The following is a 57,671-nucleotide window of genomic DNA, read 5'->3' as shown; positions in this document are numbered from 1 at the left end:
GGCTCCATTTACGGAATCAGTGTTGATGGGTAATCTGGCTATTCGTTCGTATTTATTACGTGATGGAGAAGGCCGTAATGCGAAATACATTGGTCGCCAAAAGCTAGAATGGGATGCGAAAAACATGCGCATCACGAACTTCGAGGCAGCGAACCAATTTGTAAAACGCGAATACCGCAAAGGCTGGACACTGTAAGTGACCATTCGATAAATAGAAGTGAAAAGACGGGATGCTCTCCCGTCTTTTTTTTATTTTTGTACTATGAATTTTAGCGCAACTACTCCTGCCTCCCAAGTCTTCGCACAAGTCGAGGCCTACATCCTTTCCCACGGTTATACCATTATCGACAAAGACCACAGCCGCCCTTGGGGAGGTTTCTTTGTGTTAGATGAAAGCCAGGCAGCGAAATTTGCGGCTCAATTCTTCCCACAACTTTCACTAGATGCGATCCAAATCACGCAGAAACTAAGTCCTAAGTTTTTAGTGGTGGCGCCAGAGAAGCGTTTGTCGTGGCAATACCACTTCCGCAGAGCGGAGGTTTGGACGGTGAATGCGGGTCCGGTAGGAGTGGTGATTTCGGAGACGGATGAGCAATCGGCTCCGGGGGTTTATCAGGAAGGTGAATTGATCACCTTACCCACTGGTATGCGCCATCGATTAGTCGGTTTAGACAACTGGGGAGTGGTGACGGAGATTTGGCAACATACCGATGTAGCGCATCCATCAGATGAATCGGATATCGTCCGTTTGCAGGATGATTTTGGCCGTTAATCAAATTTAACCAGCCGGTAATCTTAAAATAATACAAGAAAACTTTGTAGTCTCTAAAAGTTTCCATAGTTTTGCCATCCCGATAACTTATGGGGTTAGCAAATGAAATCGCGCATTCTAGAAAAAGGAACTGAATTATTCTTCCGCTATGGTGTTAAGACCGTAACGATGGATGCGATTGCCAGCGAGTTAGGCATTTCGAAGAAAACGATTTATCAACATTTTCCGGATAAAGATTCGATGGTCTGTGAAGTGGTCAAATCCTTCATCGAGCAAGATGCTGCGAAATGGGAAGAATTAGATCGCTTATATGCTAACGTCATCGAAAAGATGTTCAAATCTTTCGAGATGGTGAAGGATATGCTAGTGCAGATGAACCCTCGTTTACTGTTTGAAATCCAGAAATACTTCCCTACCGCCTTTCAATTATTCAAGAACCACGGTGAAAATTATATTCACGGAAATTTAATCGCTGACTTTAAAAAGGGGGCACAATTCGGGTATTTCAGAAATGATATCGATTTCGAATTGCTAGCGCGTTTGCGGATGGCCGAAGTAGATTTAGCCTTCAACCCTGATTTTTACCCCAACAATAAATTATCCTTGTATGAAACCCAGCTCACGCTGATGGACATTTTCATGCGAGGCATTTTGACCGAAAAAGGTTTAACACTTTACACATCTTACCAAAACAATTTAAAATGATGATCCGCCTAAGAAAAATCTATGCCGGTCTATTTTTGTTGACCTCCCTTGCAGCGAATGCACAGACTTATAGCCTCAAGCAGGCCGTAGACTATGCCATCGCCCACCAGGTCCAGGTGAAAAATAGCCAAATCGACTTGCAGAACGCAAGTGCGAAAATCAGTGAGATCAAAGCCATGGGCTTACCTCAAGTCAATGGTTCTCTTGCATTAACGAACAATATCGTCTTACAACGTGCGTTCATTCCTGCTAAAATATTTAACCCGGCTGCAGCGGATGGTGAATTAATTGCCGCGAAATTCGGTGTGGATAATTCCGGATTTGCTAGTGTGGGTTTGAGCCAACTGGTTTTTGACGGAACTTATTTATTAGGTTTGAAGGCTTCTAGCGTTTACAAAGACTTAGCCGTTAAATCGGTTACCCAATCGAAGCAGCAAGTAGCAGAGAATGTGACGAAGGCTTATTATGGGATTTTGGTGAACGAAAAACGCCAAGGACTTTTAGCCTTAAATGTAGCTCGCTTAGATACCTTACTGAAGGAGACGCGCGAGTTAAACAAGCAAGGTTTCGTAGAAAAGATCGACGTGCAGCGTTTAGATGTGCAAGCCAATAACCTGCGCACGGAATTAGAGAATATTGAGCGCCTTCAGGCATTGAGCTATTCCTTACTCAAATTCCAAATGGGTTTCCCCATGGAAGAACCGATTCGCCTAAGCGAGAGCTTAGAGAAGGTGGAATTAGCGACCTTCAACACGAATGCGGCGGGGGATTTCAATTATGCGAACCGCATCGAGTATTCCATCTTGCAAACACAAGAGAACTTAGCCGAACTAGATCTGAAGAGCATCAAGGCAGGTTATTTGCCTCGTTTAGTGTTGAACGCGAACTACGGTTATAACGCAGGGGCCAATGCATTCAGCGATTTGATCACTAAACAATGGTTCGATAACGCAGCTGTTACGGTGGCTTTGCAGATCCCGATTTTTGACGGATTTTCGAAGAAATACAAAGCGGTTCAATCAGCGAATAACTTACAAAAGGTGCGTCAGTCTTACAGCTTGTTAAAGTCGTCTATCGACTTGCAGCGTTCACAGGCGAGCATTACGATGAAAAACGCTTTGGAATCCATGAAAGAACAAAAGGCGAACCTGGACTTAGCGAACGAGATTTCGCGCGTTACCCGGGTGAAATACCAACAAGGGGTAGGTTCAAACTTAGAGGTTTTGAACGCAGAATCATCCATTAAAGAATCACAAGCAAACTACTTTACGGCCCTTTACAATGCCCTAGTGGCGAAAGTGGAATTAGAAAAAGCAAACGGTACACTATACATAGACTAACAAAAACATGAAAAAAATAGCCATCCTCCTAAGTGGAATTCTTTTCTTCGCGGCATGCGGATCAAAAGACAAAAAGCAAGAATTAGCGGATTTGAAGTCTCAGGAAAAAGAAATCCAGGCAAAAATCGCGCAATTAGAAAAAGAAGTAGGTAAGCCTACTGAGCAAGCCACAGCGAAAGTAATCGCCGTAACGGTGAGCCCATTAGTAGCACAAACGTTCCTACACTTCGTAGAAGCACAAGGAAATGTAGTCGCTGAAAACACGGTTTTAGTAAGCCCACAAACGGGTGGCGTGATTTTATCCTTGCCAGTCGTAGCGGGACAATCGGTGTCTAAAGGTCAATTAATTGCGACTTTGGACAATAACATCTTAAAAGAGTCCTTAGAAGAGGTTCGTCAACAATTGTCGTTAGCGAAGACGATCTATACGAAGCAAAAAGCGCTTTGGGATCAACAAATCGGGACAGAAGTACAATACTTGAGTGCGAAGTCGAACATGGAGTCTTTAGAGAAAAGAATCGTCACCTTGAAAGCGCAATTAGGCTTATCTCGCGTAACGGCTCCGATCGCTGGAACCATCGAATTAGTTCGCCAAAAAGCAGGTGAAATGGGCGCTCCTGGTGTACCTATCGTTCAAATCGTGAACTTAGGCAACTTGAAGATCGCGGCTAAAATCGCTGATTCGTATGTAGGAACGGTGAAACAAGGCGATGAAATCAGCATCAAATTCCCAGATTTAAACAAGGAATTAAAGGCGCGTATCTCATTAGTTTCGAAAATCGTAAACCCCTTAACCCGTACGTTTGACATCGAAGCGCGTATCCCGAACGCAGGTGGCGAGTTAAAGCCGAACTTATTAGCGGTGATCAACATTAACGATACGTCTAAGAAAAATGCGATCGTGATCAGCGAAAACATCATCCAAAAGACCGAGAAAGGCAATTTAGTATACGTAGCGGTAGAGGAGAATGGCAAGAAAGTAGCGCGTGCACGTCAAGTCACGATCGGTTTAACCTATAACGGCCAAGCAGAGATTTCTGAAGGTTTAAAAGCAGGTGACGCGATCATTACACAAGGATTTCAAGATTTAGTAGATGGTACAGCCATCTCTTTCTAAGTAGAAAATGGAAAAAAATAGCAAAAATGAGCAATTGCCAGAAGGCAAAGGCTTGATCTATAACATGGTGGGCTGGTTAGCCCAAAACCGCACGACGGTTTACATCTTCACGTTCATCATATTTGTGGCGGGGATGGGAATCTATTCGAGCTTACCTAAGGAACAATTCCCAGACATCGTGGTGCCACAAATGGTCATCCAAACGGTCTACGCCGGAACGACTCCCTCGGACATCGAAAACACGATCAATAAACCGATCGAAAAGCAAATCAAATCGATCACGGGCGTCAAGCGTGTGAAGTCAAATGCTTTGCAAGATATTTCGGTCATCATCGTGGAATTCAATACGGACGTCACCGTCCCCATTGCGAAGCAACGCACGCAAGATGCGGTGGATAAAGCGATCGCAGATTTGCCTAAAGACTTAACGCGTGAGCCTTCTGTCGCTGAGGTAAACTTCTCCGAATTCCCGATTATGAACATCAACATCGCGGGGGACTATCCCTTAGATAAGTTGAAAAAGTATGCGGAGGATTTACAAGACGAGATCGAGGGGATGCCGGAAATTAACCGCGTAGACATCATCGGTGCCTTGAAAAGAGAGATCCAAATCAACCTAGACTTGTACAAGATGCAAAGTTATGGTTTGACTTTCTACGATATCCAATCTGCCGTTCAAGGCGAAAACGTGAACATCTCAGGCGGTGATTTGGCCGTGGATGGCGTTCGTCGTTCCCTTCGAGTGACAGGTGAATTCAAAGCAGTAGATCAGTTAGCTAATCTAATGATCGGTTCTTCTACGGGTGCACGCGTTCGTTTAAAGGACGTGGCTGAAGTAAAAGATAGCTACGAAGAAAAGCAAGATTTTGCGCGTTTGAACAATAAGTCGGTAATCACCTTAAACGTCATCAAGCGTGGGGGTGCGAACTTAATCGAGGCGGCAGATCGCATCGAGAAGACGATCGAAGAATACAAAGAAAACCGTTTCCCAGCGGGCTTAACGGTCACAACGACGGCGGATCAATCCGAGCGTACGCGTGGTGATTTAGCGGATTTGATTAATACCGTAATCCTAGGTTTCATCTTTGTCGTCATCGTATTGATGTTCTTCATGGGTGTTAGAGATGCGGTATTCGTGGGCCTATCGGTGCCTTTATCGGCTTTGATGACCTTCTTGTTCATGCCTTCTTTAGACTTTAGCTTAAATACCATCGTCTTATTTGGTTTCCTTTTAGGCCTCGGTATTGTGGTGGATGACGCGATCGTGGTGATCGAGAATGCCCACCGTTTATTCAATAACTTCAAGAAATTGACGATTACCGAGTCGGTGAAATTAGCCGCTTCAGAGGTATTCGTACCGGTATTGTCTGGAACATTGACGACGATTTCGCCATTCTTACCTTTGTTATTCTGGCCAGGGATCGTGGGTGAGTTCATGAAATACTTGCCTATTACGTTGATCATTACGCTTTTTGCCTCCCTTTTTGTGGCTTATGTCATGAACCCGGTGTTCGCGATTACGTTTATGAAGCGTCACGATGAAGAGGTGAACGACGTGAAAAATCCGCAGTTTTCGGATATCCGTCGTACGGTATTCATCTTGTTGAGCTTGGCGGTTTTCGGTTATGTGATGGGCTTTGGCTTGGGTCACTTTGGCTTTGGAAACTTCTTCGTGCTTTGTATCATTCTGTACATATTCAATCACTTTGTGATTACTCCAAAGTGGATTGTGCCGTTCCAGGAGGTTACTTTGCCTAATTTCAAAACGAATTACCGTAAGTTAATTTCATGGGTATTGATGGGTAAGCGCCCTATTTATGCCACGATTTCTTCCTTCGTTTTATTGATCGTGACAATCATGCTTTTAGGCGTGGTGAAGCCGAAGGTGGTTTTCTTCCCTTCAGGCGATCCGGATTACATTTATATTTATTCCAAAAACCCAATCGGTACCGATGCGGTTGTAACGGATTCCGTGACGAAAGTGATCGAGAAGCGTGTTTCTGCTTTCTTGAACAAAGAGGGTTACAATAAAATTGTCAATTCGGTCATTTCGAACGTGGGTAAAAACGCGGGAGATCCGATGCAACCAGACCGTGGGGCAACGCCACACAAGAGTAAGGTGACGATTGCATTCGAGAAATTGCAATTGCGCGAGGGCATTAAAACGGGTGAGGTTTTGAGTAAAATTCAAGCGGATTTTGCCAAAAATCCCCTAGCCGGCGTCGAAATTGCCATCGAACGCGAGAACAATGGACCGCCTACGGGTAAGCCTATTTCAATCGAAATCGCTGGAGAAGACTTCGCGGTTTTACAATCTTTAGAGAAAAAAGTACGTGCAGCGATCTCGAGCGCTGGCATCCAAGGTATCCAAGAGTTGAAATCCGATTTAGTGACAAACAAGCCGGAAATCATCATCGACGTAGACCGCGAGAAAGCGTCCCGCGAGGGCATATCATCAGCTCAAGTGGCGATGGCGGTGCGTACGGGATTATTTGGCGCAGAAATCTCGAAATTCCGCGATACAAAGGATGAATATCCTATTCAATTGCGCTTAAAAGGAGATTCTCGCAACCAAATCGAGAAATTATTGCAAATGAATATCACCTACCGCGATATGAACATGGGCGGCGCCTTGCGCCAGGTTCCATTGAACTCTATCGCTGATATTCGCTATGCCACTTCTTTCAGCCAAATCAACCGCAAAAACCAAGAGCGTGTCGTAACCCTAGGGTCTGACGTCGTTCAAGGCTATAACGCGAATGAGATCGTAGGCGAATTAACCACGCTTTTCGAAGGAATCGAAGTGCCGCAAGGCTATACACTTCGCATGGGTGGTGAGCAAGAGGACCAAAAAGAATCCGGCGCCTTCCTAGGCGTAGCCTTCTTAGTCGCGTTAATCTTAATCTACCTGATCCTGGCAACGCAGTTTAACTCTGCGGTAAAACCAATGATCATCTTCGCAACCATCTTATTATCGTTAATCGGCGTTTTATTAGGATTCATGGCTTTCGGAATGACCTTCTCCGTGATTATGTCCGGTGTAGGTATCATCGCCCTGGCTGGTATCGTAGTAAAGAATGGTATCCTATTAATCGAATTCATCGAGGAACTTCGCTTTAAGCGTGGTTACGATTTGAAAGAGGCAATCATCGAGGGGGGAGGAATTCGTTTAACTCCGGTATTGTTGACGGCTTCGGCGGCGGTATTAGGCTTAATTCCTTTGGCATTAGGCTTAAGCATCGACTTCGTGGGCATGTTCACAGAATTAAATCCACACATCTTCATCGGTTCTGAATCCGCCGTTTTCTGGGGAATCTTAGCCTGGACGATCATCTTCGGATTAACGTTCTCCACCATTTTAACCTTAATCATCGTTCCGTGTATGTACTACATCTCAGAGCGTATCAAGCAAAAGTGGTTCACGAAAACCGTTTAATTTATTGAGGTTCAAGAATTGCAAAAACCCCTGGACGATAAGTCTAGGGGTTTTTTGTTTTTGTGAAATAATAAACTAGCTTACTTTCTAAAATCAAAATAAGACCACTATGAAACACATTTTAACTAGCAAATCATTCACCGGGGCCTTAATAGGCTTATTTTTAAGCCTAAGTGCCTTAGCGCAAACAGCCCAAAAGCCGAATGAATTCTATTTCAAAGAAGCTAATACGTCCTTTTATTTCATTAAATTCTTAGAACAGAATTTTTCAACAGAGGAATCACAGATGGCAAGCTTTAGTTTTTTGATTTTCAAAATTCATGGTTCTGGAGATATAACTGATGTCCAATATATTGGAGGGCTATATAAACCAGTTTTTACTGTTGTAAAATCAGCCATCCTAAAGTCAAAACCTATGTGGACCACTCCTAAACGAGACCCAAAAGCTTACAAGTGGATAGTCATTCCTTATTACGGTGGAACTTATAAACAATGGAAAGGGAATGATTTAGCCCTTTCAACTTACTCTAGTTTCGAGGAATTAAACAATCGATTAAAAAGCGATATTCAGAATATGTATATGACATTACCACTTGGTGGTATCGGCTTCGAAAAAGCTGAAGAATAATTAATAAACCCCCTGGACGAAGGTCTAGGGGGGGGGGTGTTTTAATCTCTTTTCCTTTCAAACAAGAAGAAATACAACAACCCTAAACCAGGAGTGGAGAATAGGATTAATATAAACAGGATTTTCTGCAAAGCTGTTTTTCTGGGGTCTTTTGCAATTTCTAGCACCACCTTTATAAAAACGAAAGCGTAAACAAGTAAGACAATTAACAAGAAAAGTTTCATTATCATAGCATCATTAGCGTTTAAAAATTCCATTAATTCATTTTCTTAATTCGGGGAGCAATTTTTTCATTTATTCGTTTTCCTGAGTCATCGTAATCCCAACTTCTTTCTGGATATCCTTCATAATCGTAGGATTGGTAATGCCCAAGCGGCTTATATTCTCCAACCTTCCTATACGTTATGGAAGACACTAGTCTTCCATAATGATCATCGTGGTAATCAATTTCGGTTACAGTATTGGTCTCAGGATGGGTAATTATTTCTCTTTGAAGTATCCCTAAATGATCATACTTCCTATATACAATATTCTCTCCTTTCTCATTAAAAACTAGCTCCTCTGAGAGACTTATTCGTTTATGCTCTTTCATTAAAGAATCTTTTATACGCTCATAATCATCTCTCGAATTATACCAATGATCCGGGAAGTAGGTTGTGTCATTGTAGCTTCGATGGACATTATAGGGTTTGCCTCTTTGGAAAAACCCTACTTCTTTTAGTTGTCCGGAAGGGTAATACCGTTCTAATTTTCCATCTAAAGAATCATTTACAAAAAACTTTTTGGAGGTTAGAACACCATTGGGATACCAAATTTTCCTCTCCCCAACCCGCTTTTCGTTTTCATAATTCTCCTCTATTTCAATTTGGCCATTCTCATAGTATTCTGTATGCTTTCCATTCGCAAGCTTCCTTTCTGGGATCCCAAAAAGCTCTCTTAGTAATTTTATTTCCCTAAATCCCCTCTGGTATTCCCAATCTCTTTGACCATCTGCTTCTCGATAAATTAGGTTATCATCACAATACCGAACCACGAGTTTTCCGTTCAAACGTACCGCAAAAAATATCCATTCCTGTCCGTTCACTATATTCAAACTACAAAAGTTTTTCTTATCAACTTCGTAAATTACGTTTGTCATTTTTCCTTTGAATAATTCTTGCACCTGAATGTCTACTTTATCAAATGAATTTCCTTTGGGATTGGTAAGCGGTTCTTTATCATGATCATTCACAATTTTTACATGCGCGATAAACTCATAGCCTTTTAAATCATCTAAAATTTGAAATGGCCGCGTATAAACACAAGTACAAGCAAATGCCTTCGCAGAGGAAATCATTAGCAATAAGAGTAGTAGTAGATATTTTTTCATCCTGATTCGGTTTGGGAAAGCACTAGTTATGCATTATTGAGAAAATTATCAATAAACAAACTGATAATTTGCCCCGTCCCTCCGGACTCTTTCCCTGCGGACTTCGAACTATCGACTATCGACTCCCGACTATCGACTCCCGACTATCGACCCCCGACTATCGACTCCCGACTATCGACTAGCAACTATCGACTCCCGACCCCCACAACCCCATTTGCATTTCCCCCCACCATTCCCTAATTTACTGTTTCAAAATCAACAACATGAAGAAATTACTCCTACTCCTTTGTTTGCCCCTGTTTGCTCAGGCGCAAGATCGTCCGTATGGTAAAGTTTGGGCGACTCGCTCACAGGCCATTGCCCAAAATGGGATGGCCGCTACCTCACATCCATTGTCTACTCAGGCTGCACTTGATGTGCTGAAAGCCGGTGGAAATGCGATCGACGCAGCTATTGCGGCGAATGCGATGGAAGGTGTCGTGGAGCCACACGTGAATGGAATAGGAGGGGATTTGTTTGCGATTGTTTGGGATGCAAAAACAAAGAAATTATATGGTTTGAATGCGTCGGGGAGATCACCCAAATCCTTGACTTTAGCGGAGTTCAAAAAGCGCGGATTGACACACATTCCGTCGCTGGGTCCATTGCCGGTGAGCGTGCCGGGTTGTGTGGATGGCTGGTTTGAATTGCACAAGAAATTCGGGTCGATGCCGATGAACAAGGTGTTAGAAAAGGCCGTTTCCTATGCGCGCAATGGCTTCCCTGTGCACGGTGAATTTGCTTCCGCATTAGGTCGGGTTCCGGCGAATTATGGTAAGTTTCCGAATGTGGCAAACCACTACTATCCAACTGGAAAAACGCCGGTGGAGGGTGATATTTTCAAGAACCCGAACTTAGCGAATACCTTAGAGAAACTAGGAAAAGAGGGACGTGATGCCTTTTATAAGGGCGATATGGCGCGGACAATGGACGCGTTTATGAAGAAGAATGGTGGGTTTTTGAGCTATGAGGATTTAGCGTCGCACACGTCTACATGGGTGGAGCCGGTTTCCGTGAATTACCGCGGATATGATGTGTGGGAGTTGCCACCGAATAGCCAGGGAATCGCGGCTTTACAGATGTTAACCATTTTAGAGGGCTATGATTTTTCCAAAATTAAACTTGGTTCTGCGGAGCACGTGCATTTGTTTACGGAGGCCAAAAAACTAGCGTTCGAAGACCGCGCAAAATACTATGCAGATCCTGAGTTTGCCAAAATTCCGGTAGCGGAACTCATCTCAGAAGAGTACGGCGCGAAGCGCCGGGCGTTGATCAACCCGAATCGCGCGGGTCGCCATTACGAGGCGGGAAATCCTGCCTTGAAAGAGGGGGACACGATCTACTTGACCGTGGCTGATAAGGACGGCAATATGGTGTCATTAATCCAGAGTAATTACCGAGGTTTTGGGTCAGGCATGATGCCGGATGGTTTAGGCTTTATGTTCCAAGATAGGGGAGAATTATTCAACCTAAAAGAAGGTGAAAACAATAGCTATGCGCCAGGAAAAAGACCATTCCAAACGATCATTCCAGCCTTTATGACGAAGGATGGTCAGCCGGTGATGAGCTTTGGCGTGATGGGTGGCGCGTTCCAACCGATGGGTCATGTGCAGATTGTGATGAACGTGGTGGACTTTGGCCTAAACGTACAAGAAGCAGGCGATTATCCCCGCATGAACCACGAAGGTTCCTCTGAACCTACGGGCGAGACAATGGAAACGACTGGCGGTATGATTACCCTGGAGCACGGTTATCCGTATGAAGTCATTCGCGATTTATTGCAAAAAGGGCATCAGGTGGGCTATATGAGCGGTATTTATGGAGGCTACCAATGCATTAAATACGATCCGGTTCGCAAAGTATATTATGGAGCGACAGAATCGAGAAAAGACGGACAAGCCACAGGATATTAAGGATGTTTGCAAGTCGCATTTTCACGGGCCACGAATGGCTAGAGAACAAAGAAATCATTGTAGAAAATGGTCTCATTTCGGCTATTTCGGACGGAGTAGGCGCGGCGTCTGAAAACATCCTTGTTCCCGGATTTATTGACCTCCAAATTTACGGTGGTGGTGGGATTCTCTTTTCCAATCACCAGACAACGGAGGCCATCCAAGCGACCTTCGACGAGCACTATAAAACAGGTACGGTTGCCTTTCAAATTACGCTGAACTGTTCGCCAGCTTCTTCCATGTGGAAGGCTATCGAAGCTTATTCAACTTACACCGGGCCTGGGCTAGTGGGATTGCATTTAGAAGGGCCCTTTTTTAATCCGGTTAGACGCGGGGCGCACCAGGAGGCCTTCGTCCAAAAGCCATCTTTGGCTTTCCTAGAAGAGCTTATCGAGCGAACGAAAGGTATTCCCACCTACTTGACAATTGCGCCTGAAATGTTCAGCGCTGAGGAGCTTTCATTAGTAGTAAAAAGCCACATCATGTGCTCTCTGGGACATAGCGACGCCACTTTTGAGCAAGCGATGAACGCCATAGATAAGGGTGTATCTCGCATCACACACCTGTTTAATGCGATGTCGCAGTGGCAGTCACGGGCTTTAGGTCTAGTGGGAGCTAGCTTCCAATCTCAGGCGTGGACGAGCATTATTGCGGACGGTTTGCATTGCGATTTCAAATCACTAGAACTGGCCTATCGCTTGAAAAAAGGTCGCCTGTTTTTGATTACGGATGCGGTGACGAATGATGTGTCTGGACCCTATTCCTTTTTAGCCAAAGACGGTCGCTTCACGAACGAAGCGGGTATTTTATCAGGTTCTTCCTTGACGATGATGGAGGCGATTCAAAACTGTGTTGAACAGGCTTCGATCCCGTTAGAAGAGGCGATACGGATGGCGACAGTTTACCCGGCAGAAGTGGCGAATTTACCTGATTTAGGCAGTATTGAAGTAGGGAAACGTGCTTGCTTTGTGGAGCTGAATCCGGCGCTGGAAGTGGCACAAGTTTGGTACGATGGAAAAGCCTTGTTAAATTAGGCTATGATTACATTTCCATCGAAGCAGCCACAAGTTCAGACCACTATTTTTACCAAAATGTCTGCCCTCGCCATCGAGCACGGGGCATTAAACCTTTCCCAAGGTTTTCCGGGTTTCGATTGTGCCCCCGCTTTGCAGGAATTATTACAGCAGTATGCCAAAGGCCATAACCAATATGCCCCCATGGCCGGTGTTCCCGCTTTACGTCAATCGCTAGCGGCAAAAACGTCGTCTTTTTATAACATACCTGTCGATGCAGATTCAGAAATGACAATTGTTTCTGGCGCGACGGAAGCCATTTTTGCTGCCATTCATTGTTGCGTTTCGCCCGGAGATGAGGTCATACTATTCGACCCAAGTTACGATGCTTATGATCCCATCATTCGATTAGCAGGGGGAATTCCTATCCATATTCCACTTAAGGCTTCGAACAATTTTGCGATTGATTGGTCTTCCGTTACTGCGAAAATTACGCCCCGAACGAGAGCGATTATGGTGAATAGCCCGCACAATCCGACCGGAGCGGTATGGTCAATGGCGGATTTAGATGCCTTTGCACAGGTGGTTAAAGGAACGAATATATTGATCGTTTCTGACGAAGTATATGAACATATCGTTTTCGATGGCGCACAACACGCCAGTGTTTTATTACATCCAGAATTGCGTAAACGCAGTTTTGTGTGTGGATCTTTTGGCAAAACTTACCACATCACGGGCTGGAAAATAGGCTATTGTATCGCTCCGGCGTTCTTGACTGCTGAGTTTAGAAAACTCCACCAATGGGTCACCTTTTCGAGTGCGACACCTTTGCAATATGCTTTGGCAGATTACTTGAAAGAGCCCGCTCATTACCTCGGTTTGTCTGATTTTTACCAAAAAAAGCGCGACCTTTTCGCCTCCCAATTCGTGGGAAGTCGTTGGAAAATACTCCCTAGCGCCGGAAGTTTCTTCCAATGCCTCGATTATTCAGCTATATCTAACGAGAAGGATGTGGATTTAGCCGATCGCCTTACGCGTGAAATCAAAGTGGCCTCCATTCCCGTTTCCGTTTTCTACGAAACCGATCCTGGGGATAAAATCTTGCGCTTCTGTTTTGCGAAAGAGGATGAAGTGCTGGTGGAAGCGGCGAAACGTTTAGTAAACGCATTTTAGCTTCATTAAATTATCAGTTTCTTGATAATTTATGTCCTCATTTTCTATTTTATATTGTTTCTCCAAAAACAATCCTACATTTACCTCGGCCTAAGCGATCGATTAGGTACATCTGTTCCCCCTTCATACTTCATAGTACACTTAATTTTTGCGATTTTTTCGCACCGAGTAAATGGTGAACCCCTAAAAACCAGATAAGAGTAGGGAACAAAATATCAAACCACCTAATATTCCACAAAATGAAATTAACACAAATGACCCGCGCTTTTTACTTTTTCATTTTTACATTAGTTGTCATTTTAGGATGTACAAAAATGGAAATTGCCTTACCTCAAAACGACCTTTCCTTTGAAGCTAAAAAATTAATGCTTTCTTCTACGGTTCATAGAAATCAAGAATATATCTCAAGCTTTGGAATTATAAACTTTAGTGAATCTAAAGTCATTACATTAATGATTTCATCTGGCGATACAGCAACGCTAATCATAACACCAATTATAAAAAATGGAGTTGTTGTAGCTACAATAGAGTCAATCAAAATCCCCAATAATAGACTTCCCCACAATGATGACTATGCTATAAACCTAGTAGATTATCGAAAGTATGATTTTAAAACAAAAACAGGTAACATAGAAATGGTTGACATCAACTATGATTTATTCAATCACTCGTCTGTTTACGTAGTCAATAACCTAATTAAAAAATGGGATTCAAAAGGACTTTCGAAAAATCTTGAAGAAAAATACGATAATCCTAATTTGAAACAGTCCTCTAAACAAGTAGAAAAATCCTCGCAATTACTTGGTTCTACTGGAGGAATTTATTCACTTTGCGATAGTAACAGTGATCAAAATATATCCTTTTCAGAATGTTACAAATGTGCAACGGATGCAATATCAGCAGATGGATTTTCAACATTTGTTTGCGATATTCCTATATTAGGATGGGCTTCATGTTGGGTATCAAAAAGTGCAACATGCGTTTATTTAAGTTCCGCTTACTAGCTATTCAATTATGAAAAATACAATTATAGGCCTCTTATTAATATCAACAATTTTAACAAGTATTGTTGCAATCCTAGATATATATAAATCAAAAACGATTTCAAAAAAGGCAAAATTGAATCTTTCCTTTATGATATTTTATATGCCATTACTAGGGCCAATATTATATTATTCTGTCTTAAGAAAAAATCACTCTTAATAAGGTAATTAAATCCCTAATTCAAATACTTTAACGCAATCTCTTCCCCGATCTGCTCTAAAATCTCAGCGGCACGTTCGATTGAATCAGTTGCATCTGTAGAACGGGACGCAATCGTAAACACGTCATTTTCATCCAAAAACAGGGGGAAATTAGCAGAACTTTCAAAGGCACCTGAGACCAAAATAGTTTGCTTAAAGACTTTATCGCAACGTTTCACGACTTCGGACACTACTTTGCCTCCCCAGGTAGAGGAATCGATCTTGCCTTCGCCAGTGATAATGAAATCCGCTTTTAAAAGGGCCCGGTTAAAATGAATCTTGTCCATTACCCAGCTAGATCCCGAGACAATTTTAGCGTTTAGGAAATAACGGGCGCCTGCTCCAAGCCCACCGGCGGCACCCGCTCCGGGTTCTGATGCGATGGATCCGAAGAAAGAAGCGATGTTATTTAGACCTTTGTCTAATTGTTTAATTGCCGTGGCGGTCGCACCTTTTTGAGCGGCGAAAACGTGGGCTGCTCCATCGCTCCCAGCCAGGGGATTGGTTACGTCTGTAACGACCGTGAAAGAACAAGAGACTGGTTCAGCAGCTGATATGGAAGCAATGCGAATCATGTTTTTGCCTACTGGATTCAGAGTAGCCCCTTCTTCATCCAAAAAGGTCCAACCCATAGCAGCAGCCATTCCAATTCCCGCATCATTTGTGGCTGAACCACCGATGGTGAGAATGATTTGGGTGGCGCCGCGTTGTAACGCATCCGCGATGAGAACTCCAGTTCCGAAAGTCGAGGTTTTAAATGGGTTACGCTCTTTTACAGACAATAAGGCGAGCCCAGAGGCGCGGGCCATTTCGATGTATGCGGTTTTTTGATCCGCTAACCATAAATAATCTGCCTGAATGGGGCGCATTAGCGGATCGAACGTGTCTGCTGTAATCCACGTTCCGCCATGCAATTGTTGAATTACTTCCAAGGTACCTTCCCCGCCATCGGCGAGGGGGAGGGTGGTGAAAACGGTTTTGGGACGACGTTTCTTAATCCCTTTTTCAAGCGCTACGCACACTTGCGAGGCGGAAAGAGAGCCTTTAAACTTATCAGGAGAGATTAAAATATGCACAGCGATGGATTTATGCCGCAATTTAGCCACAATTCCTTAAATTTAAGGTATGAGAATACTGACAGCCTTTGCCCTCTTATTTTTGATATCCGTTTCGTGTACGAATCAACCTGATTTGACCGGTTTCGATGTAGAAAGCTTTAAAAAAGACCGCGGGAGTTGTGGCGGGACGAGAGAAAAGCAGATCGACTGGCTGAAAACGCATAAAATGACGTGGAAGGGGGTTAGCTCTAATGATTTGGAAGACATCCTGGGGAAACCCGATATTCAACAATTAGCGGACCGAAATCAGGAATATTACGTGTATTTTTTGGAAAAAGGCCCTCATTGTGATAAAATTACGAATCCGTCTCAAGCACGAACGATGGCTTTTCGTTTCAGTGCAATGGGATTAACGACTGAAATTACCTTTCAGCAAGGATTGCCCTGATTAAACTAAACCTATGAAAAAAATTCTATTCCTATTCTTTATGAGCATTACTATGTCCCAGGCCCAAACGGCGCCAGCGCTCGATTTCTTCTGTGAACTGAAAGTAAAACTGGATCCTGCCTTAATCGTAGGAGAAACCCCTCACGGAACGCGCCGCATTATTCCCATTATCGGTGGAACGGTGGAAGGTCCTAAAATCAAGGGAGAAATCTTGAATGGTGGAGCAGATTGGCAAATATTGCGAGCGGATGGAGTGACCGAATTAGAGGCGCATTACCAATTTAGAACGGATGATGGCACCTTGATTTATGTCAAAAATACAGGTATTCGTGCTGCCACTCCAGAAATCGCGGCACGATTAGCTAAAGGCGAAAAGGTGGATGCGAATGAATACTATTTCCGAGCGATGCCTAAATTCGATGCGCCTAAAGGCCAATACGATTGGGTCAACAACAGCCTATTTGTGTGTACGGGAGAACGCTTGCCGGATTACGTGTTGATTCGTGTTTGGAAAGTAATGTAATGCCGATGAGAGCGATACAAGTACTCATTATTTTGATCTGTTTTCTGTGCAACATGCTCGATGGCATGGATGTGTTGATCATTTCTTATACGGCTCCGGCGATTGCGAAGGCCTGGAGTATTTCCCCGGCGAATTTAGGGATAGTATTTAGTTCCGGCCTGGTGGGAATGACGGTGGGAGCGATTTTTTTAGCTCCGCTGGCGGATCGTTTTGGGCGGAAACCGTTAATGATTCTGGCGGCGGTGATTATGGGAACCTGCATATATTTGACCTCCTACGCGACGGATGTGAACATTTTGATGATCTATCGATTTATCAGTGGACTCGGCATCGGGACGATGATGGCGAGTACGGCGGCGATTACGGCGGAATATGCTCCGGCATCTACACGCGATTTTTGGGTGAGCACGGTGGTGGCGGGTTATCCCGTGGGTGCCGTGTTAACCGGCATTTCTTCCGCGAAAATTATCGCAGAAAATGGCTGGGAGCACCTATTTGAATTGGCGGGATATGCCACTTTTTTAGTGATTCCTATCTTGTTTTTCTTCCTGAAAGAGTCTGATGAATTTAAGGCCAAAGCCAAGCCAGAAGACGCCAAGATCAGTGCCCTGTTTACAACCGAATTTAAGTGGAGCACTTGGCAGTTATGGAGTGCTTTATTTTTATCTTTCACTACCCTGTATTTCTTGATGAATTGGATTCCAAAATTAGCCTCTAATGCTGGCCTATCGATGGAATTAGCGATTTATTCCGGAACGATCTTTAATCTGGGAGCCATCGTGGGCATTCCGGTGCAAGGTTATTTTTCGACCCGTTTTGGCTTGAAAAAATCGATCGGAGTGTTGTTATTAATTACGGCGGTTCTATTAGGAATTTTTGGACAATTTTCTGGATCTAATTTGATCTTAGTGGTGTTGTTCTTCCTCGGTTTCGGAGTGCAGGGCAGCTTCGTAGGATTGTATGCCGTAGCGGCGAGAATGTATCCGACGGCAATTCGTTCGACGGGTATTGGCTGGGCGATCGGCATGGGTCGTTTAGGTGGTATTTTAGGTCCGATCTTAGGCGGCATTTTAGTGGGACTAGGTTTAGGTATGGCCGAAAGCTTTTTGTTCTTCGCCTTGCCTTCCTTACTTGCCGGAATTATTACGCTAAAAATTAGTTCCCAAACCATTTCCTAATGCGCAAACACAATTTCTTTCCTGGACCGGCGACTCTTCCCTTTGAGGTTATTCAAGAGGCAGCGGCGGGTTTAGTTGACTACCATGGGATGGGCGTTTCCATCGCTGAAATCAGCCACCGTTCACCCATTTTCACAGATTTATTAGACGAGGCGAATGCGCTCGTGAAAAAATTATATGGCCTTTCGGATGATTGGGCTGTGCTTTGGTTACCCGGAGGGGCATCTAGTCAGCTGACCGTGGCACCGATGAATCTGACAGAACCCCAGGATAAGATTGCATTTGTGGATACCGGATTTTGGGCGGGACGTGCAATCGAAGCGGCGGCAAATGAGGCGAATGCCTTCTTTTTAGCTTCTTCCAAAGACACGAACTTCGACCGAATCCCTAAAATCACAGACGTTCAAGGTGCACGTTATTTACACGTCGTTTCGAACGAGACGATCGACGGAACGCAATACCACGATTTTCCGGAAGTCGATGTTCCCTTAGTGGCGGATATGACCTCTGATTTCTTGTCAAGACCTTTACCGATGGAGAAATTTGGGGTGATTTTCGCGTCCGCACAGAAGAATTTTGGGATTGCAGGGATTACCTGCGTGCTGGTGAATAAAGCGGTTTTGCCTGAGAAAAATAGCCGCAAGGTTCCTAAGATATTTGATTATCATACGCATATCGCCGAAAATTCACTTTACCATACCATCCCGACTTACCCGGTTTATGTGGCGCTATTGATGCTTCGGTATATCGATAAACAAGGTGGGCTAGCGGAAATGCAGCGCTTAAGTCGGCAAAAATCAGCCTTGATTTACAACGAAATCGATAGAAACCCGCTGCTGAAAGGCATCGTAGCTACAGAAGATCGCTCGGTGATGAACGCCTGCTTTACGAGTCAATCACCAGAGATGGATCAGCAGATTAACTTGTTTTTAGAGCAAAATGATGTCGTGGGGATTAAAGGTTTTCCTACCAAAGGAGGATTTAGAGCCTCCATCTATAACGGCCAACCGCTAGCCAGCGTAGCTCATTTAGTGGATTTATTACAAAACTTGCCCCTATGAAAATAATCATCGCCGGCGGAGGAATTGGAGGTTTGGTGACTGCTTTGCGCTTACATCAGGCCGGATTTGAAGTAAAGGTTTTCGAATCCGTGGAAGAAGTAAAACCGCTCGGGGTGGGAATTAATATTCTACCTCATGCCGTGCGCGTTTTGACAAATATTGGTTTGTTACCCAAAGTCTCAGCCATTGCGGTCGAGACTAAAGAATTAATTTATGCGAACCGTTTTGGGCAATTTTTCTGGTCAGAACCGCGGGGGAAATTCGCGGGATATCGCTGGCCACAGTTCTCGATTCACCGCGGGAAATTCCAAGTGATGCTTTGGGAAGAAACACTGAAAACAATCGGTGCTGAAAACTTGAAAACGAATTGCCATCTGCATTCTTTTGAAGAAAAGGGAGACAAAATCACGGCGACGTTTATCAACAAGGAAACGGGGCAGATCGTAGCGGAAGAAGAGGGAGATATCTTGATAGGTGCCGACGGAATCAATTCCGTTTTGCGTCAAAAATTATACCCGAATGAGGGTGGAGTCGTGTTTTCTGGCAATATCTTATACCGAGGAACGGCCAAAATCAAACCCTATCAAACAGGTTCTTCGATGGCCATGATCGGGTCAAACAAGCAGAAAATGGTCATCTATCCCATAGGCGAACCGGACGCAGATGGGAACCAAGTCATCAACTGGGTGGCAAACGTTCGCGAGCCTGAAGGGGCAAAAATTACGGTGCGTGATTGGAATCGCAAAGTGGAAAAGGGTCCGTTATTGGAGCTTTACAAAGACTGGAAATTTGACTGGATCGATGTGCCGGAAATGATCGAAAAAACAGCTGACGGCATCTTCGAATTCCCGATGTCAGACCGCAATCCTTTAGACAAATGGTCATTCTCCCGTGTCACTCTTTTAGGGGATGCGGCGCATCCAATGTACCCCATTGGATCGAATGGCGCTTCGCAAGCGATTTTGGATGCGGACGCTTTGGCCTTAGCTTTATTAGCGGAAAAAGATGTCATTCAAGCGCTCGTTCATTACGACCAAGAGCGCGTACCTGCCACGGCAAAAGTAGTCTTACAAAACCGCCAAAAAGGACCCGATTTCATTATGGATCTCATGGAAGAGCGTTTCCCTGCGGGTTTTAGAGAGGACGAAATTCCGCACGAAGAACTAGCACAAATTATGAATCAGTATAAACAAGTAGCAGGTTTTGATATCCAAAGCCTGAACGCTAAATCTTAACACATATGAAAAGACGTCACTTTATTGCCTCAGCTGGCTTATTAGCGAGCACAGGAACAACAGCGAAAACTGCTGCGAAAAAGCCCTTATTACACCACGTGTTTTTCTGGCTGAATAATCCGAATTCGAAAGAGGATAAACAACAATTAATCAAAGGCTTAAAAGCGCTGAAAGGCATTCCTTCCATCAAGGAAATTCACATCGGGACCTTGGCTTCTACCGAAAAACGCGAGGTAGTCGATACGAGCTGGGATGTTTCAGAATTGATGTTTTTCGATGACGAAGCGGGACAAAAAGTCTACCAGGATCACCCCATTCACGTCGATTTCGTGAAGAATTATGCACACTTGTGGAAAAAAGTACTGGTCTATGATTCGGTGGATGCGTAGCTAAATTTGTTCCCAAATCCGTAAACGGAACAAAAGTGCCCCCACGTACTGACTTTGTGTAGTAAAATATCCCCTTTCTTTGGCAAAATTATTCACCCATTAAAAACCAAAGAAATGAAAAAAATCATTCTATTATTTGTACTAGCGGGAAGCATTTTCGCTTGTTCTAAAAAAGAGGACGGTGCAGCAGCATCTGCAAGCACTTCAACTGATCCTTCCGCAGTTTTAGCTGGAGTTGTTATCGATACTTCCGCTAACGTAGGTTTAGTGATGAAGGCAATTCGTGCGATTGAATCAGGTGATTCTGCGGCTTACCGTGCAACATATGCGCCAGATGTCGTATTTCACGACAATTTAGATTCCATGGGTCTTAATGAAAATATGACCATGTTTAAAACGATGGCAGAAAAAGGCATTAAGTTAAAAGTCGAGATGGGGCCAGTTTGGGAAAATCAATTCGATAAGCCTTCTAAGAAAAAAGGCTATACAAACTATGTCATGAGTAAGAGTACCTTTATCTTCACAAGAGGTGAAAAGCAAACGAAAATGGTCATTTTCGCAGTAGATGCGATCAAAGATGGCAAGCAAGTCGAAGAATGGTTACACTATGACAGAAGTGCTTTTGTTGAAATTTCAAAATAATTGATTTGTTGCAGCGTCCTGCGGACGCTGCAACATTTTTTTACTTCATTTCGCCGTACGGAATGGTGTTTACATACAGCGATAATTCCTTCGCTGCTTCTTTAAAAAGAATCCAACGTTCCTGATTCGCTAACAGCATAATAGAAATGTTATCCGTTTTCAAGTCTTTCGAGATATAATAATCTTTACGCGTCTCGCTCAAATACGCTGACTTGTCTTCATTCGTTGTCTCCCGTGTTCTATTCAATAAATCATTGTTAAAACGACGGAATTTTTCCGGTGTATCCAGGGTTAAGGTAGACCAAAGATCTCGAGTGCTCATAAAGGCCAGAGTCACCTCAAAGTGCTCTTTACCGTCGTCTGAGGTCACTTTAGAATAATTGACCTTGCAGTTTCCGTTGATGATACGGGCTTGAATAAGTTCTGTTTTCGGTTGTGCAAACGCGCTAAGCGCGAACACTACTAACAGGGTGAAACTAAGTGTTAATTTGTTCATGGGGGTTTTATTTTTCCGTAAGGTAATAAAAATATTCCGCCGTCCTACTCACCCCTAGGACACCGGCTTCCATTTCTTTTCGTACATTCGAATGAAACCTATTGAATATGAAAAAGTCGATCCTTGCCTGTTTGCTATTTGTGCTTTCTTTTGTGGCTCAAGCGCAGTTTTCCCTTCAAAACTTACAAGTAGAATACCAAAAGGCTCCACTCGGACTTGATGAAGCTCATCCCCGCTTTTCTTGGCAGATGAATTCTACTGCTCGCAATGCAAAACAATCAGCCTATCGAATTGTGGTGCAAGACGAAAGTGGACGCGCAGTTTGGGATTCTAAAAAGCAAAACACGGACATCTCCTTAGGCATTCCATATGCTGGAGAAGCCCTACAAGCGAAAACGGCGTATCGCTGGACGCTGGAGGTTTGGGATTCCGCCAAAAAGAAATCGACACAGAACTCCCACTTCGAAACAGGCCTGATGAATCCGGGTTTTGATGCCTGGAAAGGAGCGGAATGGATCGGATCCAATGACCTGACATTCTATTCGCACTATTTATCCGTCTATAAGTTTCAATATGGGGTCCAAATCGATCAAGGAACGAAGGCGAGCTTTGTTTTTGGGGCAAATGACCCGCGATTACAAAACCGCAATCTGAATATTCAAGACGTGGCTAGCGGTCCTAATCAATCCTATATTAAGCTGGAATTAGATATTTCCGGGCTAACAAAAACCGATTCTGGCCAAGCTTCTTTCCACATTTACCGGGTAGGTTACGATAAAAAAGACCAGGAAGATCAACCGTTCAAAAGCTTTACCATTCCTTTAGCTCTCATCAATGCAGCGAATCAATCTCAAAAACATACGGTGTTTGCGGAATGCAATTTTGGGGTGTTTGATTTTTACATCGATCAAGTAGACAAGGAACACAAGATTAATCCGACGGACAAAAATGCGAATATTTTTGCGCCCTCCGGCGTGAACCTTAACCCCATCGGTTTAGGCAATAATTTTATCAGTTATCCCATGCTTTCGGAGATTGGATTTGCCACTGGAGCTGGACATTCTGCCCGTTTCTCGGATGTGATCATTCGAAATTTTAGACTCCCTTCGAATCCGCTATTTGAGGCTTCTCAAAATCCAGGATTATGGAAAGAGCTCCCTTTTGATGGTAAGGCATTTAGCGTTTCCGGGAAATTTAGCGTGGCTAATCCAAGCCGAAATGCCGCACCAATGTTGCGCACAGAATTCGCTTCGGCAAACGGGAAAACAATCAAAAGTGCCCGCATTTATGCTACAGCACGCGGCATTTATGAACTATACTTAAACGGCAAACGCGTGGGTGACGAGTTCTTTAATCCCGGTTTAACGCAATACAATAAGACGCATACCTACCAGGTTTTTGATGTGACGGCGCTGCTAAATAAGGGCCAAAATGCCTGGGGAGCCTGGTTAAGTGAGGGCTGGTGGAGCGGAAATATAACCTATAGTGGTGATAATTGGAATTATTTTGGTGATCGCCAATCCCTTGTAGCCACACTCGAAATTCGCTATACGGACGGGACGCAGCAGGTCATTCGGACGAATCCTTCGACCTGGAAATCATTCAGCGATGGCCCCATCCGCGTGGGAAGTTTCTTCCAAGGTGAAGTATATGATGCTCAGAAAAACGCAGCGATCGCAGGCTGGTCATCTACTCATTTCAATGATAAAAACTGGGCCCCTGCCGCAAAAATCAACTTAGAGGGAACCAGTTTCGCCCTTGATTACCAAGAAATGAAGTTAGTAAATCATTTAGATGACCGCGTTACGGTGCAACAAGTACTGCAGGCGAAGTCCATTGCAGAACCTAGAAAAGGGGTTTATGTGTATGATATGGGCCAAAACATGGTCGGCTTCCCTAAGATCTTCATCAAAAACGGAAAGCCTGGACAAGTCATCACCATGCGTTTTGCCGAAGTTTTATACCCCGACCTAGCCGAATATGCTGGTCAAAAAGGGATGATCATGCTCGAAAATATACGGGCAGCCCTAGCGCAAGATATCCACATTCTACAAGGCGGAGACGAATATATTCAACCGCGTTTTACGTTCCACGGCTACCGCTATGTAGAGATTACGGGAGTAGAAACAGCTCCTGAACTACCTCAGGTAGCCGGAATCGTGCTTTCCTCCGTGAAAAACATCAGCTCTTCCTATGAGACCTCTGACCCGATGGTTAACAAACTATGGTCTAACATCACCTGGTCAATGCGCTCGAATTTCTTATCAATTCCGACGGACACCCCGGCGAGAAACGAGCGGATGGGCTGGAGCGGGGACATCAATGTCTTCTCCAAAACAGCTACGATGATGGCACCAGTAAATAACTTCATGCGCCGTCACTTGCTGGGCATGCGCGATGTGCAGCGTGCCGATGGCCGATTCACGGATGTGGCGCCGATGGGTGGGGGTTTTGGCGGGACCTTGTGGGGTAGCGCGGGTATCGTGATTCCCTGGGAAACCTATTTGCAATATGGTGATAAGGCAATGCTGGCGGAGCATTATCCCGCGATGAAACGCTATATGACTTTCCTCGATTCGAAAGTCAAAGATGGCATTTTGAACGAGGGTCCACTAGGCGACTGGCTCAGTCCGGAGGGCAATAAAAATGACAATACCCTCTTCTGGATGGCCTACCAAGCGGCAGATTTAGCGATTGTTTCGAAAGCTGCCCGCGTTTTAGGTTTAACGGCAGAGGCAGATCAGTATTTGGCCCAAAGCGAAGCCAAAAAAGTCAATTTCAACGCGATTTACGTTGATAAAGCGACACATAAAACCATCAAATCTGGTGTAAAAACCGGCTTTATGGGCGCTCCAAACGACCGTGTCAGCACAGAGTCCACTGACAAAGGCCAGCTGATGGATACGCAGGCGTCTTATGCGATTCCTTTGGCATTAAACGTATTCAATGCTCAGAATACACCACGAGCGATCGAACATTTAGTTACAACCGTCACTAGATCGAACAAAGACGACCAAGGCGAAGTTCGTCCGCCCTTCTCCTTGATGACCGGATTCATCGGAACGGCCTCTATCTCAGAAGCACTTTCCGCGAATGGCAAACACGACATCGCCTACGGCCTATTGACTACGAAAACCTACCCCTCTTGGTTGTATTCGGTGGCGAATGGGGCGACGAGTATTTGGGAAAGACTGAACTCGTATACCATCGAAAACGGCTTCGGTGGGAACAACAGCATGAACTCCTTTAACCACTATTCGTTCGGGGCAGTGGCAGCGTGGATGTACACGCATTCGCTTGGAATTCAGCGTGACGAAACATCTCCAGGTTACAAGCATTTCATTTTGCAGCCTACGCCAGATCCTACAGGCAAGATTACGTATGCTAAAGGCAATGTCGAAACCATGTACGGTAATATCAAAAGCGAGTGGTCGAAACAGGGAAATAAAACGACCTACCGTTTCACGATTCCGGCGAATACCTCCGCACAAGTGAAACTACCTCAGGGTAAAATCGTGAAAGGTAGCTTTCAGACAAAAACCAGCGCGAATCGAATGAACTTCGAGCTAGGCGCAGGGGTATATGAATACGTCGTGGAAGAGAATTAACCGAGGAGGGACTTCATTTTTTTGGCAATAAAATTCGTCGCATATTCTGGGGCTAGACGACTCAGGTAGTACAGGAATATAGAATCAGATCCCACCAAAATATGGAAACGATCCGCTTCCATTCCCGCTAAAATGATGGCCGCCGCTTCCTTTGCAGGCAGGGACGTCATTCCACTCGATTTTCCCTCCATTGCGCGCATATCAACACCAGAATTAGCCGTAATATTCGTGGCGATAGCGCCAGGAAAGACCGTTGAAACCTTCACAGCCGTATCTTTTAACTCGGCATAGAGGCCTTCCGTGAAGAGTTTGACTGCGGCTTTTGAGGCGCCATAAATGCTTTGACCAGGTACAGGTAAAAAACCTCCCATGCTGGAAATGTTCACCACATGTGCTTCAGGACGTTCAAGAAAATAAGGAAGAAAGGCCTTAGTCAAATAAACGAGTCCGAAAAAATTTACGTCCATCACCCGCTTCACGAGGTCTAAGGTCAGCTCATTCACTTTCACAAAGGGCTGAATAATTCCCGCATTATTAATCAGTCCGTCCACCTGCCCAAAATGCTGCAGCACTTTTTCTGGCACCGCATTGACCTGTGTAAGATCTGAAATATCAGCTTCGATAGACAAAAAATTCTCCGCTCGAGCGCCGGATAACTGTGCCGTTTCTTCCAAAGCCGCTAAGTGAATATCTAGTCCTGCCACCTTGCCTCCGCGGGCAATAATCTGCAGAGCCATCTCGCGGCCCATGCCACTTCCGGCACCCGTAATGACGAAAACTTTTCCTGGAATTTTCATTTACTTAGCGTTTGGTTACTTTCAAATTTACACAGAAAGAACTCCGTTAACAACCTTTCTTTTTCGCTAACGCAACCCAAAAATCTTCATCGAACGCATCGACCAAGGAGTGACGTCATCCACTGCTGCCGTGACTCCCTCCGCTAATTTCAAGCGCATAAACTTCGCACGCGTAGCTGGCAACGTGATGATGTTGTCGCCTTGCGTTCCTTTCACGTTCGCTTGCACTACCTTCCAATCTGAGCCATTCGTCGAGGCCTCCACGGTTATATTCCGCGGATAGGTATGCGTGAATTCAGGGGTTTCCCCTGCTTTCGGTCTTTGACCTTTTTTAAATCCAGAATTAGAAGTGAAATGGAATTCTGAGAAGGTATATTCCGCTGGAAACTCCACTTGGAAAACCATGTCTTTTTCCTGCGTTTTACCTGTCGACCAGCCCTCGTAATTGAAGGCGCTTTTAGGCGAGGCATTTCCACCTACGCGAGTCGATGCGGTGTGGGAGGCATAGAATTTCCAGCTTTGGTCCGGAACAAATTCCACCGGTACTTGCTTCAGTAGTGACTCGAATTTATACATCCCCGCCTGCTTGTTTGTGTTCGCCCGAATAGCCGCCACCTGCGCAGGACTAACAAACGACGCGTCGTTCGACAAGCCATTTCGGATATACGAAACCACGTCTGAAATCCACTGATCAGACTGCTCTTTCATGGGTTGCATCAAACCTCCCGCATAGGTTTTTCCTTCGATAGAACCCTCTAAGCCATGCAAAAGCACGCGAACGGCATATTCTGGATGCTGTTGAATGCGGAAAGATCCTGCTAAAGCTGGCGCTAACAATTTCCCATTCCCCATCGACTTACCCATCCCATCATTGCCATGGCATTGCGAACAAAGTTCCGCAAAAACCAATTCGCCACGCTCTAGAATTCCTTTTTGCTCTTTGCTCAGTTCCGCCACATTAAAATTGCGCGATTTAGGAGGTGAGATAATTTGCTCGCCTATCAATTTTACACCAGCTGATTTATTCGAAACTAAGGTCGATTTGATGGAAGATTCATGATTAGGAACCATCAGAAATTTCTGCGTAAATATCGCCTGCATCACCACCTCATTATCCGTGTCTTTCAAGGCTTTATTGTATAAATCCGCTAGCCCTTTTTCGCCAGCTTTATACAAGGTTTCTGAAGCCTTTAATGCTTGAATTCGAATACGCGGATTTGCATCACTCGCTAAATGAGTGACCGTGGAAACTTTCAAAGCGCCTAAGCCTTCTAAAGTCCAAATCGCGTGAATACGACCATTTACATTCGTCCCCTTTAATGCCATCGCCGTCAAGGCGGGCACCACCGATTTATCATGGCGTTGCACTAACACTTGTTGCGCCATATCTTGCCACCAGCCATTCGGGTGATTTAAATAGGTCACCAAAGTAGCCGATTTATCATCGTACATCCGAGGTTGTTTCGTGTCGCGCTTGAAGCCCTCATGACTCACGCGCCAAATACGTCCCAAGCCCACCACTTTATCTAATTTGTATTGCTCGATTTTCATGCGTAAATAAGATCCCTTAGGCGTCCATTGCCCCTCCTGAATAATCCCGTGGTACATATCTACGATGTACATCGTTCCATCCGGAGCGGTAGCCATATCGATAGGACGGAACAAGGGATCGGTGGAACGAATGAATTCGGATTTTTGATCCTGAAACACATTGTGCAATGTCGTCAAACCCTCCGTTTTCACGGGGTTAATTTGGCGGACAATACGAGCTACCGGCTCACCATAAAAGAGCTGACCGCGTAAAGAAGAAGGAAGACGATCGCCGCGGAAAATATCGTTTCCAGCGGATCCCGTTACACGATTTAACGAACCATCCGGTTGGCGAATTTCATCCATTCCGCCTTGCATGTCTGATACTTTTACCGCCGCGCCGTAAGGTACCACGAAGCCAGGCGCTAATTCATTTGGCACTTCGAAGTTCCCATATTGAATGGGGAATTGGAAGTGAGATGGCACACCAGAAGCACCACCTTGGAAGTATAATTTCCCGTCATCGTCTTGGGTAATTCCCCATTGGGCACGGTTTGCCCCCGTTTTTTCACGGATGATGCCACTAGGCGTTTCTCGGATACGGAAAGCATTATAAGTGGAATAAAGCCAATTGTCCATCCCGTAAAATAAGAAGGCTTGCTGGTGTTCGACGTTACCAGAACGGCCGTATTTGTTCGTGAAAAACTCTTTTTTATCGGCCTTTCCGTCGCCGTTTGTGTCCGTGTATTTATATATATTATCCTGATCGGACTCCATCGTTAAGATGCTGTTTTTACCATAAGGCAAGACGAAACGAGGGAAGATTAATCCGTCCACAAAGGCCGTTCCTGTCTCGTAAATCCCGTCATTATTTTTGTCTTCCCAGCGAGAAATACGGCTGGTGGGTTCTAATTCGTTTTTGGAATCTGCATCTAACATATACGATCTTAACTCCAAAACGTACATCCGCCCATTCCCATCAAACACAATTTCCGCAGGCTGCTGAATCTGTGGCTCCGTTAAAACTGGCTGCATTTGATAGCCTTCCGGAAGTAGGAATTTTTTCAGTTGTTCGTCGATGGTCAAAGGTTGCACCGGAGCTTTGGGCGCTAAATCAATCCCTTTCCAGTTCTCATCATTCGGATCTACCCCATCCGGAATTTTCAACGTATCTACTGAACTGGTACGAGAAGAGGTGGAGTGAAAGGAGGCCAAAACAGCAAGCGTCAGCATACCCGCCAAAGATAAAAGGGCTAATTTTTTCATAGGTTTAGATTTGTACACAAGGAATACAGAATTTCGCTGAATTACAATAGGTTAAGCGGAATTATCAGGGCAGGCCATCCTAAATTGCAGAATTCCTTATCTTAGTGCTACGATCTAAACTTCTATGAAAAAAATCTTCCTCCTCCTCCTCAGCTTTGCGGCGTTTTCAGAGGTTAAACTCCCGTCTTTAGTCAGCAACGGAATGGTGCTGCAACGCGATATGCCGGTGAAAATTTGGGGCTGGGCGAATCCGGGCGAGAAAGTAAATGTAACCTTTAAAGGAAAAAAGATCCGGGCTATTGGAGATTCCAAAGGAAACTGGGCTTGCACCTTACCAGCAACGCCTGCTGGGGGTCCGTATGAGATTACGATCAACGAAAAGTCCGTGAAAGATGTCCTTTTCGGGGATGTGTGGCTATGCGCTGGACAATCCAATATGGTCATCAACATGGAGCGCGTGAAGGAGAAATACCCAGCTGATATTGCCTCCGCGAATAACCCCCAAATTCGAAATTTCTTCATTCCCACCGCCATCTCCAAGGTAGAAGTTCGCAGCGATTTGCCAGCGAGTTCCTGGCTTCCGGTTACGCCTGAAAACGTGCTACAAATGGGTGCGGTTTCGTATTTCTTTGCACGTGATTTGTATGCAAAATACCAGGTACCCATCGGGATCATTAATTCCAGTGTGGGTGGAACTCCCATCGAATCCTGGATTAGCGAGGCGGGGTTAAAAGAGTTTCCGGCCTATGTGAAAGACACATCACGCCTTTCGCCCCCGTCAGTCATTGCAAAAAAGTCCACAGACCGCGGCCTTACCGAAAAATGGGCGAATCCTGCGTATGTTCCCAAAGGTTGGAAACGCTTTTCGATCCCTGGTTTTTGGGAAGATCAGGGTTTAAGAGATCTGAACGGCGTGGTTTGGTTCAGAAGAGAAATCGAGATTCCTTTGTCATTAGCGGGTTTGCCTGCCAAACTTTTTATGGGCCGCATCGTCGATGCTGACCAGGTATTTGTGAACGGGGAACAAGTGGGAAATATCACCTACCAATATCCGCCACGCAGATATAACGTCAAAAATGGCCTGTTAAAAGCAGGCAAAAACCTGATTGTCATTCGCGTCACCAACACGGCCGGGAAAGGTGGTTTTGTGCCAGATAAGCCATACGAACTGATTGTGGGCGATCAAACAGTCGATTTGCAAGGGGATTGGAATTACAAGGTAGGCGAAGTTTTCCCTCCAGTAGTGGAAAAACCAGCTCCATCTAATTTCACCCCTACCGCCTTGTACAATGCCATGATTGCCCCTTTTACCTCGTATTCCTTAAAGGGATTTGTGTGGTACCAAGGCGAAACCAATGTGTGGAAACCAGAGATTTATGAACAGCTGTTGCCCGCTTTAGCCAAAGACTGGAGAACACAATTCAAGCAACCCAATATTCCCTTTTTATACGTGCAATTACCCGGTTTCCAAGACCGGACTATGCTGCCGGCAGAAAGTAATATGGCCGTTCTGCGCGATGGACAACTCAAGAGTTTATCCATTCCGCGAAGTGGCATGGCGGTAACGCTAGATTTAGGCGAGTGGAATGACATTCATCCATTGACGAAAAAACCGATCGGCGAACGACTCGCTTTAGCCGCCCGCAAATTAGCCTACGGAGAGGACATCGTTTCGTCTGGACCTATTTATGAGTCCAACCAAATCGAGGGAAACCGCATCCGCATTCGCTTCCGCGAAACGGGCAGCGGACTCTCGATAAATAAAACGGATGAAGACGAATTGATGCAATTTGCGATCGCCGGGAAAGACAAGAAATTCGTATGGGCAAAGGCGATTATCGAACGGAATACGGTCGTGGTTTGGAGCGATGAAATAACAGAGCCAATGTACGTTCGCTATGCCTGGGCAGATAATCCGGAGGGAGCTAATTTAATCAATGTAGAGGGCTTGCCGGCTTCGCCATTTAGGACGGATAATTAATTGTATCATTCTGCTACAATAACTATCTTTGGCAAAATTACCCTAACACTCAATGAAAAAGATCCTCGGATTACTCGCGATTTCGACTGTAGCTTTCAGTCAACAGCATTTTATTCAGCAGAAAAATGGCCCTACTCTAGGCTATGATCAGGCCAAAATCATTCAAAAGGATGGCCTATCATTCAAAGACCTGAATAAAAACGGAAAATTGGATGTGTACGAGGATTGGAGAAAACCGGTAGACGAGCGGGCCAAAGATCTAGCGAAGCAGTTAAGCGTAGAAGAAATCGCTGGTTTGATGTTATACTCCGGACACCAAGCGGTTCCAGCAAGACCCGATGGTTATTTCGCAGGGACGTATGGCGGCAAGCCATTTGATCCAAAAACCATGGATGCCTCGGATTTAACAGATCAACAGAAGAAATTTTTACAAGCAGACAATTTACGTCACGTCTTATTGACGACGGTTTCGAGCCCAGAGGATGCGGCGAAATGGAACAATAAAATGCAAGCCTTTTGTGAATCAGTAGGCAAAGGTATTCCGGCTAATAACAGCACGGATCCGCGTCACGGAACCTCCGCTCGTGCGGAATTTAATGCAGCAGCCGGTGGCTTGATTTCGATGTGGCCCTCGTCTTTAGGAATGGCGGCGACGTTCAAGCCTGCGCTAATTCAGCAATTCGGACGCATTGCGGCGGCAGAATACCGCGCTTTAGGAATTGCAACTGCTTTATCGCCCCAAGTAGACATCGCGACTGAACCGAGATGGGGTCGTTTTGACGGAACTTTTGGGGAAAGTCCAAAGCTTTCTGCGGCAATGGGGGAAGCGTATTGCAACGGATTCCAAGGAGACAACTGGGGTGGATTAAGCGTGAACGCGATGGTCAAACACTGGCCAGGTGGTGGCGCAGGCGAAGCGGGTCGCGACGCGCACTATGCGAACGGGAAATTTGCGGTTTACCCAGGAAATAACTTTAACGAACACTTGATTCCGTTTACGGAAGGCGCGTTTAAACTATCAGGTAACACGAAGAAGGCAGCGGCCGTAATGCCCTACTATACGATCTCGTGGAACCAGACAAACGAAAACGTCGCAAACAATTACAACAAATACTTAGTGACGGACCTGTTGCGTACCAAATACGGCTACGATGGCGTCGTTTGTACAGACTGGTTAGTGACTGGCGATCACCAGGCGATGGACGTATTCATCGACGGCAAAGTATGGGGCGTAGAGAACTTGAATATGGCGGAACGTCATTATAAAGTATTGATGGCGGGAGCCGATCAGTTTGGGGGAAATAACGATATGAAACCGATCATCGATGCGTATGCGATGGGCGTGAAAGAGCATGGCGAGGCGAAGATGCGTTCGCGTATGGAACAATCTGCGGTGCGTTTATTACGCAATATTTTCCAAGTGGGTTTATTCGAAAATCCGTACGTGAATCCAGCAGAAACAAAAGCGACGGTGGGTAAACCGGAGTTTATGCAAGCGGGTTTCCAAGCGCAATTGCAATCGATTGTGCTCTTGAAAAACAAGGCGAATTTGTTGCCTATTAAAGAGAAGAAAACGCTCTACATTCCAAAACGTTTCGTGGCAGCGTCCCGTCACTTTTTGGGCTTCCCGATTCCAGCTTCGAATGACTTCCCTATCAACATCGAATTGGTACAGAAATACTTTAACGTGACAGACGACGCGTCGAAAGCGGACATCGCTTTAGTGTGTATCGAAAATCCGAAAAGTGGTATCGGTTACGATAAAGAAGATGTGGCCAAAGGGGGTAACGGTTACTTGCCAATCTCACTTCAATACAACGATTACACAGCAAACGATGCACGTGAGGTAAGTATTGCGGGTGGAGATCCTTTGGAAAACTTCACGAACAGAAGCTATAAAGGCAAAACGGTGAAGTCGCGCAACGTGACGGACATCCAATTAATCGAAGAGACTAAAGCGAAAATGAATGGCAAACCAGTCATCGTTTCCGTCAACGTATCGAACCCGATGGTGTTCGCAGAATTTGAAGGAAAAGCAGATGCGATCCTAGCGAGTTTTGGCGTGCAAGACCAAGCGATCTTAGAAATTATAGCAGGAAAAGCGGAGCCACAAGCCTTATTGCCGATGCAAATGCCAGCGAATATGAGCATCGTGGAAAAGCAAAAAGAAGACGTGCCATTTGATATGGAATGCCACTTGGACTCGGAAGGACATCGCTATGACTTCGGTTTTGGGATGAACTGGAAAGGGGTGATTCAGGATGGGAGAGCGAAGACTTTCAAGTAGTCAATAGTCGCTAGTCAATAGTCGATTCGTAGTTAGTTCAATGATTTGAATAACAAATCTGTTAAATAGCGCGCGACAAATTCCGTCTTGTGCTTCTTCCCGGCGTCTGTCAATTTAGGCAGGTGCTGACTGAAAAAGAGCTGTGAATGCGCTGTTTCAATCAAGGTGCTACTGAGGGAATGCGGAAATGCGTACGTAGGATTATGCGATTGAATCAAAGCGGAAATACGGCCACAAAGGTCCTTGTAGGGCTTAAAAACGGCGTCTTCATTGATCTCCTTCACCTCTTTAACAAGGTAAACTTTGCTGCTTTCGGTGATGACGATTTGGTGTAAATAATTCTTATTATAATCTGACTGGCCTTCACTCTCCGGTAAGGGATGCGTTAATAACTCGACTAGGCGTTCTAATTTTTCTTTCGAATTTGCCAAAGGTTGTAATTGAAACACCACCAAGTATTCCATAAAAGACCAATACCAATTCAAAATGTATAACAACATCCGGTGTTTATTCTCGAAATAACGGTAGATGGACGCTTCGGTTGTATTCATCTCCTTCGCTAATTTCTTAAAGGTGAAATGTTCAAAACCTAAGGTATGAATGAGGTCAATAGCATTTTTAACAATCTGCTTGCCTAATTCAGTGCTTTCTGGATCCCGTAAATAGATCTTTTCGTTTACCTTAAAACTTAATGAATAATCCATTGTTAAACCTTTTGAATAGCACAAAGTTAATAATAGAAACACTAACACAAAAGATATTTTAACAATTATTAATAATAGCATTACTATTATTTAAAAAAGTATTTATAGTTTTGCAATAGAAATCCAATTGTTATGCAACAGATAAGTCCATTGAAGCGAGTGCAGGCCTTGATACAGGATCACAAAAAGGAGATTACATCGATCTATTTGTTTTCTATTTTAGGTGGTATCGTGAATCTTTCTTTACCACTAGGGGTACAGACCATCATCGGATTAGTGATGGGAGCCACCATGGTGACGTCGATTTACGTACTCATTTTTCTCGTGGTATTAGGCGTATTTCTAATGGGCTTATTCCAAATCAACCAGATGAAAATCATCGAGTCTATTCAGCAGAAAATCTTCGCCCATTATGCCTACGATTTTGCCCAAAAGCTTCCAAGTTTGGATCTTAAGCAGATGGATAAATACCATATCCCAGAGAAAGTGAATCGGTTTTTTGACACATTGAATATCCAAAAAGGCTTCGCTAAATTACTCCTAGATATTCCAGTGGCGACAGTGCAAATTGTTTTTGGCATTATTTTGCTTTCCTTATACCACCCCTTATTTATCATTTTAGGATTGATCTTATTGCTGCTTTTAGGTTTGATTTTATTTTACACGTCGAAGAAAGGAATTGAAACAAGTATCGAGGAGTCGACCTATAAATATGAGGTGGCTGGGTTTTTTGGAGAGATCGCACGGACCATTAAGACCTTCAAATTTAGCCAAGGTTCTGACCTGAATTTGATCCGAACAGATGAAAATGTGATGGGCTATTTAGCGGCAAGAACCACCCATTTTCACGTGCTATTATTTCAATACAAGTCACTCATCTTTTTCAAAATAGCCCTAACTACCTTGATGTTAACGCTAGGTTCGTATTTGTTAATTAACCAACAGTTAAATGTAGGAGAATTTGTGGCTGCAGAAATCGTGATCATGCTAGTGATAGGAGCTGTGGAAAAATTGATCACCAGCTTAGATAGCGCTTATGATGTCTTCACTGGATTAGAGAAATTAGCCAGTGTCACGGATAGTCCACTAGAAACGAGTGGAGAATTAACCGTCGATACACAAGAAGGTTTAGAAATCGAAATGAAGAATTTCAGCTTTGAATTCGAACCAGGGAAACCCGTCCTACATTCGATTAATTTACACATTAATCCAGGGGAAAAAATTCAAATTGCCGGACCTGCCGGTGCAGGTAAATCGATTTTAATGCGGGTGCTCACCGGAAATTATATTGACTTTAAGGGTACCTTATTAATTAATAAAGTACCCATCAAAAATTACAGCTTAGCTAGTTTACGCAAGCACACCGGTATTTTGCTTCAGAACCAAGAGATTTTTAAGGGGACTGTTTGGGAAAACATTAGTCTAGGAAATAAGGACATAAGCCCCTCTATGATTTTAGCCACAGCAAACGAATTAGGCTTCGCTGATTTCTTGAATCATTTCACAAAAGGTTTTGACACTGATATAGAACCACTAGGGAAAAAGACGCCGCAAAGTATTGTCAAGAAAATCTTGTTGTTGCGCGCCTTATGTGGAGACAAAAGGTTAGTACTTTTAGAGAATCCGTGGAGTGGATTAGAGCCGGAATTGGCTAAACGAATTCAAGCCTATTTAGTACAATTAAAGGCGACAGTTCTGGTTTCAACAAATGAAAATGGAACTTTTGGCAAAAAAATAGAGATCAACAATGGAAAAGTTTAAGTCATTTAATCAGATTTATCTACGGGATAAAGGGCCCGCAACGAAGCCTTGGTTAATCGGTTTAGGCCTTATTTTACTGGGGGTACTTTTCCTGCCATGGACCCAAAACATTCGTTCAAAAGGACAGATTACCAGTCTGTACCAAGAACAAAAACCACAAAAGATTTATAGCCCTATCGCAGGTAAAATCAGCCGCTGGTGGGTAAAAGAAGGGGACTTCGTGGAGCAGGGAGATACGTTAGCAAAAATCTCTGAGATTAAAGCCGAATACCTCGATCCTAAATTGATTTCGAGAACGCAAGAGCAACTGGATGCAAAAAAAGGGACAGTCTCTTATTACGAACAAAAGGTAAAGTCAACGGAGGATCAAATCGCTAATTTGCGTTCCTCCAAAGCTTTAAAGCAGGATCAATTAACGAATAAGATCACGGCTTTGCAGCAGAAGTTGACGGGAGAAAAAGCGGAGTTTGAGGCTGCGTCGAATGAGTATAACTTAGTGAAAGACCAGTTCGAACGTAACCAAAAAATGTACAAAGAGGGATTGATTTCTCAGACACAATTCCAGCAGCGAAATGCGTCCATGCAGAATTCCTTAGCGAAAAAAACAACCGCTGAAAATAAGGTAAACCAAACGCTACAAGAGATTCAAAATACAAGAATTGAATTACGCGGAGTGGACCAAGAATACAGCGAGAAAATGAACAAGGCGGAGGGAGAAAAATTCCAAAGCTTAGGCATGATCGAGACGGGTAAAGGGGACGTCGCTAAACTAGAGAACCAAGTCGCTAGTTATACCATTCGAGACGGGATGTATTACATTTTAGCGCCACAAAGTGGGCAGGTGATCAATGCAAAAAAGGCAGGTATCGGGGAAATTTTGAAGGATGGCGAAGAGTTATTGACGATCGTTCCACAAAATACCCATTACGCGGTGGAGATGTATGTTCGACCGGTAGATTTGCCTTTAGTGTCTCCTGGTCAGGATGTGCGATTTATTTTTGATGGTTTCCCTGCGATCATTTTTGCGGGAGGATGGCCAGACCAAAGTTTTGGAACTTTCCCTGGAAAGATTCGGGCTATCGAAAATAACATCGATGAAAAAGGGATGTTCCGGGTGATCGTGGTGGAAAATCCGAAAGATAAAAAGTGGCCTAAACAAATTAAGATGGGCGCTGGAGCCCAAGGTATTACCTTGTTAAATGACGTACCACTTTGGTACGAATTATGGCGAAATATCAATGGCTTCCCAGCCGATTTTTATACGGTAACAAAGGATGAAAAATAGTCTACTCGTTTTCTTGTTTCTCAGCTTTACCAGCTTTGCCCAAACGCCTGTTTTATACCCCGAGGCGTTTCTGAAAATCGTGCAAACCTACCACCCACTCGCGAAGCAGGCGAGTATCGGTGTGCAAAAATCAGAGGCTCAAATTCTGCAAGCCAGAGGGGGTTTCGATCCCATCTTAAGTCACTACAGCACGCAAAAGACGTTCGACGGAAAAAACTATTACGAATACCACGCACCAGAATTAAGCATTCCCACCTGGTACGGGATCGAACTAAGTTCCGGTATAGAAAACTTGGGTGGTTCTCGTCTAAACCCCAGCCAAACGTTGGGTGAAACCAGCTACCTGGGCATCAGCGTTCCACTCGCGAAAAACCTGTTCATGGATCAGCGAAGAGCGAGTTTACAACAGGCGAAGCTGATGAATCAGATGGCGTTGCAACAGCAAAGAAGCATCTTGAATGACCTATTTTCCGATGCGATGGCGTCGTATTGGAACTGGGTAAAAAGTGTGCGCGTTTTAAAGATTGTAGATCAAAACCTACAGATCGCAGAGGCGCGCGTTTCATTCGTTAAGCGCAGTGTGGAATTAGGTGAAAGACCCGCTATAGATACGCTCGAGGCAACGACACAGTTGCAATATTTCGACAATCTCTACCAGGCAAAATGGGTCGAAAGAGAGAACGCTCGCTTATCGCTTTCGGTTTATTTGTGGCAGGAAAATAACAGCCCCCAGGAATTGCCTGCGGAAGTGCAGCCGGCGGAAGTCACAAATGAATTTGCTTGGATCGCAGACTTTGATTTGAATCTCTCCTCCTTGCTCGAAAAGGCCTATGCAAACCATCCAGATTTAAGCGCCTATCAGTTTAAAATACAGGGATTGCAAGTGGAGAAGAAATTGAAGTTCCAAAGCCTCTTACCAAAACTCGACGTAAGCTATAATGCCTTGTCTAAAGGCCTTAGCCCTAGCCTAGAGGCTCGTCCTTTATTCGAGAATAATTACCAGTATGGGATTAAATTTGAAATGCCCTTACGCCTATCGAAGGGGAGAGCGGATTATGCCTTAGCGAAATTAAAAATAGAAGAAGAGTCGCTGAATCTCTCAAAGAAAAAGCAACAGATTCAAGTAAAAGTGAACGCCTATGTTAATCAGGTAGAGAGCTTAAAAAAGCAGATTCAGACACAGGAAAAAGCGTTAAAAAACTACCAAGCCCTTGTAAAAGCCGAGGAGTCCCGCTTCGCGCAAGGAGAATCTTCTTTGTTCTTAATTAACAGTAGGGAAACAAAAGCGATGGAAGCGGCAGAGAAATTAACGGAGCTAAAAGCCTACTTGTTTAAAACGATCTATGCGTTGCAGGCGAGTGCGGGGGTATTAATTTAGGATAATTAGGCGTACCTTTGCGTCTTCAAAATACCCCCTCTCTAATGCCTACTTCTGCTAACCGCACGAAAATCATCTTAATACTCGGAATCTTGTCAGCCATTGGACCCCTGTCCATCGACATGTATTTGCCGGCCTTTAAAAACATCGCCTCAGCCCTGCATTGTTCTCAAGAAGAAATGGGCTACACGCTATCCAGTTTCTTTTTTGGTATCTGTATGGGTCAGCTCATTAGCGGCCCCTTATTAGACCATTTTGGTCGTAAAAACGTCCTCTATATTGGATTATCTGTCTATGTACTGAGTTCGATCGCTTGCGCCTTTGCGACATCTGTGGAAATGTTAGTCGTATTTCGTTTGTTCCAAGCGCTGGGTGGAAGTGTGGGAATGGTCGCTCCCAATGCCGTTATTCGGGAAACGTTTGAAGAAAAAGATCGGCCTAAGGTCATGTCATTGATGATCTTGATTTTAGGGGTTTCCCCCATTTTAGCGCCTTCTTTAGGTAGTTTATTGTTAACGATTGCGAACTGGGAAGCGATCTTTTTGGTTTTGGCCTTCATCCTTTTAGTAATCATTTTCTTGATCAAATCCTGGTTACCGGAAAAGACCAATCGCGAGCACGGTGGACCATTCCGCATCTCCACTATACTGAAAGCTTACAAGGCTTTATTTAAGGAGAAAGAATACTTGGTTTTCGCTTTTACAGGTGCCATTGGTGCAGGTAGTATTTTTACCTACGTAGGAGGAGCGCCTTTGACATTTTTAACCTATTATGGCGTGGATGAGTCTAAATTTGGCTTCATTTTTGCGATTGTTGCCTCCGGAATTATCTCCGCGAGTCAGTTGAATCGCGTTGTTTTGAAAAAGTATTCGAGCTTACAAATTTTAAAAGTGACGCTCCCTACGCAATTGGTTTTAGGGATATTATTATCGGTATTAGCGAAACTAAATCTACTTTCAATGGAAGTAAACATTGGGCTTTTATTCCTGATTATGGGCTGCCAAGGATTCAATTTCCCAAATGTGGCGACCCTCGCACTAAAACCTTTTCATAGAGGTGCCGGAACAGCTTCAGCGATGCTGGGCTCTATTCAAATGGCTTGGGGTGCGGTTTGTGCGACCTTAGTGGGTTTACTTTTCGATGGAACGCCGTTCACGATGGCCATCATCATCGTGGGTTGTGCGGTGCTAGCGAACACGATTTTGTTTGGGATTGGGAGAAAGTATATTGCTTAGGGTTTTAATAGTTCAAAGTAGCTGACCACAAATTTGTCGTCTTTCACACTACCTTGCACCTTAGCCTTGCGCACCGCCATACAAAACCCTTTCTCATCGTGCGCATCTCCGTGATCATCGATAGAAGTTCCCTGCACAGCGTAGGCCTTCCCTTCGAATTTTACAGCGAGAAAACATTCCTTACCAGGCATCTCAAAATTGCAAGAGCCACACGAGGTTTCTAGGACCAAAACAGGTTTAGACGCGTCTAGTTTACCAGCAGGTTTGGTTTGTGCGGCTGCTACGAAGGAAGACAAAAAAAAGAGTAAAAGGAGCTTTTTCATCCTGTAAAGAAAAACCTTTTCTCGCACAATATCCATCATTCATCTCTACAATCGACCGTCAGGCAGAAAAAATGGCCTATTCATAGAATTGAATGTACCTTTGTGGTACAATTTAATTGAAATCAATCCACCTAATGAAAAAAATACTTGCTACTGCGCTCATCGCGCTATTATCCATTTCCACCTTTGCCCAAGTTCCAGGAGGTCCTCCTGCAGGAGCTGGTGCCCGCGGACCGGGAGCCAATTTAAACCAAGGTCACGTCTTCGGAAAAGTCGTAGACGAAATGGGAAAACCGGTAGAATTCGCCTCTGTTGTTTTACTAAAGACGACTGTTGATCCGGCGACAAAACAAAGCAAAGACATCTTAGTGAAAGCTCAAACAGCCGAACTAAACGGTGACTTTAACTTCAAAGAAATTCCCGTAAACGCACGTTTAAAAATCAAAATCTCCTTTGTGGGTTACAAAAACTACGAAGCAGCGGTTGCTTTTGAAATGCCTAAAATGGAGCCAGGAGTTCAGCCTGATATGGCGAAAATGATGGCAGCCTTTGAGAAAGATTTAGGGAACATTAAATTAGCACAGGATTCGAAAGAATTAGAGAATGTGGTAGTGACGGGGACGAAGTCTTTGGTCGAAATGGACATCGATAAAAAGTCTTTTAATGTGGCGCAAAACTTAGTGACAACGGGTGGAACCGCGATCGACGTCATGCGTAATATCCCTTCCGTGCAAGTCGACATCGACGGTAATGTGAAAGTGCGTAATGCGAATCCGACCTTGTTTATTGATGGTCGTCCTACCAGCCTTTCGATGGATCAAATTCCAGCCGACATTATTGAAAAAGTAGAGGTAATCACGAATCCATCCGCGAAATACGATGCATCCGGAAGTATGGCGGGTATCATTAACATCGTGTTAAAGAAAAACAAAAAGAATGGCTATAATGGAATGGTGAACGTGGGGGCGGATCGTTTTGGCGGTTCGAATATCATGGGGAATTTCACCTACCAACAGAACAAATGGAACTTGACAGCCACTCTGATGAACATGCGTGTACGCAATAATTCCATTGGAAATAGTGAGCGTACGAGTGATTTAGGTGGCATTTTGTCTTCTGTCAGTCAAGAATCAGATAATAAGACACAAGGGGTGATGTTTTTCCCGCGTGTTTCAGCAGATTATGCAGCGAGCAATCGGACGACCTTGTCTTTAGGTGCTTTCTTTGGTGGGGGCGGTCAATTTAAGCCTACGGAGGACACCTATATTTCAAGTACCGTGAATGGGCTGACTACCTTAAGTCACCGCGTTTCTGAGAGCTCCCGCGAATTTAAGCCGTCTGGATTCCAAGCCGGATTCAAACATACTTACCCGAAAGCAGGGAGAGAGTTAACGGGAGATTTGAACTACTTTGGCGGAACAAACAAAGGAGAAGGTACTTTCACTACGGATTACCTAAACAACAATACCATCACTGGGACACAAATTCAGAAAAACATCGGCTCTGGAAAAAATGCCTTCATGACCGTTCAGTTAGATTACGTGACACCCATTAAAAACGAGGGCACCATCGAAACGGGTGTAAGAGCGCAAATCAATGAGTTAGCGAATGAGAATACGAACACATTGAAACCGGTGGGCTCAGACGTTTATAGAACGATCACCTCTGCCTCGACGAACTACGAGAGTACGAATAAGGTGTATGCGGCCTATTTTTCTATCTCAGGCAAGGCGAGCAAAACGCTCTCTTACAAAATCGGATTACGTGGCGAAAGCTCAGAATACGAAGGAAAATTGTTGAATACAAACCAGGCATTTAACAATAAATACCCGCTTAGCTTGTTCCCATCTATCTTCTTGAAAAAAGATTTATCAAAGACGGATCAATTGCAATTAAGCGTCACGCGCCGCGTAAATCGTCCTAATTTCTTCCAAATTATTCCATTCGTAGACTACAGCGATAGCTTGAACATCCAGCGCGGAAACGCGGATTTAGTACCGGAATTCACCACATCTGGGGAGCTTTCCTATAGCAAGTCTCAAGGGTCTGCGACTTTCTTAGTGTCTGGATATTACAAATACACAGACAATTTAATCACGCGTTATTTGAAACAAGAGACGAATCCAATTAGTGGCAAACTGGATTTGATTAACACGTTTGTGAACGCGAACTCGAGCATTAACTATGGTTTAGAGTTCACTTATACGAACAAGTTGCAGACATGGTGGGATTTGACGGCGAACGTGAATATGTATAATTCGAAAATCAATATCTCGAACATCGATGCGACGCAGGTAAATGAGGCTTTATGGACGGTATTTGGGAAGTTAAATAACACGTTTATTTTGCCCAAAAAATGGAGCATCCAGCTGTCTGGCGATTACCAGGGTAAGACGAATGTGCCAGTCACACAGAACCAAGGAATGCAAGGCCCTCCGGGTATGCAAACGCAAAGTTCATCGCAGGGATATATTGAGCCCTTCTTTGGCATCGATTTAGCGATCAAAAAGACGTTCTTGAAAAATGATATGGCTTCTTTGACCTTAGCGTTTAATGACCTAACCCGTTCTCGTGGAAACACCCGCGTTTCTTTCGGAGAGGGATTCTCACAGACATCCTACCGCCTATCGAACCCGCAAATGATTCGTCTGACGTTATCGCTTCGTTTCGGTAAATTCGATATGAGCCAAATGAAAAAGAACAATTCTGGTGGCGGAATGGATGCCATGCAGATGCAATAAAAATAGAAAGGCCCGAAAATACCGGGCCTTTTTTTATTAACTAAACTGGAAAATCAGCGGAAACAAGAAGCTGACGATCGCTGCCCAAATAGCATAAATGGGCAAGTAGGCGGTGAGACCGAGTTCGACTTCTTCGATCGTTTTTTGGCCCTTCAAAAACTCCCAAAGCTTCTTCGTAGCCAGCATCAAATGCAGCATCACAATGGCATTACTTCCCAGCACCGCTAGGCGATTAGGCGTTATCCCAAACTCGAAAAGTCGATATCCAATGGCCGACAAAGCAATCCCATTATCGATGATCGCTAACACCGCTAAGGCGAACAAGAAATACTGATGCACGCGAGAAGCATTCGCCTTCGTAGCTTCGCCTAAAGAGAACAAAATCAAGGCCATCACCCCAATCAATATCCCATTAAAAACAACTAAGAATTCTCGATCATTATAAGGGTCTTTCCCTGTATAAATAATCGCCCCTAGAAATAGAGCCAGTGTGATAGTCACCAAAGGCGTAAATATACGAGCGATCACAGGGGAGATTTTGCTCACGAGACTCCCATTTTGACGGACTAAAAAAGTGGCAAAAAGCGGTACCGAGGGCATAATAGAGAGTGCTACATACTGGAAATAGAAATCCTCTATGGTAATTCCTATGAGTTGGAACAGATTCAGAGTCAAGCCCGTAAACAAGCCCCCCGCTAATCCGATTACTGCCGTCATCACCACTAAATCGCCATGGTAGCGTAGAAATTCCATCCGCTTTGCTGGGTCGTTTCCGGCAAAAAGATAGCCTACCGCAAGCCAAATCAAAAGCGGAATATGCAGACAAGTCAAAATTAGCGTGGTACTTCCTTCTGGTAAAAGATTAATAAAAACGATAGAGGATAACAGCACTAAAAGTGGCGCTGTTACTTGTCTTACTGTTAAACCTTGTTTGTAGGCAAAATAGGCTCCAATACCTGGCATCACAATAAATGACATATTTCGGGGGAAATAAAGATCGTGTGATATCGAAAACAGATCTGGCATCTGCATTAAAAAAGCAACGATAGACGCGAGAATAACAAGCAAAATCCAATCCCCTTTCGACCCCCAAGAGGTGGACGATTTAGCCAAGCGCTCCTGCCAAACCTGCGCTGCCAATGAAGTAGAAATTTGTGGGTAAACGACTTGAAAGGCGCGGGAAAACGCTGTCGGATTAGAACGGTATAATTGCTCTAAAGCAGCCGGATTTGCAATCTGTTGTATGATTTGATTTTCCATATCAAGGATGTATTTGTTGAATTAATTTTTCAAGCGATGCTAAATGCTCGACAAAAGCTTGACGACCTAGGGCTGTGATCGCATAGGTGGTGTTAGGTTTCTTGCCTATAAATTGTTTCCGAACTTCCACATAGCCCATTTTTTCTAGAGCCGCCATATGACTGGCCAAGTTACCATCGCTGAGTTGAAGATTTTCTTTTATTTGGCCAAAATCCACCTGTTCTTGAACGACGAGCAACGACATCATGCCCAGGCGGACACGACTTTCAAATACCTTATTGAAATCTGTTAAATAACTAGACACGTTCGAATTTTAGATAAAGGTACAGGCCAAAAACCACATGCAACAGACCAAATCCAACGACCCAGATCACGAGGCCATACGCTACCCAAAAGGCAGCTAAGAGACCTAGCATCATCTCACATAGCCCTAAAATGCGGACAGCATCTAGCGTATAATGACTCCCATTAAATAGGGCTAATCCGTAAAAAAGTAAGGTTATTGCGGGCACTAATCCCCACAAGCCAAGATGGCCCATCAGAAAAGAAAAAATACCCCCAGCCACGAGGGGAATGGACACATGATAGGCAAGTCTTTTCGCGGCTGAATCCCAGGCTGATTGCCCTTTCGAACGGGCATTTCTCGCTGCCAGCGTTATCCCAAAACCAACAGAAACCACTAATAATAACAGGAAACAGGTAAAAACGGGTGTGGCAAACGTACCGCGGGCCATTTGGTCAAAGGCCTCCGCTTCTACAAAAAGGATGTCAGTGAATAGACTCACCACCGCCACACAGAGTAGAGCGAGCAAACCTGCCACAGCAGCAGAGAGTCCGCTAATGGAACGAAAGCGCGAGGCTCGGTCCATTAAATTCCGCATTTCTTGAATCGCGGCTAATTGTTCTTCGTGTTTTTCCATAATAAAAAGTACTTTGCGATACAAAGTTAAAATGGAAATCCATAAAAACAAGCGATTACCCTAAATGGCCTTGCACAATTTCCGCAATTTCAGCCTTTAAGCGATTCAATATATTCCATTTCGCATAGGGCCGGTAATACGCCAAACTCACTTCGCGTGTTAAAGAACCCTCTTTTAATTCAATCAAATGGGATTTTCTAACTTCACTCATTTGGCCTACATACAAGGCAGGTAACACTGTTAAGCCGCTGAATTCATCCACGAGATTTAACAAGGTATCAAATGTGTTCGATTCCACCGATAAATTAGACGGCAAGGACTTATTCTTCTTCAAATCACACAGCTGAATAATTTGATCGCGCAGGCAGTGACCCTCTTGTAAGAGAAACATGCGTTGCTTCGCTAATTCCGCTTTTTCAATGGAACGTTTCCCAGCAGGCAAATGACCATAAACACACAAATCTTCCACATACAAAAGCTCCGTTTCCACCTCAGTAGAGGCGATGGGCGTACTTAAAATACCTACATCTAATTTACCATCTCGTAAATCCTTGATCAGTTGATTCGTCGTCACCTCGTACACTTCTAACTGCAGCATAGGGTATTTTTCCACCAAATACTTCAAGATAAGGGGCAACATGGAACTCGCAATCGTGGGAATCACCCCCATTTTTACCCGGCCTTCCACCTTTTGATTGATCGCCTTAGAAGAAGATAAGAGCGCGTTCGCGTGGGCGACTACCTGTCTAGCTTGTACTAAAATCTCCCGGCCATTTTCCGTGGTCGCGATGGGATTTGCCTTGCGGTCGAAAATGACGATATCCAGCTGTTCCTCTAGCTTTTTCACCATCGCGCTTAAAGTTGCCTGCGTAACATGACAATAATCAGCTGCTTTCGAGAAGCTTTTAAATTGATCAACGGCCAGTATGTATTCTAATTGCTGTATATTCACTGTTATAGATTTTATCTATGCCAAATATAGAAAATTTCAGTTTTCTCTATTCATTTTTTGCTCTTAATTTCACTCCACTAAAAATCAAGAATCATGAAAAAACTACTTATCCTTTGCGGTTTGGTTGCTAGTTCAGCCACTTTCGCGCAAGAGTATGCTAATCCACACGGTGGAGCAGCCGCTAATCCACACGGTAGCGGTGCGAATCCACATGCAGCAGCCGGTGTTAATCCACATGCTGGAATCAATCCTCACACGGGAATGAAAGCGTCTGGAACAACAAACAAAGACTGGTGGCCTAACCAATTGAATGTGGGCATGCTTCGCCAAAACTCCGAGAAGTCAAACCCAATGGGCCCAGACTTCAATTACATCAAAGCATTTAAGAGCCTAGACTACTTTGCCTTGAAAAAAGACATCGCGGCTGTCTTGACTAAATCACAAGATTGGTGGCCGGCCGATTTCGGTAATTATGGTCCACTATTTATCCGTATGGCTTGGCATAGTGCTGGTACCTACCGAACAGGCGATGGCCGTGGCGGTTCTCGCGCGGGTCAACAACGTTTCTCGCCATTGAACTCTTGGCCAGATAATACGAACCTAGATAAGGCGCGTCGTTTGTTATGGCCAATCAAGCAAAAATATGGCGATAAAATCTCTTGGGCAGACTTAATGGTCTTGACAGGAAACGTATCGCTAGAGCAAATGGGCTTTAAAACGTTTGGTTTTGCCGGTGGGCGTACAGACGTTTGGGAGCCAGAAGCGAACGTATATTGGGGATCTGAGAAGAAATGGTTAGACGATAAAAACCGTTATTCAGTGGGTCGCAAATTAGAGAACCCATTAGCGGCGGTTCAAATGGGCTTAATTTATGTAAACCCAGAAGGTCCTAATGGCGTGCCAGATCCGGCAGCCTCTGCGAAAGATATCCGTGAGACTTTTGGTCGCATGGGAATGAATGATGAGGAGACCGTTGCGTTGATCGCGGGTGGTCACACATTCGGTAAAACACACGGTGCAGGTCCGGCTACAAACGTTGGAGAAAATCCTGAAGCAGCTGGCATCGAGGAGCAAGGACTAGGCTGGAAGAGCACCTATAAATCTGGTAAAGGAAAAGATGCGATCACGTCTGGTTTAGAGGTGACGTGGACTTCGACACCTACACAATGGGGTATCGGATACTTGCACTTATTGTTCAACAATGAGTGGTCTTTAGAGAAAAGCCCAGCGGGTGCGAACCAATGGATTGCGAAAAATAGCGCCAACATTATCCCGGATGCATTTGACAAAAATACCTTCCACAAGCCTACGATGTTAACGACGGATATCGCCTTGCGCGTGGATCCGGCTTACGAGAAAATTTCTCGTAACTTCTTAGAGAATCCAGAAGTATATGCGAAGGCTTTTGCCAAAGCTTGGTTCAAACTAACGCACCGCGACATGGGTCCTAGCTCGACTTATTTAGGACCAGAAGTACCTAAAGAGCAATTGGTTTGGCAAGATCCGATTCCTGCTTTAAACCATGAAGTAATCAACGCAACAGACATCGCTGCCTTGAAAGTGAAGTTGTTAAACTCGGGTTTATCAATCAGCGAATTAGTTTCGACAGCTTGGGCTTCTGCTTCAACCTACCGTCACTCAGATCGCCGTGGTGGTGCTAATGGAGCGCGTATCCGGTTGTTGCCACAACGTAACTGGGAGGTAAATAATCCAAAGCAATTAGAGAAAGTCTTAGCTGTTTTAGAGAAAATTCAACAAGAATTCAATGCGAAATCAGGTAAGAAAAAAGTATCGATCGCAGACTTAATTGTCCTAGGTGGTTCGGCAGCAGTAGAAAAAGCAGCAGCAAATGCAGGGGTTAAAACTACGGTGCCATTTATCCCTGGTCGTATGGATGCGACACAAGAGCAAACAGACGTAGCTTCCGTAGGCTTATTAGAGCCGATGGCTGATGGTTTCCGTAACTACTTGAAAACGCAGTATACGTTATCAACGGAAGAATTGTTCGTAGATAAAGCACAATTATTAACGTTAACGGCTCCAGAAATGACGGTGTTAACAGGTGGTATGCGCGCGTTGAACGCGAATTACAATGGTTCGAAGCACGGTATCTTCACTGCGAAGAAAGATGCGCTAACGAATGACTTCTTCGTGAACTTATTAGAGATGGGAACGACGTGGAAGCCAGCGAACGCAACAAAAGAAGAGTTCGTAGGAACAGATGAGAAGACAGGTGCGGTGAAAGCGACGGCGACTCGTGCGGACTTGATTTTTGGATCGAATTCAGAACTTCGCGCTTTAGCTGAGGTATATGCAACCAAGGATGTGCAAAACAAATTTGTAAACGACTTTGTTAAAGCATGGACAAAGGTGATGAACCTTGATCGTTTTGACGTGACGTTTAAATAAGTTGAGTTTAAGGAATGAAAAAAGCCGGCCCTCATTAGAGCCGGCTTTTTTGTTTACTTTAATTTCATATTCACTGGATCCCACTGAATGATTTTCTTTTGGAAATAACTTTCGTTACAAGCTAAAGCTGGCGCCGCCGCTCTAAATCCAAAGGTCGCATCTTCTACGACAGATGTCCCGTTGCGAATGGCATCAAAGAAATGTGTGAAGTGATCCACGTGCTCATCATATCCTGCAGGAGCTCTGAAAATCACATCCTCTTTCGTAGGACGTTTGCGTTGTGCGTCTGTCCATTTCGCGTTGTAATCGCGCGTCATTTCTTCCTGCATACTCTTAGGTAGTGTAAACACGGAATCATAACCACCAAAACCCGGAGCTTCTGGCATAATGCTATGCTTCACAGAAATCGTGTTTCCTTTCACATCCATCACACCCTCTGAACCGATCAAACGAATGACCTCTTGACCACCCGTTCCGCTGACAAAGTTGACTTGCAAGGTTAATTGGAAAGCTGGATGCTCCGCCGTGTTACCATATTGCATGACACCTGACATCACATCTGGTAAGTTACGGCCATCGTTCCAGTGGCTAAATTGCCCTGTCGAGAAGATCGTTTCTGGACCATTCGAGTTCGTCATAAAGTGCGTTCCTGACAATAAGTGGATGAATAAATCCCCCGCCACGCCGGTTCCTACTTCTTTAAAAGCACGCCACCAGAAGAATTTCTTCGCGTCGAATTCCATTTTCGCGGTTGCCTCGATGAAGCGATTCCAATCGCAAGTCGAAGCGTCTGCGTCCTTCGGAATGGTATATTGCCAAGCACCGATGGAACTTTGGCGATCGTAGACCGCGTTCACCATATTTAATTTTCCGATCTCGCCAGCCGCTAACATCTCTTTCGCTTTCGCTAAGCCGATGCTGCTCACGCGCTGAGACCCTACTTGTAGGACTTTGCCATATTTCTTTTGGGCGGCAATGACCTTAGGACCTTCGTCAATTTTATAGACCATCGGTTTTTCGATGTAGACGTGTTTGCCTTTGGCCAAAGCATCGATCGTAATCCGCGCGTGCCACACATCGTGTGTCGCGATGATCACCGCGTCGATATCCGAACGGTCTAGTAATTCTTTGTAATTACGGGTTGTGTATAAATCCTTCCCGTATAATTCCTTCGCGTTTTCGATGCGACCCGTGTATAGATCACAGATTCCGGCTAATTCCACCCCTGGCACTTTCAGCGCTGAGGCTAAGTCAAAGTGACCCTGAACCCCAAAACCAATCACTCCCAAGCGAATCTTTTCGCCCACCGAGATGCGTTTTTCATAGGTCAGAATACGTTCTTCCGCTTTTTGTTGTGCGCCTAGAGAAGCAAAAGGAGAAGAGGCTGCCACAAGGCTCGTGGCGCCGATTTGTTGTAAAAACTTCCGTCTAGAAGCTTGGCTATCTTTGTTCATAGTAACTAGGTTTTTGCTAAATATACGAATTTATAAATCTTCTAATGCATAGCGCACATAGGCAAATTTCTTGCCATCTGGGCTCCAAGAAGGCACATTGATGGTCCCTTGTCCGCCATAAAATGCGTCTGTTAAATCTTTCACCGCTTTCGTTTTTAAATCCAACAAGCGTAGTTTTACCTGATGTCCAAAGGGGTGGGCCTGCTTTTGGTCCTCCATATAGGTAATAATCGTCGCTACTTGATTGTTAGGCGAGATGTGCGCAAACCAGTTCGAGTGCGCATCAAAGGTCATCTGTTCCGGCTCTGATCCGTCCGCTTTCATTCGCCAAATCTGCATCATCCCAGACCGATACGAATTGATATAAATGTGCTTGCCATCCGGCGCATATTCCGGACCGTCATCTAAGCCTTCTGTAGAGGTCAACCGAATCTCCTCGCCGCCATTCGAAGACATCGCATAAACGTCATAATTGCCATTTCTCGCCGCACAATAGACCATCGTCTTGCCATCTGGAGAAATGCCATGCCAGTAAGAGGGGGTTAATGGAGTAAGCTGAACCGGATTTCCACCTTCGGAAGAAACTTTGTAGATGAAGGAGGTATGCTCTTTGATCTCGGCTTTAGCACTCGAAATATACAGGGATTTCCCATCGAACGAATAACCATGATCGTTATTCGCTTTGTCCACCGATCCGGTGTTTAACTCGCCTAATTTTATGCCTTTCGGGCTGATTTTCTCTAGCTTTCCGTACGCATTAATCAACAAATACTGGCCATCGCGCGACCAATTAGGGGCTTCGAAATGGCGCTTTTCCGTGAGGATTAATTCCGATTTGCCAGAGGCCAAATCATACACATAGAGAGAAGAAATCACTTTCTTTCCGGCAGGGATCTGCGCAGAAAGAGACAGGCTGAATCCCAGCAAGAGGATCACGATTTTTTTCATGTTTCATAGGTTTAGACTACAAGATAGAAAAAAGATTAGCTTTTGATGTCCTGACCGAAATGAATGATGTACCCTCATTTACTAATAAATCGTAGATTTGTTCCTTATCAAAAATCAACATGGAAATCATCCTCTTAGGTTTTGGCTGGATAATGTATTTTTTTATCCATAGTTTCCTGGCTTCTAACGAGGTAAAATCAAGCGTTGAAAAACGGATTCCTGCCCTATTCGCCTATTACAGAATTAGCTATAATTTAATCGCCATCGCGGGTTTAATCCCTCTTTTATATGGAAGCATCTTCCTCCCAGATCCTCTATTATTTGCGTCTGCTTGGCTAGTTCCGCTGGGGATTTTTCTGCTAATCACGGGGCTGGTGCTCTTGTATCTAGCGTTTAAAGCTTTTGACGGGGCTGAATTTTTAGGCCTTAAGAAAGAGACGAAACCGGAATTAGTGTTTACTGGGATGTATCAATACGTGAGACATCCGCTGTATTTTGCCACTATAGTCTTAATCCTGGGCCTATTTCTACTCGTTCCCACCCAAAAAATGTTACTCGTCCTACTGATTTCTTATGGCTATATCCTGATAGGATACCGCTTAGAGGAGAGAAAGCTGGTGGAAGTTTTTGGTGATAAATACCTGGACTACCAAAAAAGGGTAAAAGCGATTATCCCCCTTCTATATTAAAGTAGCAACAACACAATCGTTAAAATTGCCCCAGCCAGTGTAAATAACATCGCTTTTTTAAAGATGCTCGTCTTAGGCAAGAACATCCAGAAGGATGAAATCACGAAGAAAAGCAGGGATAGTCCGAAGAAGATGTTTAGGTAGAACAAAGGATCATTCGTGGTGGCTTTATGCAATTTCGTCATCTTATTCACGATGGCCGGTTGCTCAGAAACCGTATAATCAGCCACGCCCGTTTTCAGATTATACGTTCCTTGTTTAAAAGAAACCACGTCGCCTATCGTCGTGTCCGGCTTAAAGCCGCGTAAGTGTAATTCTTTGCCTAATTCCTCGTTTTTTAGCCCGGGTTTCAAGGTTTGAACTTTGTGCACCTCACTCTTTAAAAAGCTGGTTTCTCTAAAGATTAAGATGATTCCGCTGATGGAATAAACCGCCATAATGCCGGCTAAAAAGAAGCCTAAATAACGGTGGTAGGTGCGCATTTTAGTGGATAGCGAGCTCATAAGTCTGTTTTGATTTTACCAAAGATAAGAAATTCCTACATTCCAATTGCGTGGCGCAATGGGATTCACGGAGTTATCGTCGTGTACATTATAACTGATGACGTCCCCAATATTTGCCATTTTAGCTCTGATCGCGATGTTTTTATAACGATAAGAAGCAGATACATCGGCTTGCACATAATCAGGTAACTGGATTAATCTGTAGGCGTCGTTATCTACTTTAATGCGCGTGGAACGGCCCGCAAAACGCTCCCCAATGTACACCGTCGTTATGCCTGCTTGAAATCCATTTAGGCGATATGAAATGCCCAAATTAGCCGTGTGACTGGGATTGTACTTCAACAAACTTCCTTCGATGTACGTATTACTTTTCACGTATTTTGTCTCGTTAAAACTGTATCCAGCGTTCAATGTAAATCCATGAATAGACTTAGACATGAGGTCGATTTCGAGGCCTTCGCTTTGGACAGATCCGGCTAATTCCTTTACGTAGGAATAGGTGGTGGAGTTAATTAAGGAGTTTTGGGCTAAATTATTGTTCAAAATTCGGTATGCCGTCACGTTTGCACTCAGTAAACCTCCGAATAACTCATTCTTCACACCTAGCTCATATTGATCAATCAACGAAGGTGGCAAAGCCTGGTTATTAATGTCTACGCCGGAATTAATCGTGAACGAATTAGCATAACTCGCAAAGAAAGAATGTGCCGTTGTGGGCTGGTAAACCAGTCCAAAACGAGGGGAAAAAGCGCCGTCAAAAGTGACCGCTTCCGCCGTTTTTGCAGAACTAAATGTGTAGACCTCGCTAGCCGTTTGCTGATAAGAATAGCGTAACCCAGCCAGTAGTTTCCATTTTTCAGAGATATGTACCAAATCCTGTACATAAATTCCCAAGCGATTCACCGGCCCCGTGGTAGTCGTGGCGCGCGTTAAGGTAGGTTGATCTGTTCGATTTTGATAGGTACGTGATGCGAATACATTCACCGTATCGTAGCGCGCATAGTTGTTATACGCATTCGTCACGGTATTGAAAAAATCGGAATCTGCACCTAGTAAAACCTGGTGATTCATCTGGCCAAGTTTGATGTTTCCGGTCAAATCGATTTGGGCGATGCCATATTTTTCCTGCAAATCCGTCTTTTGCAAATTGCGCACCCAAGTACCATCTGCGCTGATCAAGGCGCCAGCATTCGGACGAGTATTGGCGAAAAGGTCGCTCGAATTTGTGCGTAAACCGCCCATTAATTTCAGCGTCCAATCCGTACTTAAACGATGGGTTAAATTTAAATTCACGCTCGCCTGTTCTTGTTTCATGTATGACCAAGCGACGCCTAAAAAACGCTCCCGAGGCACCTGCACAATTTGGTAATTAATAATTCCTGCGCCAAAATCTGGAGTTCTTTCCTCCTGCAAATAATCCCCCTCTACCAACAGTTCCGTCTTGTCATTTAGTTTAAAAAGAAAGGAAGGATTCACATAGGTCCGCTTCGAACTGACGCCATCCCGAAAGCTATTCGCCTCCTCCACACTAGCATTCAGACGAGCGGCTATTTTCGAAGAGAGGCCACCGTAGATGTCTAAAGTAGGCTTTAAAGCTGACCATGAGCCTGCGCGCAATCCTATTTCACCACCAAACGTAAACTTCGGCTTCTTTGTCACCAGATTCAAAACCCCTCCTGCGGCCACATTCCCAAAAAGAATCGCCGTGCTTCCCTTCAAAATTTCCACCTTTTCTACCCCACTAAATTCCGTCATCATTCCGTTCGCAAATCGCATCCCATTTTTAAAAGTATTCGAACTTCCCATAGCAAAGCCGCGCGCCGCAATTTCCTCTTGGTAGCCCCCTGTCGCACCCATAATGTAGACGCCATTCGTGTTCATCAAGGCATCGCTCATGGTTCTCACTTGCTGTGCTTCTAACAAACTATGATCTAATGTCATCATACTTTGAGGAAGATCCATGGGACGGATGGGAAGCTTGCCTATGCTGACAGGCTTTTCGTTTTGGCTCAATTGACCTACTACCACAATCTCTTTTAAATCGGTCGAGGTTTCTACCAGTTCCAAAGAGAGAGAAAGCGTCTTCCCCTCTTCCAGCTGAATCTTTTGAACCAAGGTCTTGAACCCTACAAAAGAAGCTTGAAGGGTATAGGTTCCTGAAGCTAGATTTTGAAATTCGAATAATCCCTGTTCATTGGATAATTTTCCATTCTTGCCTTCCATTAATCTGACACTGACACCTGAAACGGGTCTAGATTGAAGGTCTTTAACGTTACCCACGAGTTGAGCTGTTTGGCCAAAAATTACGTGGGAAAACAAGGTTAAAAGTAGTATTAGGCGGATGGAAGCAAGCATTTGAGCGTTGTTTTTATTTAGATTGATTAAAAATAATAACCAAAACTACAACGCGATCGCTTGCGATGCAAGCTTATTTAGAATTATTTTAAATAGCCGTCCTAAAAGAGCATAAAAAACCCTCCAATGTTTGCTGGAGGGTTTTCATTGTTTTAAACAAAATCAATTTCTAGCGGCAACTTGCGCAAACGTTTCTTCGTCAAAGCAAAGATCGCGTTCCCTAAAGCCGGCGCAAACGGCGGCAAACCAGGTTCGCCTACCCCTTTGATTTTAGCCCCCTCCGTAATGATTTCTACAATCACTTCCGGAGCCTCGCTCATGCGCGTCACCGGCGTGGTATCGAAATTCTTTTGCTCCACTACCCCATTTTTCAAGGTGATGGCTGGATGAATTGCCGCACTTAGGGCCATTAAAACGGCGCCTTCCACTTGCGCTTTCACGTTATCTGGATTTACGACTGTTCCTAAATCGATGACCACGTATACTTTGTCTACGGACACCGCTCCGTTTTTCGCCAAACTTACTTCGACCGCTTGAGCTGAAAGTCCCGCAAAAAAGTCCCATTGCGCCACGCCGCGGGCTTTACCAGCTGGTAGCGGCTTGCCCCAGTTTGTGATCTCGCGTAATTTTTTCAACACGCGTTTCGTATCGGTATTCGTCGATTGTAAATCGATGCGGAAGTCTAGTGGATCTTTCTCAGCCTTATGCGCCAGCTCATCGATGAAACATTCATGTGCAAATGCCAAAGTGGAACTTGTTACGGAACGCCAAGCGGCTAGTGGCACATGGTAATCCGCAAACACAAAGCTATTCTTCATATTCGGGATGTCGTATTCCTGCGCACTAATGCCCTCGGTCATCATGCTGTCCAGCTTCGTTTTGTCCCAATTAGGCATCGCACTGTCCATAAAACCGGGGCTGATGACCTTGTGTTGGAAGGAAACTACTTGATTCTTTTCAGACAGACCGCCGATCATTTTAGAGAAAGTCATCGGACGGAAAGGCCCCTGCGTCGTCGAGTCTTCACGTGACCAAACCACCTTCACCGGACTGTCCACCTGCTTCGCTACGTTAATCGCCTCCACGATATAATCGAAGTACAATCTTCTGCCAAAGCCTCCGCCTATAAATCCTGCGTGCAACGTAATATCTTCTGGATCAATGCCCATCATTCCGGGCAAACTTCCCATCATGCCCGGACCAGTCACAGAAATCGGTACCTGAGTCGAAGTCCAAATCTCCACTTTCTTTCCCTTCACGTGCACCGTGCAGTTCATCGGTTCCAACGGGTGGTGCGCCACCATAGGCGTCTCATAAAAGGATTCGACCACCTGAGCCACCGGAAGATCCACCGAACCTTTTTGCTTATCTAAAATGCCCTCCTCTTTCGATAGCGCACGTAATTTTTGCTCGTAATCGCTGGAGTTAAATGTCTCAAATCCTTTCGTATCCCAGTCTATTTTCAAGGCTTTTCTTCCTTGAATCGCAGCCCAATAGGTCTTCGCAATGACTGCCACTCCCGTCGAGCTGTATTTTCCAATCACGCGTTCCGCAGACACCACTTTCACCACACCAGGGACTTTCATTGCCGCAGTGGCGTCGAACGTTTTCAGCGTTCCACCTATCACAGGGCATCTTTCCACACTGGAATAGAGCATGCCTGGGACATCGGCGTCGATTCCGAATTCCGCTTTCCCTGTCACTTTTAAAGGGATATCTGGGCGTTTTACGGATTTGCCGAGCATTTTGAAATCTTTCGGATCCTTTAATTTAGGCTCTTTAGGGATCTCTAAAAGAGACGCGGCCTCCGCTAGTTCCTCGTATTTTAACGTGCGATTGGTCGCAGCGTGTAAGACTTTCCCTTCTTTTGCTCTGCAAGATTCTGGGCTAACTCCCCAGGTCTGGCTTGCCGCTTTTACAAGCATTTCTTTAGCGGATGCACCTATCTTGCGGTAGGTCAAATAGCCTTCGCGTACGGTCGAACTTCCGCCGGCCCATTGGCCTGCCCCGAATTCTTTCTCTCCGCTGGTATTTTTGATCGTGATTTGGTCCAAAGACACTTCCAACTCTTCCGCAATCATCGAGGCAACCGCCTGATAAGAACCCTGTCCCATTTCTGGGTTAGGGTTGAAAATCGTGATACCGTTAGCGTCAATTTTAATGAAGGGTGTTAGGGATTTTGCCGTAGAAATAACGGGCGCATTTGCTCCTTTAACGTAGGACAATCCTAACCAAAACGTTAGTCCCGTTGCCCCTGCTTTTTTGATGAAACTTCTTCTAGATTCGAGTGACATAAGGCTTAGGATTTAGTGGATTTAGACGTGTTTTTGGCAGCATTTTTGGCAGCGGTTTGAATAGCTGACTTAATGCGAGAATACGTACCGCAACGGCAAATATTTCCGGACATATAATTCTCAATATCGGTTTCTGATGGCTTCGGATTTGATTTCAACAAAGCAGTGGCTGACATGATTTGGCCCGACTGGCAATAGCCACATTGCGGCACTTGGTGCTCGATCCAAGCCGCTTGAATGATTTTCTCTAAACGCGTCGAGGCGCCCTCAATCGTCGTGATTTTCTGTTTCGCGGTGATGCTCCCTACCGGGGTTTGGCAAGAACGAATAGGTTGTCCATCTAGCTGCACCGTGCAAGCGCCGCACAGGCCCTGACCACAGCCAAATTTCGTTCCTTTCAATCCCACGATATCGCGGATGGCCCACAATAAGGGCATTTCTGGATCCACCTCGATGCGGTGAACTTGCTGATTAATCGACAGTTCGATTGTTTTCATAGATATAGAGAATTCGTCTGCTACTAAATTAGCTCCAAATTCTCTAAAATCGATACACTTTATTCGCCTTTCTTCAACTTATCGTATTCCCGTTGTTCTAAAGATCCGACTTCAATTACATACGCTTTCAGGTATTGAATGGCTAGACCTATACCCCAGCCTAACATAGGCCAGATAGGCCATGGTATGCGATTAATATCTTTATCTTGTGAGGTTAAAAACCAAATAACCCACAGAAAAGGGATGACGATAGAATAAGAACCGAGGCTCCTTTTGAATTTGGCACGGCTTCTCGCAATCGCCCACAATTGTTGGTCTGTACTTTCCATAATATTTCGTGTTTCGGTTTCCAAATCCGGAGCATACAACAAGGTCAAATTCGTCCCCAAAACTTCGCCGATCGCATTCATCGAATACAAACTAGGCTTGCCCTCGTTGCGTTCCATGCGTTGAACGGTGCGCAAAGCGACGCCACTCTTTTCCGATAATTCGATTTGAGTGAGTCCTTTCGTGGTACGGATTTCTTTTAATTGTTCTCCAAAATTCATAGGGCAAATTTGAGATTAAAATCTGGTGCAAAAAACGTCATGCATACGACTTGTAAACGTCATCTTTTAAAATTTTCGATGGCTCTATGCGATCCATCGCAACTGGGTTTTCGCTTCGTTAGGCCACA

Annotated in this window: 47 protein-coding genes (2 of these 47 cut by a window edge); 28 read left to right on the top strand and 19 right to left on the bottom strand. The window is 44.5% G+C overall.

All coding sequences use genetic code 11. The annotated features are described in order from the left end of the window. From EWU21_RS05195 to EWU21_RS05165, 7 genes are all read left to right on the top strand, one after another. A protein-coding gene (locus tag EWU21_RS05195) for a Gfo/Idh/MocA family protein (protein WP_130895744.1) crosses the window boundary here: on the top strand, positions 1–196 show its end. Its footprint begins 1,238 nt before the window's first position; the window shows 196 of its 1,434 coding nt (coding positions 1,239–1,434); its start codon lies beyond the left edge, outside the window; it ends in the stop codon at positions 194–196. Between the two features lie 66 nt (positions 197–262). After that, complete coding sequence (locus EWU21_RS05190) at positions 263–772, top strand: cupin domain-containing protein (RefSeq protein ID WP_130895743.1); 510 nt, start codon at positions 263–265, stop codon at positions 770–772. 102 nt (positions 773–874) lie between these two features. After that, positions 875–1,477 carry a TetR/AcrR family transcriptional regulator gene (locus EWU21_RS05185; RefSeq protein ID WP_130895742.1) on the top strand — a complete coding sequence of 201 codons (603 nt, stop codon included), beginning with the start codon at positions 875–877 and terminating at the stop codon, positions 1,475–1,477. Then, a complete protein-coding gene (locus EWU21_RS05180) occupies positions 1,474–2,817 on the top strand; it encodes a TolC family protein (protein ID WP_236633176.1) in 1,344 nt (447 codons plus the stop codon). Before EWU21_RS05185 ends, EWU21_RS05180 begins: the two co-directional genes overlap by 4 nt. Positions 2,818–2,824: 7 nt before the next feature. Further along, positions 2,825–3,934 (top strand): efflux RND transporter periplasmic adaptor subunit, encoded by a 1,110-nt coding sequence (locus tag EWU21_RS05175; protein WP_130895741.1) that lies wholly within the window; start codon positions 2,825–2,827, stop codon positions 3,932–3,934. Between the two features lie 64 nt (positions 3,935–3,998). Beyond that, positions 3,999–7,370 (top strand): efflux RND transporter permease subunit, encoded by a 3,372-nt coding sequence (locus tag EWU21_RS05170; protein ID WP_236633190.1) that lies wholly within the window; start codon positions 3,999–4,001, stop codon positions 7,368–7,370. A gap of 109 nt (positions 7,371–7,479) precedes the next feature. Then, entirely contained in the window at positions 7,480–7,998 is a 519-nt protein-coding gene (locus tag EWU21_RS05165; RefSeq protein WP_130895739.1) for a hypothetical protein, read from the top strand. A gap of 256 nt (positions 7,999–8,254) precedes the next feature. On the opposite strand, the gene EWU21_RS05160 is transcribed toward EWU21_RS05165, so the two are convergent. Then, positions 8,255–9,367: a toxin-antitoxin system YwqK family antitoxin gene (locus EWU21_RS05160; protein WP_130895738.1), complete on the bottom strand. Its 1,113-nt coding sequence runs from the start codon at positions 9,365–9,367 to the stop codon at positions 8,255–8,257. A 263-nt stretch (positions 9,368–9,630) separates the two neighbouring features. Here EWU21_RS05160 and ggt point away from each other — a divergent pair, with 263 nt between their 5' ends. The 4 genes from ggt (at position 9,631) to EWU21_RS05140 (ending at position 14,548) form a co-directional block, all read left to right on the top strand. Continuing rightward, on the top strand, positions 9,631–11,319 hold the full coding sequence (gene ggt, locus EWU21_RS05155) for a gamma-glutamyltransferase (protein WP_130895737.1): 1,689 nt from the start codon (positions 9,631–9,633) through the stop codon (positions 11,317–11,319). 2 nt (positions 11,320–11,321) lie between these two features. Further along, entirely contained in the window at positions 11,322–12,392 is a 1,071-nt protein-coding gene (gene nagA / locus EWU21_RS05150) for an N-acetylglucosamine-6-phosphate deacetylase (protein ID WP_130895736.1), read from the top strand. Between the two features lie 3 nt (positions 12,393–12,395). Continuing rightward, positions 12,396–13,544: a methionine aminotransferase gene (locus EWU21_RS05145; RefSeq protein ID WP_130895735.1), complete on the top strand. Its 1,149-nt coding sequence runs from the start codon at positions 12,396–12,398 to the stop codon at positions 13,542–13,544. Positions 13,545–13,783: 239 nt separating this feature from the next. Next, positions 13,784–14,548 carry a hypothetical protein gene (locus EWU21_RS05140; protein ID WP_130895734.1) on the top strand — a complete coding sequence of 255 codons (765 nt, stop codon included), beginning with the start codon at positions 13,784–13,786 and terminating at the stop codon, positions 14,546–14,548. 215 nt (positions 14,549–14,763) lie between these two features. Here EWU21_RS05140 and EWU21_RS05135 read toward each other — a convergent pair whose 3' ends face one another. After that, entirely contained in the window at positions 14,764–15,894 is a 1,131-nt protein-coding gene (locus EWU21_RS05135) for a glycerate kinase (RefSeq protein WP_236633175.1), read from the bottom strand. A gap of 19 nt (positions 15,895–15,913) precedes the next feature. On the opposite strand from EWU21_RS05135, the gene EWU21_RS05130 reads away from it, so the two are divergent. The 7 genes from EWU21_RS05130 (at position 15,914) to EWU21_RS05100 (ending at position 21,322) form a co-directional block, all read left to right on the top strand. Next, complete coding sequence (locus EWU21_RS05130; RefSeq protein WP_130895733.1) at positions 15,914–16,294, top strand: hypothetical protein; 381 nt, start codon at positions 15,914–15,916, stop codon at positions 16,292–16,294. A 13-nt stretch (positions 16,295–16,307) separates the two neighbouring features. Next, positions 16,308–16,817, top strand: a complete 510-nt coding sequence (locus EWU21_RS05125; protein ID WP_130895732.1) for a DUF3237 domain-containing protein — start codon at positions 16,308–16,310, stop codon at positions 16,815–16,817. 5 nt (positions 16,818–16,822) lie between these two features. Further along, positions 16,823–17,995, top strand: coding sequence for an MFS transporter (locus EWU21_RS05120; RefSeq protein WP_236633174.1), 1,173 nt, complete (start codon positions 16,823–16,825; stop codon positions 17,993–17,995). Next, the gene (serC, locus tag EWU21_RS05115) at positions 17,995–19,056 is read left to right on the top strand and encodes a 3-phosphoserine/phosphohydroxythreonine transaminase (RefSeq protein WP_130895731.1); all 1,062 of its coding nucleotides are present in this window, start codon (positions 17,995–17,997) and stop codon (positions 19,054–19,056) included. Before EWU21_RS05120 ends, serC begins: the two co-directional genes overlap by 1 nt. Beyond that, positions 19,053–20,291 carry a flavin-dependent oxidoreductase gene (locus EWU21_RS05110; RefSeq protein WP_130895730.1) on the top strand — a complete coding sequence of 413 codons (1,239 nt, stop codon included), beginning with the start codon at positions 19,053–19,055 and terminating at the stop codon, positions 20,289–20,291. Before serC ends, EWU21_RS05110 begins: the two co-directional genes overlap by 4 nt. Positions 20,292–20,296: 5 nt before the next feature. Beyond that, entirely contained in the window at positions 20,297–20,680 is a 384-nt protein-coding gene (locus tag EWU21_RS05105) for a Dabb family protein (protein WP_130895729.1), read from the top strand. A 114-nt stretch (positions 20,681–20,794) separates the two neighbouring features. Beyond that, positions 20,795–21,322, top strand: a complete 528-nt coding sequence (locus EWU21_RS05100; protein ID WP_130895728.1) for a nuclear transport factor 2 family protein — start codon at positions 20,795–20,797, stop codon at positions 21,320–21,322. A 40-nt stretch (positions 21,323–21,362) separates the two neighbouring features. On the opposite strand, the gene EWU21_RS05095 is transcribed toward EWU21_RS05100, so the two are convergent. Next, positions 21,363–21,818, bottom strand: a complete 456-nt coding sequence (locus EWU21_RS05095; RefSeq protein ID WP_130895727.1) for a hypothetical protein — start codon at positions 21,816–21,818, stop codon at positions 21,363–21,365. A gap of 107 nt (positions 21,819–21,925) precedes the next feature. On the opposite strand from EWU21_RS05095, the gene EWU21_RS05090 reads away from it, so the two are divergent. Continuing rightward, a complete protein-coding gene (locus EWU21_RS05090; RefSeq protein ID WP_130895726.1) occupies positions 21,926–25,426 on the top strand; it encodes an alpha-L-rhamnosidase in 3,501 nt (1,166 codons plus the stop codon). Here the strand turns inward: EWU21_RS05090 and EWU21_RS05085 are convergent. After that, positions 25,423–26,223 carry an SDR family NAD(P)-dependent oxidoreductase gene (locus EWU21_RS05085; protein WP_130895725.1) on the bottom strand — a complete coding sequence of 267 codons (801 nt, stop codon included), beginning with the start codon at positions 26,221–26,223 and terminating at the stop codon, positions 25,423–25,425. The two genes, EWU21_RS05090 and EWU21_RS05085, sit on opposite strands and share 4 nt — an antisense overlap. A gap of 66 nt (positions 26,224–26,289) precedes the next feature. Then, positions 26,290–29,019, bottom strand: coding sequence for a DUF7133 domain-containing protein (locus tag EWU21_RS05080; protein WP_130895724.1), 2,730 nt, complete (start codon positions 29,017–29,019; stop codon positions 26,290–26,292). 124 nt (positions 29,020–29,143) lie between these two features. Here EWU21_RS05080 and EWU21_RS05075 point away from each other — a divergent pair, with 124 nt between their 5' ends. After that, entirely contained in the window at positions 29,144–31,000 is a 1,857-nt protein-coding gene (locus EWU21_RS05075) for a sialate O-acetylesterase (protein ID WP_130895723.1), read from the top strand. 52 nt (positions 31,001–31,052) lie between these two features. After that, positions 31,053–33,287 carry a glycoside hydrolase family 3 protein gene (locus tag EWU21_RS05070; protein WP_130895722.1) on the top strand — a complete coding sequence of 745 codons (2,235 nt, stop codon included), beginning with the start codon at positions 31,053–31,055 and terminating at the stop codon, positions 33,285–33,287. A gap of 32 nt (positions 33,288–33,319) precedes the next feature. On the opposite strand, the gene EWU21_RS05065 is transcribed toward EWU21_RS05070, so the two are convergent. After that, positions 33,320–33,991: a TetR/AcrR family transcriptional regulator gene (locus EWU21_RS05065; RefSeq protein ID WP_130895721.1), complete on the bottom strand. Its 672-nt coding sequence runs from the start codon at positions 33,989–33,991 to the stop codon at positions 33,320–33,322. 132 nt (positions 33,992–34,123) lie between these two features. Between EWU21_RS05065 and EWU21_RS05060 the strand changes: the two genes are divergently transcribed. From EWU21_RS05060 to EWU21_RS05045, 4 genes are read left to right on the top strand one after another with little or no spacing between them, the layout of a single operon-like run. Next, positions 34,124–35,752, top strand: coding sequence for a peptidase domain-containing ABC transporter (locus EWU21_RS05060; RefSeq protein WP_130895720.1), 1,629 nt, complete (start codon positions 34,124–34,126; stop codon positions 35,750–35,752). Next, a complete protein-coding gene (locus EWU21_RS05055; protein ID WP_130895719.1) occupies positions 35,739–37,037 on the top strand; it encodes an HlyD family secretion protein in 1,299 nt (432 codons plus the stop codon). Before EWU21_RS05060 ends, EWU21_RS05055 begins: the two co-directional genes overlap by 14 nt. Then, the gene (locus EWU21_RS05050; protein ID WP_130895718.1) at positions 37,027–38,415 is read left to right on the top strand and encodes a TolC family protein; all 1,389 of its coding nucleotides are present in this window, start codon (positions 37,027–37,029) and stop codon (positions 38,413–38,415) included. Before EWU21_RS05055 ends, EWU21_RS05050 begins: the two co-directional genes overlap by 11 nt. 44 nt (positions 38,416–38,459) lie before the next feature. Continuing rightward, the gene (locus tag EWU21_RS05045; protein ID WP_130895717.1) at positions 38,460–39,650 is read left to right on the top strand and encodes a multidrug effflux MFS transporter; all 1,191 of its coding nucleotides are present in this window, start codon (positions 38,460–38,462) and stop codon (positions 39,648–39,650) included. On the opposite strand, the gene EWU21_RS05040 is transcribed toward EWU21_RS05045, so the two are convergent. Beyond that, positions 39,647–39,973, bottom strand: coding sequence for a DUF6370 family protein (locus EWU21_RS05040; RefSeq protein ID WP_130895716.1), 327 nt, complete (start codon positions 39,971–39,973; stop codon positions 39,647–39,649). The two genes, EWU21_RS05045 and EWU21_RS05040, sit on opposite strands and share 4 nt — an antisense overlap. Before the next feature lie 134 nt (positions 39,974–40,107). On the opposite strand from EWU21_RS05040, the gene EWU21_RS05035 reads away from it, so the two are divergent. Continuing rightward, positions 40,108–42,714, top strand: coding sequence for an outer membrane beta-barrel family protein (locus tag EWU21_RS05035; protein ID WP_130895715.1), 2,607 nt, complete (start codon positions 40,108–40,110; stop codon positions 42,712–42,714). 36 nt (positions 42,715–42,750) lie between these two features. On the opposite strand, the gene EWU21_RS05030 is transcribed toward EWU21_RS05035, so the two are convergent. From EWU21_RS05030 to EWU21_RS05015, 4 genes are read right to left on the bottom strand one after another with little or no spacing between them, the layout of a single operon-like run. Next, a complete protein-coding gene (locus tag EWU21_RS05030; RefSeq protein WP_130895714.1) occupies positions 42,751–43,974 on the bottom strand; it encodes a DUF4153 domain-containing protein in 1,224 nt (407 codons plus the stop codon). A 1-nt stretch (position 43,975) separates the two neighbouring features. Next, on the bottom strand, positions 43,976–44,278 hold the full coding sequence (locus EWU21_RS05025) for a winged helix-turn-helix domain-containing protein (RefSeq protein ID WP_130895713.1): 303 nt from the start codon (positions 44,276–44,278) through the stop codon (positions 43,976–43,978). Beyond that, complete coding sequence (locus tag EWU21_RS05020) at positions 44,271–44,894, bottom strand: hypothetical protein (RefSeq protein WP_130895712.1); 624 nt, start codon at positions 44,892–44,894, stop codon at positions 44,271–44,273. Before EWU21_RS05020 ends, EWU21_RS05025 begins: the two co-directional genes overlap by 8 nt. Positions 44,895–44,949: 55 nt before the next feature. After that, positions 44,950–45,846, bottom strand: a complete 897-nt coding sequence (locus EWU21_RS05015; protein ID WP_130895711.1) for a hydrogen peroxide-inducible genes activator — start codon at positions 45,844–45,846, stop codon at positions 44,950–44,952. Between the two features lie 261 nt (positions 45,847–46,107). Between EWU21_RS05015 and katG the strand changes: the two genes are divergently transcribed. Beyond that, entirely contained in the window at positions 46,108–48,255 is a 2,148-nt protein-coding gene (gene katG / locus EWU21_RS05010) for a catalase/peroxidase HPI (RefSeq protein ID WP_236633189.1), read from the top strand. A gap of 53 nt (positions 48,256–48,308) precedes the next feature. On the opposite strand, the gene EWU21_RS05005 is transcribed toward katG, so the two are convergent. Next, a complete protein-coding gene (locus EWU21_RS05005; RefSeq protein WP_130895709.1) occupies positions 48,309–49,709 on the bottom strand; it encodes a Gfo/Idh/MocA family protein in 1,401 nt (466 codons plus the stop codon). A 30-nt stretch (positions 49,710–49,739) separates the two neighbouring features. Further along, positions 49,740–50,657 carry a TolB family protein gene (locus EWU21_RS05000; RefSeq protein WP_130895708.1) on the bottom strand — a complete coding sequence of 306 codons (918 nt, stop codon included), beginning with the start codon at positions 50,655–50,657 and terminating at the stop codon, positions 49,740–49,742. Between the two features lie 119 nt (positions 50,658–50,776). Here EWU21_RS05000 and EWU21_RS04995 point away from each other — a divergent pair, with 119 nt between their 5' ends. Further along, positions 50,777–51,346: a methyltransferase family protein gene (locus tag EWU21_RS04995; protein ID WP_130895707.1), complete on the top strand. Its 570-nt coding sequence runs from the start codon at positions 50,777–50,779 to the stop codon at positions 51,344–51,346. On the opposite strand, the gene EWU21_RS04990 is transcribed toward EWU21_RS04995, so the two are convergent. The 6 genes from EWU21_RS04990 to EWU21_RS04965 all read right to left on the bottom strand — a co-directional run. Then, positions 51,343–51,849: a PepSY domain-containing protein gene (locus tag EWU21_RS04990; RefSeq protein WP_130895706.1), complete on the bottom strand. Its 507-nt coding sequence runs from the start codon at positions 51,847–51,849 to the stop codon at positions 51,343–51,345. The genes EWU21_RS04995 and EWU21_RS04990 overlap by 4 nt on opposite strands. Positions 51,850–51,864: 15 nt before the next feature. Further along, a complete protein-coding gene (locus tag EWU21_RS04985; protein ID WP_130895705.1) occupies positions 51,865–54,204 on the bottom strand; it encodes a TonB-dependent receptor in 2,340 nt (779 codons plus the stop codon). A 152-nt stretch (positions 54,205–54,356) separates the two neighbouring features. Next, the gene (locus EWU21_RS04980; protein WP_130895704.1) at positions 54,357–56,498 is read right to left on the bottom strand and encodes a xanthine dehydrogenase family protein molybdopterin-binding subunit; all 2,142 of its coding nucleotides are present in this window, start codon (positions 56,496–56,498) and stop codon (positions 54,357–54,359) included. Between the two features lie 5 nt (positions 56,499–56,503). After that, positions 56,504–56,995, bottom strand: coding sequence for a (2Fe-2S)-binding protein (locus tag EWU21_RS04975; RefSeq protein WP_130895703.1), 492 nt, complete (start codon positions 56,993–56,995; stop codon positions 56,504–56,506). Between the two features lie 59 nt (positions 56,996–57,054). Continuing rightward, complete coding sequence (locus EWU21_RS04970) at positions 57,055–57,543, bottom strand: helix-turn-helix domain-containing protein (protein WP_130895702.1); 489 nt, start codon at positions 57,541–57,543, stop codon at positions 57,055–57,057. A 59-nt stretch (positions 57,544–57,602) separates the two neighbouring features. Further along, a protein-coding gene (locus EWU21_RS04965; RefSeq protein ID WP_130895701.1) for a DUF1801 domain-containing protein crosses the window boundary here: on the bottom strand, positions 57,603–57,671 show its 3' portion. Its footprint extends 579 nt past the window's final position; the window shows 69 of its 648 coding nt (coding positions 580–648); its start codon lies beyond the right edge, outside the window; it ends in the stop codon at positions 57,603–57,605.

The organism is Aquirufa antheringensis (assembly GCF_004307425.1).
GTDB classification, from domain to species: Bacteria; Bacteroidota; Bacteroidia; order Cytophagales; family Spirosomataceae; genus Aquirufa; species Aquirufa antheringensis.
The sequence above is the reverse complement of the archived record's forward strand: the minus strand, read 5'-3'. Positions and strand labels throughout refer to the sequence as shown.

Excerpts from the sequence above, each read along its gene's own strand:
- EWU21_RS05190 (WP_130895743.1), top strand. The coding sequence starts at position 263 with ATGAATTTTAGCGCAACTACTCCTGCCTCCCAAGTCTTCGCACAAGTC.
- EWU21_RS05185 (WP_130895742.1), top strand. The coding sequence starts at position 875 with ATGAAATCGCGCATTCTAGAAAAAGGAACTGAATTATTCTTCCGCTAT.
- EWU21_RS05180 (WP_236633176.1), top strand. The coding sequence starts at position 1,474 with ATGATGATCCGCCTAAGAAAAATCTATGCCGGTCTATTTTTGTTGACC.
- EWU21_RS05175 (WP_130895741.1), top strand. The coding sequence starts at position 2,825 with ATGAAAAAAATAGCCATCCTCCTAAGTGGAATTCTTTTCTTCGCGGCA.
- EWU21_RS05170 (WP_236633190.1), top strand. The coding sequence starts at position 3,999 with ATGGTGGGCTGGTTAGCCCAAAACCGCACGACGGTTTACATCTTCACG.
- EWU21_RS05165 (WP_130895739.1), top strand. The coding sequence starts at position 7,480 with ATGAAACACATTTTAACTAGCAAATCATTCACCGGGGCCTTAATAGGC.
- EWU21_RS05160 (WP_130895738.1), bottom strand. The coding sequence starts at position 9,367 with ATGAAAAAATATCTACTACTACTCTTATTGCTAATGATTTCCTCTGCG.
- ggt (WP_130895737.1), top strand. The coding sequence starts at position 9,631 with ATGAAGAAATTACTCCTACTCCTTTGTTTGCCCCTGTTTGCTCAGGCG.
- nagA (WP_130895736.1), top strand. The coding sequence starts at position 11,322 with ATGTTTGCAAGTCGCATTTTCACGGGCCACGAATGGCTAGAGAACAAA.
- EWU21_RS05145 (WP_130895735.1), top strand. The coding sequence starts at position 12,396 with ATGATTACATTTCCATCGAAGCAGCCACAAGTTCAGACCACTATTTTT.
- EWU21_RS05140 (WP_130895734.1), top strand. The coding sequence starts at position 13,784 with ATGAAATTAACACAAATGACCCGCGCTTTTTACTTTTTCATTTTTACA.
- EWU21_RS05130 (WP_130895733.1), top strand. The coding sequence starts at position 15,914 with ATGAGAATACTGACAGCCTTTGCCCTCTTATTTTTGATATCCGTTTCG.
- EWU21_RS05125 (WP_130895732.1), top strand. The coding sequence starts at position 16,308 with ATGAAAAAAATTCTATTCCTATTCTTTATGAGCATTACTATGTCCCAG.
- EWU21_RS05120 (WP_236633174.1), top strand. The coding sequence starts at position 16,823 with ATGAGAGCGATACAAGTACTCATTATTTTGATCTGTTTTCTGTGCAAC.
- serC (WP_130895731.1), top strand. The coding sequence starts at position 17,995 with ATGCGCAAACACAATTTCTTTCCTGGACCGGCGACTCTTCCCTTTGAG.
- EWU21_RS05110 (WP_130895730.1), top strand. The coding sequence starts at position 19,053 with ATGAAAATAATCATCGCCGGCGGAGGAATTGGAGGTTTGGTGACTGCT.
- EWU21_RS05105 (WP_130895729.1), top strand. The coding sequence starts at position 20,297 with ATGAAAAGACGTCACTTTATTGCCTCAGCTGGCTTATTAGCGAGCACA.
- EWU21_RS05100 (WP_130895728.1), top strand. The coding sequence starts at position 20,795 with ATGAAAAAAATCATTCTATTATTTGTACTAGCGGGAAGCATTTTCGCT.
- EWU21_RS05095 (WP_130895727.1), bottom strand. The coding sequence starts at position 21,818 with ATGAACAAATTAACACTTAGTTTCACCCTGTTAGTAGTGTTCGCGCTT.
- EWU21_RS05090 (WP_130895726.1), top strand. The coding sequence starts at position 21,926 with ATGAAAAAGTCGATCCTTGCCTGTTTGCTATTTGTGCTTTCTTTTGTG.
- EWU21_RS05085 (WP_130895725.1), bottom strand. The coding sequence starts at position 26,223 with ATGAAAATTCCAGGAAAAGTTTTCGTCATTACGGGTGCCGGAAGTGGC.
- EWU21_RS05080 (WP_130895724.1), bottom strand. The coding sequence starts at position 29,019 with ATGAAAAAATTAGCCCTTTTATCTTTGGCGGGTATGCTGACGCTTGCT.
- EWU21_RS05075 (WP_130895723.1), top strand. The coding sequence starts at position 29,144 with ATGAAAAAAATCTTCCTCCTCCTCCTCAGCTTTGCGGCGTTTTCAGAG.
- EWU21_RS05070 (WP_130895722.1), top strand. The coding sequence starts at position 31,053 with ATGAAAAAGATCCTCGGATTACTCGCGATTTCGACTGTAGCTTTCAGT.
- EWU21_RS05065 (WP_130895721.1), bottom strand. The coding sequence starts at position 33,991 with ATGGATTATTCATTAAGTTTTAAGGTAAACGAAAAGATCTATTTACGG.
- EWU21_RS05060 (WP_130895720.1), top strand. The coding sequence starts at position 34,124 with ATGCAACAGATAAGTCCATTGAAGCGAGTGCAGGCCTTGATACAGGAT.
- EWU21_RS05055 (WP_130895719.1), top strand. The coding sequence starts at position 35,739 with ATGGAAAAGTTTAAGTCATTTAATCAGATTTATCTACGGGATAAAGGG.
- EWU21_RS05050 (WP_130895718.1), top strand. The coding sequence starts at position 37,027 with ATGAAAAATAGTCTACTCGTTTTCTTGTTTCTCAGCTTTACCAGCTTT.
- EWU21_RS05045 (WP_130895717.1), top strand. The coding sequence starts at position 38,460 with ATGCCTACTTCTGCTAACCGCACGAAAATCATCTTAATACTCGGAATC.
- EWU21_RS05040 (WP_130895716.1), bottom strand. The coding sequence starts at position 39,973 with ATGAAAAAGCTCCTTTTACTCTTTTTTTTGTCTTCCTTCGTAGCAGCC.
- EWU21_RS05035 (WP_130895715.1), top strand. The coding sequence starts at position 40,108 with ATGAAAAAAATACTTGCTACTGCGCTCATCGCGCTATTATCCATTTCC.
- EWU21_RS05030 (WP_130895714.1), bottom strand. The coding sequence starts at position 43,974 with ATGGAAAATCAAATCATACAACAGATTGCAAATCCGGCTGCTTTAGAG.
- EWU21_RS05020 (WP_130895712.1), bottom strand. The coding sequence starts at position 44,894 with ATGGAAAAACACGAAGAACAATTAGCCGCGATTCAAGAAATGCGGAAT.
- katG (WP_236633189.1), top strand. The coding sequence starts at position 46,108 with ATGAAAGCGTCTGGAACAACAAACAAAGACTGGTGGCCTAACCAATTG.
- EWU21_RS05005 (WP_130895709.1), bottom strand. The coding sequence starts at position 49,709 with ATGAACAAAGATAGCCAAGCTTCTAGACGGAAGTTTTTACAACAAATC.
- EWU21_RS05000 (WP_130895708.1), bottom strand. The coding sequence starts at position 50,657 with ATGAAAAAAATCGTGATCCTCTTGCTGGGATTCAGCCTGTCTCTTTCT.
- EWU21_RS04995 (WP_130895707.1), top strand. The coding sequence starts at position 50,777 with ATGGAAATCATCCTCTTAGGTTTTGGCTGGATAATGTATTTTTTTATC.
- EWU21_RS04990 (WP_130895706.1), bottom strand. The coding sequence starts at position 51,849 with ATGAGCTCGCTATCCACTAAAATGCGCACCTACCACCGTTATTTAGGC.
- EWU21_RS04985 (WP_130895705.1), bottom strand. The coding sequence starts at position 54,204 with ATGCTTGCTTCCATCCGCCTAATACTACTTTTAACCTTGTTTTCCCAC.
- EWU21_RS04980 (WP_130895704.1), bottom strand. The coding sequence starts at position 56,498 with ATGTCACTCGAATCTAGAAGAAGTTTCATCAAAAAAGCAGGGGCAACG.
- EWU21_RS04975 (WP_130895703.1), bottom strand. The coding sequence starts at position 56,995 with ATGAAAACAATCGAACTGTCGATTAATCAGCAAGTTCACCGCATCGAG.
- EWU21_RS04970 (WP_130895702.1), bottom strand. The coding sequence starts at position 57,543 with ATGAATTTTGGAGAACAATTAAAAGAAATCCGTACCACGAAAGGACTC.